This is a genomic window from Mycobacteroides sp. H003 (assembly GCF_001440135.1).
GTDB classification, from domain to species: domain Bacteria; phylum Actinomycetota; class Actinomycetes; order Mycobacteriales; family Mycobacteriaceae; genus Mycobacterium; species Mycobacterium gwanakae.
The window spans coordinates 113,339-167,977 of sequence record NZ_LJYL01000011.1; the positions used below are offsets into that span (position 1 = coordinate 113,339).

General features: G+C 62.1%; 62 protein-coding genes and 1 pseudogene (2 of these 63 only partly in view). 24 read left to right on the forward strand and 39 right to left on the reverse strand.

Features of this window, described 5'->3' with window-relative positions:
• Positions 1-1,231 carry the 3' portion of a sulfite reductase flavoprotein subunit alpha gene (locus tag AOT87_RS09250; RefSeq protein WP_057967755.1) on the forward strand. It extends 386 nt beyond the left edge of the window, so the window shows 1,231 of its 1,617 coding nt (coding positions 387-1,617); its start codon lies off the left edge, out of view; it ends in the stop codon at positions 1,229-1,231.
• A 4-nt stretch (positions 1,232-1,235) separates the two neighbouring features.
• Here the strand turns inward: AOT87_RS09250 and AOT87_RS09255 are convergent, their stop codons facing one another.
• From AOT87_RS09255 to AOT87_RS28670, 7 genes are all read right to left on the reverse strand, one after another.
• Positions 1,236-1,601 carry a S4 domain-containing protein gene (locus AOT87_RS09255; protein ID WP_057967783.1) on the reverse strand — a complete coding sequence of 122 codons (366 nt, stop codon included), beginning with the start codon at positions 1,599-1,601 and terminating at the stop codon, positions 1,236-1,238.
• A 44-nt stretch (positions 1,602-1,645) separates the two neighbouring features.
• Complete coding sequence (locus AOT87_RS09260; protein WP_057967754.1) at positions 1,646-2,452, reverse strand: aminoglycoside 6-adenylyltransferase; 807 nt, start codon at positions 2,450-2,452, stop codon at positions 1,646-1,648.
• Between the two features lie 85 nt (positions 2,453-2,537).
• Positions 2,538-2,783, reverse strand: a complete 246-nt coding sequence (locus AOT87_RS09265) for a hypothetical protein (protein WP_232785248.1) — start codon at positions 2,781-2,783, stop codon at positions 2,538-2,540.
• Between the two features lie 237 nt (positions 2,784-3,020).
• Positions 3,021-3,647, reverse strand: a complete 627-nt coding sequence (locus AOT87_RS09270; RefSeq protein WP_044105676.1) for a TetR/AcrR family transcriptional regulator — start codon at positions 3,645-3,647, stop codon at positions 3,021-3,023.
• 152 nt (positions 3,648-3,799) lie between these two features.
• Positions 3,800-4,075: a hypothetical protein gene (locus AOT87_RS09275; protein ID WP_057967753.1), complete on the reverse strand. Its 276-nt coding sequence runs from the start codon at positions 4,073-4,075 to the stop codon at positions 3,800-3,802.
• Positions 4,072-4,887, reverse strand: coding sequence for a hypothetical protein (locus AOT87_RS09280; protein WP_234795864.1), 816 nt, complete (start codon positions 4,885-4,887; stop codon positions 4,072-4,074). The genes AOT87_RS09275 and AOT87_RS09280 overlap by 4 nt, the downstream gene beginning before the upstream one ends.
• A gap of 161 nt (positions 4,888-5,048) precedes the next feature.
• Positions 5,049-5,279, reverse strand: a complete 231-nt coding sequence (locus AOT87_RS28670) for a hypothetical protein (protein WP_057970304.1) — start codon at positions 5,277-5,279, stop codon at positions 5,049-5,051.
• 588 nt (positions 5,280-5,867) lie between these two features.
• On the opposite strand from AOT87_RS28670, the gene AOT87_RS09285 reads away from it, so the two are divergent.
• Together AOT87_RS09285 and AOT87_RS09290 are read left to right on the forward strand one after the other, a co-directional pair.
• Complete coding sequence (locus AOT87_RS09285; RefSeq protein ID WP_057967781.1) at positions 5,868-7,097, forward strand: acyl-CoA dehydrogenase family protein; 1,230 nt, start codon at positions 5,868-5,870, stop codon at positions 7,095-7,097.
• Between the two features lie 21 nt (positions 7,098-7,118).
• The gene (locus tag AOT87_RS09290) at positions 7,119-8,258 is read left to right on the forward strand and encodes an acyl-CoA dehydrogenase family protein (RefSeq protein WP_057967752.1); all 1,140 of its coding nucleotides are present in this window, start codon (positions 7,119-7,121) and stop codon (positions 8,256-8,258) included.
• Positions 8,259-8,260: 2 nt separating this feature from the next.
• On the opposite strand, the gene AOT87_RS09295 is transcribed toward AOT87_RS09290, so the two are convergent.
• The 3 genes from AOT87_RS09295 to AOT87_RS09305 are packed head-to-tail and all read right to left on the reverse strand — an operon-like array spanning position 8,261 to position 11,407.
• On the reverse strand, positions 8,261-8,878 hold the full coding sequence (locus tag AOT87_RS09295) for a DUF1345 domain-containing protein (RefSeq protein ID WP_057967751.1): 618 nt from the start codon (positions 8,876-8,878) through the stop codon (positions 8,261-8,263).
• A 57-nt stretch (positions 8,879-8,935) separates the two neighbouring features.
• Complete coding sequence (locus AOT87_RS09300; RefSeq protein ID WP_057966380.1) at positions 8,936-10,348, reverse strand: Hsp70 family protein; 1,413 nt, start codon at positions 10,346-10,348, stop codon at positions 8,936-8,938.
• 57 nt (positions 10,349-10,405) lie between these two features.
• Complete coding sequence (locus AOT87_RS09305; protein WP_057967750.1) at positions 10,406-11,407, reverse strand: alpha/beta hydrolase; 1,002 nt, start codon at positions 11,405-11,407, stop codon at positions 10,406-10,408.
• 67 nt (positions 11,408-11,474) lie between these two features.
• Here AOT87_RS09305 and AOT87_RS09310 point away from each other — a divergent pair, with 67 nt between their 5' ends.
• Together AOT87_RS09310 and AOT87_RS09315 are read left to right on the forward strand one after the other, a co-directional pair.
• A complete protein-coding gene (locus AOT87_RS09310; RefSeq protein ID WP_057969733.1) occupies positions 11,475-11,987 on the forward strand; it encodes a hypothetical protein in 513 nt (170 codons plus the stop codon).
• A gap of 23 nt (positions 11,988-12,010) precedes the next feature.
• Positions 12,011-12,247: a YdeI/OmpD-associated family protein gene (locus AOT87_RS09315; RefSeq protein WP_198528432.1), complete on the forward strand. Its 237-nt coding sequence runs from the start codon at positions 12,011-12,013 to the stop codon at positions 12,245-12,247.
• A 9-nt stretch (positions 12,248-12,256) separates the two neighbouring features.
• Here the strand turns inward: AOT87_RS09315 and AOT87_RS09320 are convergent, their stop codons facing one another.
• Entirely contained in the window at positions 12,257-12,904 is a 648-nt protein-coding gene (locus tag AOT87_RS09320) for a TetR/AcrR family transcriptional regulator (protein ID WP_057967749.1), read from the reverse strand.
• 88 nt (positions 12,905-12,992) lie between these two features.
• Between AOT87_RS09320 and AOT87_RS09325 the strand changes: the two genes are divergently transcribed.
• From AOT87_RS09325 to AOT87_RS09340, 4 genes are all read left to right on the forward strand, one after another.
• Positions 12,993-14,231 (forward strand): oxygenase MpaB family protein, encoded by a 1,239-nt coding sequence (locus AOT87_RS09325; protein WP_057967748.1) that lies wholly within the window; start codon positions 12,993-12,995, stop codon positions 14,229-14,231.
• A gap of 62 nt (positions 14,232-14,293) precedes the next feature.
• A complete protein-coding gene (locus AOT87_RS09330) occupies positions 14,294-14,809 on the forward strand; it encodes a flavin reductase family protein (protein ID WP_057966374.1) in 516 nt (171 codons plus the stop codon).
• A 483-nt stretch (positions 14,810-15,292) separates the two neighbouring features.
• A complete protein-coding gene (locus AOT87_RS09335) occupies positions 15,293-16,111 on the forward strand; it encodes a SigB/SigF/SigG family RNA polymerase sigma factor (RefSeq protein WP_057967747.1) in 819 nt (272 codons plus the stop codon).
• Between the two features lie 443 nt (positions 16,112-16,554).
• Positions 16,555-16,977 carry an STAS domain-containing protein gene (locus AOT87_RS09340; RefSeq protein ID WP_057966372.1) on the forward strand — a complete coding sequence of 141 codons (423 nt, stop codon included), beginning with the start codon at positions 16,555-16,557 and terminating at the stop codon, positions 16,975-16,977.
• A gap of 28 nt (positions 16,978-17,005) precedes the next feature.
• Here the strand turns inward: AOT87_RS09340 and AOT87_RS09345 are convergent, their stop codons facing one another.
• The 4 genes from AOT87_RS09345 to AOT87_RS09360 form a co-directional block, all read right to left on the reverse strand.
• Entirely contained in the window at positions 17,006-17,461 is a 456-nt protein-coding gene (locus AOT87_RS09345) for an anti-sigma factor (protein WP_057967746.1), read from the reverse strand.
• A 480-nt stretch (positions 17,462-17,941) separates the two neighbouring features.
• On the reverse strand, positions 17,942-18,241 hold the full coding sequence (usfY, locus tag AOT87_RS09350; RefSeq protein ID WP_057967745.1) for a protein UsfY: 300 nt from the start codon (positions 18,239-18,241) through the stop codon (positions 17,942-17,944).
• 200 nt (positions 18,242-18,441) lie between these two features.
• Complete coding sequence (locus AOT87_RS09355) at positions 18,442-18,975, reverse strand: DUF6328 family protein (RefSeq protein ID WP_057967744.1); 534 nt, start codon at positions 18,973-18,975, stop codon at positions 18,442-18,444.
• A gap of 492 nt (positions 18,976-19,467) precedes the next feature.
• Entirely contained in the window at positions 19,468-20,163 is a 696-nt protein-coding gene (locus AOT87_RS09360) for a GAF and ANTAR domain-containing protein (protein ID WP_057967779.1), read from the reverse strand.
• A gap of 174 nt (positions 20,164-20,337) precedes the next feature.
• Between AOT87_RS09360 and AOT87_RS09365 the strand changes: the two genes are divergently transcribed.
• Positions 20,338-21,696: an amino acid permease gene (locus AOT87_RS09365; protein WP_057967743.1), complete on the forward strand. Its 1,359-nt coding sequence runs from the start codon at positions 20,338-20,340 to the stop codon at positions 21,694-21,696.
• A 35-nt stretch (positions 21,697-21,731) separates the two neighbouring features.
• Here the strand turns inward: AOT87_RS09365 and AOT87_RS09370 are convergent, their stop codons facing one another.
• From AOT87_RS09370 to AOT87_RS09385, 4 genes are read right to left on the reverse strand one after another with little or no spacing between them, the layout of a single operon-like run.
• Positions 21,732-22,886 carry a lipase family protein gene (locus AOT87_RS09370; RefSeq protein ID WP_057967742.1) on the reverse strand — a complete coding sequence of 385 codons (1,155 nt, stop codon included), beginning with the start codon at positions 22,884-22,886 and terminating at the stop codon, positions 21,732-21,734.
• Positions 22,887-22,910: 24 nt separating this feature from the next.
• Entirely contained in the window at positions 22,911-24,563 is a 1,653-nt protein-coding gene (locus AOT87_RS09375; RefSeq protein WP_057967741.1) for an AMP-binding protein, read from the reverse strand.
• Positions 24,553-25,530 carry an SDR family NAD(P)-dependent oxidoreductase gene (locus tag AOT87_RS09380; protein ID WP_057967740.1) on the reverse strand — a complete coding sequence of 326 codons (978 nt, stop codon included), beginning with the start codon at positions 25,528-25,530 and terminating at the stop codon, positions 24,553-24,555. The genes AOT87_RS09375 and AOT87_RS09380 overlap by 11 nt, the downstream gene beginning before the upstream one ends.
• A gap of 14 nt (positions 25,531-25,544) precedes the next feature.
• Complete coding sequence (locus AOT87_RS09385) at positions 25,545-26,225, reverse strand: TetR/AcrR family transcriptional regulator (RefSeq protein ID WP_030097840.1); 681 nt, start codon at positions 26,223-26,225, stop codon at positions 25,545-25,547.
• Between the two features lie 161 nt (positions 26,226-26,386).
• Between AOT87_RS09385 and AOT87_RS09390 the strand changes: the two genes are divergently transcribed.
• Positions 26,387-26,839: a TIGR03618 family F420-dependent PPOX class oxidoreductase gene (locus AOT87_RS09390; RefSeq protein WP_057967778.1), complete on the forward strand. Its 453-nt coding sequence runs from the start codon at positions 26,387-26,389 to the stop codon at positions 26,837-26,839.
• A 19-nt stretch (positions 26,840-26,858) separates the two neighbouring features.
• A complete protein-coding gene (locus AOT87_RS09395; RefSeq protein WP_057967739.1) occupies positions 26,859-28,679 on the forward strand; it encodes an amidohydrolase in 1,821 nt (606 codons plus the stop codon).
• Positions 28,680-28,684: 5 nt separating this feature from the next.
• Here the strand turns inward: AOT87_RS09395 and AOT87_RS09400 are convergent, their stop codons facing one another.
• From AOT87_RS09400 to AOT87_RS09415, 4 genes are read right to left on the reverse strand one after another with little or no spacing between them, the layout of a single operon-like run.
• Entirely contained in the window at positions 28,685-29,098 is a 414-nt protein-coding gene (locus AOT87_RS09400; protein WP_057967738.1) for a cupin domain-containing protein, read from the reverse strand.
• Between the two features lie 4 nt (positions 29,099-29,102).
• A complete protein-coding gene (locus AOT87_RS09405; protein WP_057967737.1) occupies positions 29,103-30,263 on the reverse strand; it encodes an FAD-dependent oxidoreductase in 1,161 nt (386 codons plus the stop codon).
• Positions 30,260-31,153 (reverse strand): DUF1295 domain-containing protein, encoded by an 894-nt coding sequence (locus tag AOT87_RS09410; protein ID WP_191985230.1) that lies wholly within the window; start codon positions 31,151-31,153, stop codon positions 30,260-30,262. The genes AOT87_RS09405 and AOT87_RS09410 overlap by 4 nt, the downstream gene beginning before the upstream one ends.
• Complete coding sequence (locus AOT87_RS09415) at positions 31,143-31,766, reverse strand: class I SAM-dependent methyltransferase (RefSeq protein WP_057967736.1); 624 nt, start codon at positions 31,764-31,766, stop codon at positions 31,143-31,145. Before AOT87_RS09415 ends, AOT87_RS09410 begins: the two co-directional genes overlap by 11 nt.
• A gap of 138 nt (positions 31,767-31,904) precedes the next feature.
• Here AOT87_RS09415 and AOT87_RS09420 point away from each other — a divergent pair, with 138 nt between their 5' ends.
• Positions 31,905-32,123, forward strand: coding sequence for a hypothetical protein (locus tag AOT87_RS09420; RefSeq protein ID WP_030097832.1), 219 nt, complete (start codon positions 31,905-31,907; stop codon positions 32,121-32,123).
• Positions 32,124-32,130: 7 nt separating this feature from the next.
• On the opposite strand, the gene AOT87_RS09425 is transcribed toward AOT87_RS09420, so the two are convergent.
• From AOT87_RS09425 to AOT87_RS09445, 5 genes are all read right to left on the reverse strand, one after another.
• The gene (locus tag AOT87_RS09425) at positions 32,131-32,676 is read right to left on the reverse strand and encodes a chromate transporter (RefSeq protein WP_057967776.1); all 546 of its coding nucleotides are present in this window, start codon (positions 32,674-32,676) and stop codon (positions 32,131-32,133) included.
• Positions 32,673-33,242, reverse strand: a complete 570-nt coding sequence (locus AOT87_RS09430; protein ID WP_030097830.1) for a chromate transporter — start codon at positions 33,240-33,242, stop codon at positions 32,673-32,675. The genes AOT87_RS09425 and AOT87_RS09430 overlap by 4 nt, the downstream gene beginning before the upstream one ends.
• Positions 33,235-34,224: a phospholipase D-like domain-containing protein gene (locus AOT87_RS09435; RefSeq protein WP_057967775.1), complete on the reverse strand. Its 990-nt coding sequence runs from the start codon at positions 34,222-34,224 to the stop codon at positions 33,235-33,237. The genes AOT87_RS09430 and AOT87_RS09435 overlap by 8 nt, the downstream gene beginning before the upstream one ends.
• Positions 34,225-34,328: 104 nt before the next feature.
• Entirely contained in the window at positions 34,329-35,381 is a 1,053-nt protein-coding gene (locus AOT87_RS09440) for an acyltransferase (RefSeq protein ID WP_057966358.1), read from the reverse strand.
• Between the two features lie 529 nt (positions 35,382-35,910).
• Positions 35,911-36,306, reverse strand: coding sequence for a PPOX class F420-dependent oxidoreductase (locus AOT87_RS09445; RefSeq protein WP_046253697.1), 396 nt, complete (start codon positions 36,304-36,306; stop codon positions 35,911-35,913).
• Between the two features lie 187 nt (positions 36,307-36,493).
• Here AOT87_RS09445 and AOT87_RS09450 point away from each other — a divergent pair, with 187 nt between their 5' ends.
• On the forward strand, positions 36,494-40,582 hold the full coding sequence (locus AOT87_RS09450; RefSeq protein WP_057967735.1) for a bifunctional nitrate reductase/sulfite reductase flavoprotein subunit alpha: 4,089 nt from the start codon (positions 36,494-36,496) through the stop codon (positions 40,580-40,582).
• A gap of 74 nt (positions 40,583-40,656) precedes the next feature.
• Here AOT87_RS09450 and AOT87_RS09455 read toward each other — a convergent pair whose 3' ends face one another.
• Positions 40,657-41,640 carry an acyl-ACP desaturase gene (locus tag AOT87_RS09455; RefSeq protein WP_046253699.1) on the reverse strand — a complete coding sequence of 328 codons (984 nt, stop codon included), beginning with the start codon at positions 41,638-41,640 and terminating at the stop codon, positions 40,657-40,659.
• Between the two features lie 442 nt (positions 41,641-42,082).
• On the opposite strand from AOT87_RS09455, the gene AOT87_RS09460 reads away from it, so the two are divergent.
• Positions 42,083-42,442 (forward strand): DUF5994 family protein, encoded by a 360-nt coding sequence (locus AOT87_RS09460; protein ID WP_046255777.1) that lies wholly within the window; start codon positions 42,083-42,085, stop codon positions 42,440-42,442.
• Here the strand turns inward: AOT87_RS09460 and AOT87_RS09465 are convergent.
• The 3 genes and pseudogenes from AOT87_RS09465 to AOT87_RS09475 form a co-directional block, all read right to left on the reverse strand.
• A pseudogene (locus tag AOT87_RS09465) lies at positions 42,439-42,837 on the reverse strand (arsenate reductase ArsC); the annotation flags it as partial. The gene AOT87_RS09460 and the pseudogene AOT87_RS09465 sit on opposite strands and share 4 nt — an antisense overlap.
• Positions 42,838-42,845: 8 nt before the next feature.
• Positions 42,846-43,907, reverse strand: coding sequence for an ACR3 family arsenite efflux transporter (gene arsB / locus AOT87_RS09470; RefSeq protein ID WP_046253701.1), 1,062 nt, complete (start codon positions 43,905-43,907; stop codon positions 42,846-42,848).
• 20 nt (positions 43,908-43,927) lie between these two features.
• Complete coding sequence (locus tag AOT87_RS09475; protein WP_046253702.1) at positions 43,928-44,359, reverse strand: ArsI/CadI family heavy metal resistance metalloenzyme; 432 nt, start codon at positions 44,357-44,359, stop codon at positions 43,928-43,930.
• Positions 44,360-44,460: 101 nt separating this feature from the next.
• Between AOT87_RS09475 and AOT87_RS09480 the strand changes: the two genes are divergently transcribed.
• Positions 44,461-44,820, forward strand: a complete 360-nt coding sequence (locus tag AOT87_RS09480) for an Rv2640c family ArsR-like transcriptional regulator (RefSeq protein WP_046253703.1) — start codon at positions 44,461-44,463, stop codon at positions 44,818-44,820.
• 44 nt (positions 44,821-44,864) lie between these two features.
• Positions 44,865-45,749, forward strand: coding sequence for a hypothetical protein (locus AOT87_RS09485; protein WP_057969437.1), 885 nt, complete (start codon positions 44,865-44,867; stop codon positions 45,747-45,749).
• Position 45,750: 1 nt separating this feature from the next.
• Here AOT87_RS09485 and AOT87_RS09490 read toward each other — a convergent pair whose 3' ends face one another.
• Positions 45,751-46,281, reverse strand: coding sequence for an FKBP-type peptidyl-prolyl cis-trans isomerase (locus AOT87_RS09490; protein WP_078284713.1), 531 nt, complete (start codon positions 46,279-46,281; stop codon positions 45,751-45,753).
• Positions 46,282-46,638: 357 nt separating this feature from the next.
• Here AOT87_RS09490 and AOT87_RS09495 point away from each other — a divergent pair, with 357 nt between their 5' ends.
• The gene (locus AOT87_RS09495) at positions 46,639-46,830 is read left to right on the forward strand and encodes a hypothetical protein (RefSeq protein ID WP_046255779.1); all 192 of its coding nucleotides are present in this window, start codon (positions 46,639-46,641) and stop codon (positions 46,828-46,830) included.
• Between the two features lie 167 nt (positions 46,831-46,997).
• Here the strand turns inward: AOT87_RS09495 and AOT87_RS09500 are convergent, their stop codons facing one another.
• On the reverse strand, positions 46,998-47,204 hold the full coding sequence (locus AOT87_RS09500) for a cold-shock protein (RefSeq protein ID WP_046255780.1): 207 nt from the start codon (positions 47,202-47,204) through the stop codon (positions 46,998-47,000).
• A gap of 278 nt (positions 47,205-47,482) precedes the next feature.
• Here AOT87_RS09500 and AOT87_RS09505 point away from each other — a divergent pair, with 278 nt between their 5' ends.
• Both AOT87_RS09505 and AOT87_RS09510 read left to right on the forward strand, forming a co-directional pair.
• A complete protein-coding gene (locus AOT87_RS09505) occupies positions 47,483-47,701 on the forward strand; it encodes a hypothetical protein (protein WP_046253705.1) in 219 nt (72 codons plus the stop codon).
• Positions 47,702-47,791: 90 nt separating this feature from the next.
• The gene (locus AOT87_RS09510) at positions 47,792-48,220 is read left to right on the forward strand and encodes a cellulose-binding domain-containing protein (protein WP_046253706.1); all 429 of its coding nucleotides are present in this window, start codon (positions 47,792-47,794) and stop codon (positions 48,218-48,220) included.
• Here AOT87_RS09510 and AOT87_RS09515 read toward each other — a convergent pair.
• On the reverse strand, positions 48,217-48,903 hold the full coding sequence (locus AOT87_RS09515; RefSeq protein ID WP_057969105.1) for a class I SAM-dependent methyltransferase: 687 nt from the start codon (positions 48,901-48,903) through the stop codon (positions 48,217-48,219). The two genes, AOT87_RS09510 and AOT87_RS09515, sit on opposite strands and share 4 nt — an antisense overlap.
• A gap of 282 nt (positions 48,904-49,185) precedes the next feature.
• Here AOT87_RS09515 and AOT87_RS09520 point away from each other — a divergent pair, with 282 nt between their 5' ends.
• The 3 genes from AOT87_RS09520 to AOT87_RS09530 all read left to right on the forward strand — a co-directional run bounded on the left by AOT87_RS09520 (position 49,186) and on the right by AOT87_RS09530 (position 50,810).
• Positions 49,186-49,620 (forward strand): cupin domain-containing protein, encoded by a 435-nt coding sequence (locus AOT87_RS09520; protein ID WP_057969106.1) that lies wholly within the window; start codon positions 49,186-49,188, stop codon positions 49,618-49,620.
• 56 nt (positions 49,621-49,676) lie between these two features.
• On the forward strand, positions 49,677-50,123 hold the full coding sequence (locus AOT87_RS27730; protein WP_081343160.1) for a DUF3887 domain-containing protein: 447 nt from the start codon (positions 49,677-49,679) through the stop codon (positions 50,121-50,123).
• A 159-nt stretch (positions 50,124-50,282) separates the two neighbouring features.
• Entirely contained in the window at positions 50,283-50,810 is a 528-nt protein-coding gene (locus tag AOT87_RS09530) for a hypothetical protein (protein WP_057969108.1), read from the forward strand.
• Positions 50,811-50,865: 55 nt separating this feature from the next.
• Here AOT87_RS09530 and AOT87_RS09535 read toward each other — a convergent pair whose 3' ends face one another.
• Together AOT87_RS09535 and AOT87_RS09540 are read right to left on the reverse strand one after the other, a co-directional pair.
• On the reverse strand, positions 50,866-51,501 hold the full coding sequence (locus tag AOT87_RS09535; protein WP_057969109.1) for a TetR family transcriptional regulator: 636 nt from the start codon (positions 51,499-51,501) through the stop codon (positions 50,866-50,868).
• A 702-nt stretch (positions 51,502-52,203) separates the two neighbouring features.
• Complete coding sequence (locus tag AOT87_RS09540) at positions 52,204-52,755, reverse strand: YaeQ family protein (RefSeq protein WP_057967931.1); 552 nt, start codon at positions 52,753-52,755, stop codon at positions 52,204-52,206.
• A 216-nt stretch (positions 52,756-52,971) separates the two neighbouring features.
• Here AOT87_RS09540 and AOT87_RS09545 point away from each other — a divergent pair, with 216 nt between their 5' ends.
• On the forward strand, positions 52,972-53,220 hold the full coding sequence (locus tag AOT87_RS09545) for a DUF3297 family protein (RefSeq protein ID WP_005058085.1): 249 nt from the start codon (positions 52,972-52,974) through the stop codon (positions 53,218-53,220).
• 183 nt (positions 53,221-53,403) lie between these two features.
• Here the strand turns inward: AOT87_RS09545 and AOT87_RS09550 are convergent, their stop codons facing one another.
• Together AOT87_RS09550 and AOT87_RS09555 are read right to left on the reverse strand one after the other, a co-directional pair.
• Complete coding sequence (locus tag AOT87_RS09550) at positions 53,404-54,159, reverse strand: hypothetical protein (protein WP_057967930.1); 756 nt, start codon at positions 54,157-54,159, stop codon at positions 53,404-53,406.
• 301 nt (positions 54,160-54,460) lie between these two features.
• Positions 54,461-54,639: the 3' portion of a nitroreductase/quinone reductase family protein gene (locus AOT87_RS09555; protein ID WP_057967929.1), read on the reverse strand. 304 nt of this gene lie beyond the right edge of the window; 179 of the gene's 483 nt are visible here — the last part of the coding sequence; its start codon lies beyond the right edge, outside the window — the gene reads right to left on this strand; its stop codon occupies positions 54,461-54,463.

Consider the following 54,639-nt stretch of genomic DNA (forward strand, 5'->3'; position numbering starts at 1 on the left):
CGTCGATGTGGATGGGCCGTATCTGCAGCCCTCGAAGGAATGGACCACCGACCTCGTCAAGCGCCTGTCCGCGGGCCAGAGCGATGCCTCCACGCCGGCAGCCGTGACCGAGACCCCCACACAGCCCAAACGCGACCGCAACGAACCTGTCGAGGCCCGATTGCTCGTCAACCGGCTGCTCACCACCACCGAATCCGACAAAGAAGTGCGCCACTATGAAGTGGACCTCACTGGCTCCGGAATCTCCTATGAGGCAGGTGATTCGATTGCCGTGCACGCGAGCAACGACCCCGCCCTTGTCGCGGCGATACTTGCCGAACTCGGCGTAGACGCTGATCATCGGGTGACCGGTCACGACGAGCCCCTTGGTGAGCTGCTCTCAGATCACCTGGAGATCCGTACTCCCTCACGCACCCTTCGCAGTCTGGTGGCTACCCGAACAGATGACACTGACGCTGTCGCGGCCCTGGGCGGCGATGTCGTGCCCGCGCCGGGTTCCTGGTTGTACGGGAAAGACGTCCTCGATCTGATCAGGTTGGGGGAGTTGACCGTTGACGAGCTGGTGGACAACCTGCGGCCGCTTCAGTTCCGCGACTACTCCATCGCCTCGAGTCCTCTCATCCATCCCGACAGCGTGCACTTGACCGTGGCGACCATCCGGTACACCGATGCCGAACGCACCTATGGCGGAGTGGCATCGACCTTCCTGGCAGATCGTGGACAGACGATGCGGGTGCATCTGCGCCCCAACCACACGTTCCGGCTACCGGCGGCCGACGTACCCATCATCATGGTCGGTCCGGGCACCGGTATCGCTCCGTTCCGCGGTTTCCTGCAGGAGCGGCAGGCCATGGGCGCCTCGGGGCGTTCATGGCTGTTCTTCGGGGACCGGCGTCGCGCCGCTAGTTTCCTCTATGGGGAGGAACTACAGGGCTTCGTGGATTCGGGCGCGCTGACCCGCCTCGATCTCGCGTTCTCCCGTGACGGTGCTGAGGGGGAACCGAAACGGTATGTCCAGCACTGCATGTCGGAGAACGCGGCGGAGTTGTTCGCCTGGTTGCAGGATGGTGCGTACCTGTATGTGTGTGGCGACGCCGACCATATGGCCAAGGACGTAGACGCCACCTTGCATGAGATCGTCACTCGCTGCGGGGGAATGGACGCCGCTGGTGCCCATGCGTACGTCAACGATCTCATCAAGAACCATCGGTACGTGCGCGACGTTTACTGACGGTTCATTCCCGACCCGCAAGCCACTTGTCGAGCACTCGCCGGTCCCGTTTGGTCGGCCGCCCGGCACCACGATCACGCGCGGCGACCAGTACCGATGGGACAGCGGGCTGTGCAGGTGTTCGGTCGAGATAACAGGTCACCGCATCGACGGCGCCAACCCGTTTCTGGATTACCCGCACCACCTTCACGACTCGCGTGGTGTCACCGACCCGAGCGCGAACCTCGTCGCCGGGGGACACGGTCGTCGACGGCTTCGCCGGTCGATCGTTGATTCGCACATGTCCGCCTCGGCATGCCGCGGCGGCATCCGGCCTGGTCTTTGTCAACCGGACCGCCCACAGCCACCGATCGACGCGGGAGGATTCCATGCCCTCCATCATGAGGTGTCCTGGTGCCGAACTTCCACAACCTTCTAGACGCGCAGTGACAGGATCCGCTCGATCTCGCGCTGCAGCCGTTCGTGATCGAACGGTGGGAAGCCGAGGGCGGCGGCCGTGCGCGCGGACAGGCGTGCGAACAGGTCAACGGTCCGTCGCAAGGCGTCGAGGGTGTCGACAGCATCGAAATGGCCCCAGCACCCGTTGAGCTCCTCGCGGATGTCCGAGTCCATCCAGCTGCTCATCCGGGAGCCCAGATATCTGGTGTCATGGGCGGTGCCATGTCTCGCGGTGTGATCCCACTCGATGACCCGCAGCAGTTCCTCCTTGAGGTCCTGGTCACGTAGCTTGGCCGACCAGAGTTCCTCGCGCACTATCGCTTTCGCACACATCAACACTGCGGCGTAACCCCAGTGCAGACACTCCTCGAACTCCTCCTCGTCCGGTAGCGCACCCTCGGGCGCGCCCACCGACTCCGGGTCCGGCGCGAGATCGTCTTTGTCGAGAAGGACCAGAAAGGGTCTGTCGTGCCGCGCGGTGGCCAGGTCTTCGGCAGGCACCAGGGTGAAATCGAGCTTGCCGCCTGCGTAGTAGATCAGCCGGGTGGGGTACCCAGTGTCTTCGTCTTCCAGGCGCTCGACCACGAGGACCTCGCCCAAGTCCGACCACCAAGAATCGTCGTCCGCCAGGTCATCGGGATCGGGCGCATACAGCTCGATATCGCGATCCGATAGGACGTGATCATCCCCGTTGGCCCCGGATCCGGTGACAATGACCGCCCGGACGGCGTCTGTCTCAGCGGCCCACGCGACCAACTTCTCAAGCACCTCACCGTAATTCACGCCTACATCCTTGGCTCGCGGAGCCGCTGTTCTCAAGAGCTTTTCCGCGTGTCTGGCAGGTGCGCCCGGCGCGTCGCGTAGCCCGCTAGCCGGCGTTGTTCTTATTGGTGCCGTCCGGCACGAACGGGTTCACACCGGGTGGCGTCAACGGATTGGCGCCGTCGTAGGTCGGCTGATGGGCGCCTTGCTGGTACTCGATGTCACCCGGCGCCAGACACGGGTCAAACTCAGTGGCGCTGACACTGGGCTGGTTCGCGTAACACACCGGTGGGGGTTCCGGTGCGGCCGCCGCGGCTGGCGCCCCGATCAGTGTCACGATCCCGAGGGTCATTGCCGAACCCACTGCCGTCAACACGTTCATATCCATGCCTCTCTGCACGTCGAAAATCCAGCTAATCTGTCCCGCCGCGTTTCGCGGCATGCCAATTCATGGCTATCTATGCATATATCAGTTTCAGAGGATCTGTCTACATCGAGCAGGGGAAAATCAGGAAGCTCTCATGGCGAATTCAGTTAATACTCAGAATACCGTCGCCGGGTATGGGTATGAGACCGATCCGGGGGCTATTCAGAGTTGCGCGGAGCGTTCGGGACCGTGGGCGAGCAGCATCTCGACGAGCTGCTCGATCAGCTCGTCCTCACCGACCGCGACGTCCTGATGCAGCCACGCCGCGACGGCCTGGCCCACGCCCCCGATGATGAAATGGGCCAGCACGGGCAGGTTGCCCTGATCGTCGCGACGGAACCAGTCGCGTAGGTGCTGGGCGAACAGCGAGACGAACATCGCGGTGGCTTCGAACCTCTTGCGGACCAGTACCGGGTTGACCTGGCTGGGGCTGTACAGCAGCTGTCCGATGCGCCGGTCGGCGTTGATGACGCGCACCACGCTGGTGATACCTGCTCTGACCTGCAGGCGCGGTGGTGCCGCGGCCACTTCGGCCTCGACCGTCGAGGCAAGCCCCTCAACTGCCCAATCGAAGATCGCGACGGCGAATTCGTCCTTGTCGGCAAAGCTTTCGTAGAAATAGCGTTGCGCCAGGCCGGACCGCTGACAGACCGCGCGCAGGGTGAGGTCGCCGGGTCCTTCCGGGGCGCCGAGGATGTCCAGCCCCGCTTCCAGCAGCTGCTGCCGACGCCGGGCCAGGCGTTCGTCGGCAGGTAGGCCGCTGTAGGAGCGACCGGCGGGGGATGACACCCGACCAGTCTTGCAGGAGCCGGTATTGCCGGTTCAGGCTCTGCCGGTCACGGCAAAATCGGCGCCATGCCGTACGTGACCGATATGAGCCTTGTCGGCACTCTTCGGTCACGTACGGCGTGCGCTTGTCGAGTCGTCTTCTGGAGTCCGGGCTAACGAGCGCCGCCCGCTCCGTCCTGTTCGGCCCACTCGATACGCCATCTGTCGAGGACTGACTTAGCGGAACCTTCGTCGATTTCGACGTGATCTACATCGTTGTGTCCGAGGTAGTAGCGGCGTATGTACTCGGTGGGGTGCCACTCCAGGTCCCGGCCGAAGGCCTCGTCGATGGGAGGGTCTGTGTGGACCCGCCTGACAATTCCTGCTGGGTTTTCTGGTGTGCGACCACCAGCCAAAAGCGCGTAGAAGGTGACTGGTGTCTTACTCATTTACGTTTTCCGTTCGGCGGTAGAGATATCGACGAGCTGCCACTCGGGCGTGGGACCGCGTCGAACGCGTGATTCAGTTTCTGCTGCAGTTCATTGGCCCGCTGCGGTGAGGTACTAGGAAGGCGTTCTTCCTCATATAGGGAGTGCGCCTGCGTCTTGGTATCGAAGCTCGCGGGCGTGTGGAACTGGACTTCAAAGGTATGCCCCGTTGTCGGTTCGCGCCAGAAGCTATTGATGCCTTGATAACCCGGCTTGTCCCATGTGTTCTTGAACTTGACAGGCTCGTAGCCTTCCGCGACCAGGCGATCAATCGCCCGCTGTGTGTTCGCCGTGTAAAGCTCATGGGGCGATTGCACGGTGTATCTCACAGAATCCTTCATATCTGCAAGGTGCTCGGCAGTGCTCAGATTCGGAGTCGTCACGATGGACGTGTAGAGCTTCCGTTTGAATGATTCTTCTGTCTTGAGCCGCTTTCCCAGACCTGTGAGCTGACTGCCCGGCGCATTGTCAACGATGCCTCGGAGGGATTGGGTGATAAGGGGTTCGGCCCGCCGTGCCTGTTCCAGAAACTTGTTGGCCGCGGTGTTCTGCTCAGAGTTGAGTGAAGCTCCACTGCTGTGGGACCTCCATTCGCCATTCGTACTGGGCGAAGGGCGCTGTTCGCCCTTGGCGTCTGCACGATCACCTTCTTTGTGACCCTCTACGTGCTGGGGGCGTAACGCTTTTGAACCGTCTTCGCCAGTTTTGACAGCGTGCCCCGGTTGCGTGCTCGCTGGCTTACCGCCGGGTTTGTGATCAGCTTCGGGACCCACGCCGTTGCCTCCGGCGCCGGATACTCGTGCGGTCTCGGGCGTACCTGGCTTGGGATCTGTTAGTGCTCGCTTCTCTTTGGTCGGAACGCCGCCGCCGGCGACATCTTTGGTCGCCGTGGACGGCGAATCTGCCGAATGCGGGCTGGGCGGGGCCTTCGGCTTTATCGCCGTCGAATGTCCAGGCGCATCGGTGCCGCCAGAAGACTTCGTGCCGGTGTGACCGCCTTGGGTGCCGCCACCGTGCTGTGTTGGCGAATTCCCTGCAGCACGGGGAGTCTTTGACTCATGGCCGGGCCTGGCCCCAGCTGATCCTGAAGCCCCAGAGCCACCAGGTCGCGAACTACCCGGGCCGTGCGACCCAGCAGCAGAGCTGTGCGACCCGCCTGAATCATGCGAACTGCTGCCACTACCCGGATCTGCCGCAGCCGTCGCAGCCAAACCCAACCACCCAGCAGCTCCGGCTGTGGCTAGAAAGCTGGCCGTCACCACATTCACACAAAAGCGATATCCGCTCATGACACCCTTCTACATCGAAAGAAACAATGAATCTCTACCCGTGGACGCAACGTAAGCGGCGGGCAAATTGATTGAAACATGTTGCAGTACAAGTAATTTGATAGATATTGGCGATTGCAGTCACTATCCGGAGGTGGCCACATCCATCCAGTGGTGGCCAGTCAGTCGAGGACGGGGCAACGTCCACTTCGGCCCGCGACCAGACGTCGGTGCGGCTTGGGGCTTTGGCCCCGTTTCCCGCCATATCGGTCTGGATGTGTGTGGACGATCCTGGTCGTTCTGTCAACAAAAACGACGGCCACGGGAGCGGGTGCGGTCGTCATGTTGTCCGACGCTGTGGTGAAACGCACTTGCAGGAGCCGGTGTTGCCCGGGGAGCCGACGCGCATTAATCTGAATGCGCTTGCATCCAGATTAATGCTATTCATCGTCTTCACATCACCGACTCGACGCAACGGAGTGCACATGGACCTGGCCTTCTCGGCAGAGGAAGAACAATTCCGCACCGAGGTTCGGGAGTTCCTGGAAGAGAACCTCACGGAGGACTTGCGTTCGGCCGGGCGCCTGCAAACGAGTGTGTACAGCGACCATGAGGCGAGCCTGCAATGGCAGGCGATCCTGCATGAGAAGGGATGGGCCGCGCCGGCCTGGCCGGTGAAGTACGGTGGTCAGCCCTGGACCGTTGCGCAGCATTACATCTTCGCGGTCGAGTCGATGATCGCCGGGGCGCCGGCCCTGTCGCCCATGGGTATTCGGATGGTTGCGCACGCTATCGTCAAGTTCGGCACCCAGGAGCAGAAAGACTTCTTCCTGCCCCGCATCCTGACTGGCGAGGTGTTCTTCTGTCAGGGATACAGCGAACCGGAATCCGGCTCGGACCTGGCGTCGTTGCAGATGTCGGCGGTCGCCGATGGTGACGACTTCATCCTCAACGGCTCTAAAATCTGGACAACCCATGCACGCGAGGCGAATTGGATGTTTGCTCTCGTTCGCACCGCCAAAGGCCCAAAGAAGCAGCTCGGTATCACCTTCATCCTCATCGACTTCACCTCGCCCGGAATCGACGTCAAGCCACTGGTGATGAGCTCGGGGGAGGAGGTGCAGAACGTCGTCTTCTTCGACAACGTGCGAGTGCCCAAAGCGAATGTCCTCGGTGAGATCGACGAGGGGTGGACTGTCGCGAAGTATCTTCTCGAGTTCGAGCGCGGTGGTGGGGCGGTGGCACCCATGCTGCAGGTGGGTCTCGATCAGTTGACCGCTGCAGCCCAATCAGTGCCCACCGACAACGGCACCCTGGCAGCAGATCCCTTGTTCCGCGCCAAGCTTGCCGACCTCGCGATTCGTGTCGACGTATTGGAAGTTCTTGAGCACCGCGTGCTGGCGGTTGTCGCCGGTGGCGGTAACCCCGGCACGGCCTCGTCGATGCTGAAAATCCTTGGCACCGAACTCTCTCAAGCGTTGACCACGCTCACGCTGGAGGCCGCCGGTCCGCGCGGTCGTGTGTATCAGCCCCATGTCACGAAGCCGGGTGGCCCGGTGGTCGAGTACACCCCGCCCGCCGATGGGTACCACAGCGGTGAGCTATGGCAGGCGGTGGCACCGCTGCATTATTTCAATGATCGGGCTGGATCAATTTACGCCGGTTCCAACGAGATTCAACGCAACATCCTCGCCAAGGCCCAGCTGGGTCTCTGACAGACAAGAGCGAACATCACCATGGATTTCAACCTGACCGACGAACAGCAACTCCTCAAGAACTCTGTCTCGGACTTCCTGTCCAACCGCTATGCCCTGGACACCAGCCGACGTGCGGCGCGCTCGGATGTCGGCTGGCAGCCGCAGGTGTGGAAGTCCTTTGCCGAGGAGCTCGGCATCCTCGGCGCGCCACTGCCTGAGGAACGCGGTGGTTTGGGTGGCGGCGCGGAGGAAGTTCTTGTCATCGCCGAGGTGCTCGGGCAGCATCTGGTAGTCGAGCCATTCATCGGCACCGTGGTTCTTGGTGGCGGGCTGCTCCGGCGCTCGAGTAGCGACCTTGCCACAGAACTCGTCGGCGGAATCGCGTCCGGCGATGTTGTCACCGGATTTGCGGCCCTGGAAACAACTTCCGGCCAGGCATTCCATTCCGTGCGGACCACCGCGCGCCGCGATGGTCCGCACTGGGTGCTCGACGGGGAAAAGATCGTGGTCACTGACGCACCGATCGCGACCCATCTGATCATCACCGCGCGGACCTCCGGTGATGCGGCCGACACCGCGGGTCTCACACTATTCGCGATACCGTTCGATCCCGCCGATCCGCCATCGGGGATGGACGTACACCACTACCGGACGATCGATGACCATCACGCCAGCGATCTGGTGATATCCGGCCTGCGCGTGCCGGATTCGGCGCGCATCTCGGAGGTGGACGAGGCGTGGCCGCTGATCGATGCCGCACTCGACGAGGCCACAGCCGCCACCGTGGCCGAGGCGGTGGGGATGCTGCGCAAGGTCCTTTCCGACACCGTCGAATACACCAAGCAGCGTCAGCAGTTTGGCGTGGCGATCTCTAATTTCCAAGCGCTGCAGCACCGCATGGTGAATATGCATATCGAGGTCGAGCAGGCGGTCGCGGCCTCGTACCTGGCCTCGCTCAATCTCGACGGCGCACGCCGTACCCGGGCGGTGTCGGCCGCCAAGGCGACCATCGCGCGTGCGGCCAGGCTGGTGGGACAGGAGGCGGTTCAGCTGCACGGCGGCATGGGTATGACCGAGGAACTCGCCATCGGACATTACTTCAAGCGTCTCACCGTGATTGAGTCGGAATTCGGCAACCGTGACTTCCACACCACGCGGTATCAGCACGCACGCGGCTAAATCTATCCGACGAGATTGATCACCAGATTGATCGTGCACGCGATGATTACCGTGCCGTAGACGTAGCTGAAAAGACAGTGTTTCAAGACCACGTCGCGGATGTGCGACTCGGTGACGGCGGTGTCAGAGACCTGATATGTCATGCCGAGATTGAACGAGAAGTAGTAGAAGTCGACGTAGCGTGGCGGCACGGTGGAATTGAAGTCGATTCCACCGGGGATGTCCTGGTAATAGATTCGGGCATACCGAGCGGCGTAGATCGTGTGCAGCATCGCCCACACGGTCAGTATCGCTCCTATGCACAGGCCCGCGTAGATGCCCTTGTCCTCGTCATTGGCAGAGACCAGAAGTATTCCGATTGCCGACAGGCTGGCCACCAGTATCAGCAGCATCGCCACATCGCCGAGCTCGTCGTCCATGTCCTCGCTACTCGCACGCGCACGCGTCTGCTCCGGATCCATGGGCCACAAGACAATCAGCGCCCACACGACACTGATGGCCGCGGCGACGATCACCACCGCGAGCAGGGCAACCTGCCAACGCTGCAACAGCGTCCACGTCAGGATGCAGGCTGCCAACCCCACCACGAGTGCGATCCAGAATCGTCTGGTGCCGGTCATGACTCTCCCGCTCGTATCGTCTAGCTCGCAGCGGCTGGCCTAAGCCAACATTCGCGGCTAGGGATGGGGTGTGCTGGTCGCCGTCGTCGTGGTCGACGTGCGGTTACTCGGTGACGGTGCGTCGTCGCGGTCCTGCCACGCGATGAATAGTGCGGTGAATATGGCCGCCGAGAACACCGCGGCGGCAAGAAACCACAGGAACGGTCGCTGGAACCAGCGCATCCGGTCGGTGTCACGGTAGTCGCCCGGTCCGGGGCTGAAGGTCACCTCGGGGCGAGCGGCGGTGACCGGCGTCGAGTAGTCCTGATACTCCTGCAGTTCCGGGGAAGTATCGGCTTGGGACCAGGCAAAGCTATCGGACTCGACGGTGTCGATGGGCTTGGATGCCGGGCTTTTCGCGGTTTCCTCGCCCGTCGGCACCGGCCGCATCATGGTCGCTTCGAGCGATGGTGTCTCGTCTGGTTGACCGGCCATGACGGCGGCCCCGAATGCGGCGGCGAGCTGGGGCTGTGGTGCGGCGATGATCGGGCATCGCAATCGTTCGGAAAGCTGCTGAGTCACAAGAGGAATGCCGGCGCCGCCCCCGATGGTGAGGACGGCACTGACGCCAGCGGAAGGAATGTTGTTGCGTTCCAGAGTTTCTTGGATGGTTGTGATCAACGCGGCAAGCGGGCCTCGGATCCGGTCTTCCAGCTCGCTGCGGGTGAGCCGCACATCGGCGGTGAGGCCGGGAAGCTCGACGGGAACCACGGTGGTCGTATCGGTCGACAGATGCTCCTTGGCCGCGCGACACCGTTCACGCAGGCGGGTCAAGGCACCCAACGATGCGGTGCCGTCCGGATCCTGGTCGAGGCCGGTAAGGACCTGGGCCAGGAGTTCCTGGTCGATACGTTGTCCGGAGAAGTCGCGATGACGAACAGTCTCGCCGACGGGCTCGAAATTGCTTGTGGCGTCGGCCAACGTGATGCTTGTGCCCGTTCCGCCCAGATCACAGACGACAACCACTCCGTGATTGGGGACGCGATCGCGCAGGCTCACCAATGCCGCGCGCGCATCCGGCACCAGCTTCATCGGCCGCCCGCCTGGCGCCAGGGCAGGCACTTTGTCGATGGCGGCGCGCAACGCGGCGATGGACTGCGCGCCCCAATGCGCGGGGATGGCGGCCGCGAGCGCCGGGGGAGTCTCGAAACTGGCCACCACCGCAGCGTCGGCGATCATGACCCGGATGGCTTCTGCCATGACCCAATCGGCGCTGTGCACCGATCCGTCAGCACCCACGATTCCGACGGGATCTCCGACGCGATCGACAAATCCGGTCAGGCCCAGGCCAGGCTCCTTCGGGATGCCGACCTCGGAGGGCCGATCGTCATGCAAGGTGAGCATCGATGCCCGCACGACAGGAACGCCGTCAGGGTTGCCGTCGGTGGCGACCAGCTGTGTAGCCCCGATCGACATTCCGAGTGAGTTCATTCCCTACCTGTTCGCCTGTTCGATGGTGATTCTAGGCGGGTGCCCTTCGTGGAGAACCTAAAGGGCGTTCGCATCGATGATCGCGGCGGCGAAATCCTTGGGCGCCTCCTGCGGGACGTTGTGGCCGATCCCGTCCAGGATCCGGTGGGAGTACTTGCCCGTGAACATCTTCCGGTAGGTTGCCCCGTCCTTGGCCGGCCCGTCGAAATCGCTACCGATCGTGATGGTTGGCACGCCGATGGTTGGCTTGGCCGCCAGCTTTGCCTCGAGGGCGTCGTAGCGTGGTTCGCCCTTGGCCAGCCCGAGCCGCCACCGATAGTTGTGTATGACGATGTCGACATGGTCGGGGTTGTCGAAGGCGCCGGCCGAGCGGTCATAGGTGGTGTCGTCGAAGTTCCATGTCGGTGAGGCGTTGTGCCAGATGAGCTTGTTGAAGTCGCGAGTGTTCTGCCGATATCCCCGCAGGCCACGGTCGGTGGAGAAGTAGTACTGGTACCACCAGCCCAGTTCGGCCTGTGGTGACAGTGGCTGCTGGTTGGCTTCGAGATTCACGATGATGTAACCGCTGACCGCGACGAGTGCCTTGACACGCTCAGGCCAGATGGCGGCCACAATGTCGGCGTTGCGGGCGCCCCAGTCGAAGCCGCCGAGGATGGCCGACGGGATCTTCACTGCGTCCATGAAGTCGATGACATCGCTGGCAAGTGCGGCTTGTTGACCGTTGCGCACGGTGTCGGCGGACCTGAAGCGGGTACTGCCGTATCCACGCAGATAGGGGACCAGAACCCGAAATCCTTTGGCGGTCAGAAGCGGCACCACGTCCAGATAGCTGTGAATGTCATAGGGCCAACCGTGCAGCAGAATCACCGGTGGTCCATCGGGTGGCCCCTCATCGACGTACCCGACGTTGAGCGGGCCCGCGTCGATCTGTTTGAGCGCAGGGAACTGTGTGCGCGGTCGCGTCGCGTCGACTCGGGCACCGTTCGAGCATGCCCCGAGGGTCGTCGCGCCGATCGCCGCAGCGAGCGCCACTGTGGAAAATCCGCGTCTGCTGATCATGTCGGGGAGCCTAATCATCCGGTGTCGCTGACCAGCGGCTGCAGAATGACTATGCGACGATGAGCCGATGGACGCAGCCAAGCTGTTTGTCGCTGGCGTAATCGTCGCCGGTGCCACGCTAACCCTGTCGGTCCCTGCCATCGCGGATCCCGGGGTGCCCGGACCTGCGCCGGGACCCTCGACTCCGGATGCGGCGGCAGCTGCCACCGGCCCCCTGGGCCCGCCACCTCCGCCACCGGCTCAGCCCGCGGTTCCCGAGATCGCGAACCCCACCTACGGCTCGGGCTCGAGCGGCCCGTTGGGGACCATCCGCGACCTTTGGCATCAAGCCCACGACGGTCCACTCGATACGCCCGAAGGTGTCGCCGGACGGCCCGCCGGCGCGGGTCCCGCTCCGCAGCTGCCACCGGGATACATCTCGACAAATGCCCCAGAGTCCTCCAATCCTGGAAGGATCAGGGACCCGTATGCACCGGCGCCCTCGGGGCCCCCGCTGCCTCCTGGGTATACCTCGCTGAAGGATCCCGCGCCGCCCGGCTATGAGCCCGCGCCTCCGGCCCAGGGCAGCCCTGCGCCGTGAGTAAGCAGGTGCCTGGCGGGGTGGTGCACACGCTGCCCGCAGACTTACGCACCGCGCTGATCGGGAACCCCTCGGCTCTGGCCCTATGGCAAGACATCACACCGCTGGGGCGCAATGAGTTCATCTGCTGGGTGGAGGATGCCAAGCAGGACGCGACGCGGGAACGCCGCATACGGCGGACCCAAGAGGAACTCGAAGAAGGAAAGCGGCGGCCGTGTTGTTGGCCCGGATGCAAGCATCGCGAGCGCACCGGTAAGTAGCCGGCAACGTCAGGCAGAGGAGATGTTGTCAACGGCCAGCGCGTGATTGGCCACCGTCAACAGGAGATCGGCACTGAGATCGATCAGCTGGTTCTTACTGATGGCAAGGTCACCGGCAAGCCAACTCGTCACGCTCTCCATGAGTGCACCGAACAACTGGACGCCCGCAAGGGTGACTCTCTGGTCCAGATCCTGCGATAAGACGCCGGCAGACATACGGCGCGCCTGGGAGCGCATCAACGCGATGAACATGTCGCGTACCTGGGTGCGATGTTGATGTGAGCTGTGCGCGGGGGCTTCGACAAATACCACGCGGGCCTTACGTGGATCCCCGGTGAGCAGATCAATGCAGGCGCCCAACCCGGCACGTACGACCTGACGCTCGTCGGTCCCGGATGCCGCGATGGCATCGGTCATGGCTGCCAAGGTCTGCGTCGCCAGTTCATCGACCAGTGCCATGAAAATCGCGTGGCGATTCTCGAAGTGCTCATAGAAGTACCGGTCATTCAATCCCGTGGTCTGGCACAAACCCGAGACCGAGAGGCTGTTGTAGCCCTGCGAGCCCACAACTTCCAGCGAGGCGTCCAGCAGGCGCGCGCGGCGCTCGGCACGTCGTTGATCAGCAGATATCCCACCGTAACCGCGTATGGCTGCCATGTACCCATTGTGGTGCAGTGCTTGCACAAATACAACTTCTGGTGGAGACTTCCACCAGAATTGCCTCCGACTCCGGAAGGAACCGCTTATGGCGCCCCGTGCAGCCACCTCCATCCCGGCCCGCCATCCTCGAGACCGCGGCAAGGTGCCCGTCGTCGGCCTGCTCGCCAGGGCAATGCTGATCCGCCCGCCAACCGACACCGAATGGCGCACCATCGGCGACGCTTTGAACGTGGGGGACCAGCCGGCGGACGACCTGGTCGATTGGATGTACTCGCACGGGATGGATTCCGCACGAGTGCTTTTCAACGAGGCGATAGCCGAAGGGATCCGCGGCCTCGATAATCCTCCCGAACCGCTGCGCGTCTTCTTCGAGCGCCTCGAGGCAACGCCGGATTGGGTTGATTGGGCACGAATTCGGGCCGGGCAGAAACTCTTTCAGCGTGGCGGCCTCGACACGATCTTCCTGGCCAGAGACGTCCCATTCCTGGGCGGTTTCGCCGCGTCGGGTATCAATCGGACACTTCTTCTCACCAAGACGGGACAAAGTGGGAAAAGTGGGAGCGCTCAGCGCTTCGCCGAAACCATGCAATGGGCGCTCAGCACGATCGCGGATGACGGTCTCTTGCCCCAGGGGGACGGTTACCAGGCGACTCTGCACGTTCGGCTGATTCATGCACTGGTGAGGCGGCATGTCCAAGCCCTACCGGAATGGCGGGGCCAGGACTGGGGCGTGCCGATCAACCAAACCGATATGGCGGCAACCATTCTCGGTGCGATCTACGTACCGGCGGTGCTATCGGTATCGTTTGGCATCGTAGCGACACCTGGCGAACTGGAAGATGTCGCGCACCTGACGCGGTATGTGGGGTGGCTCATGGGTGTCGAGGAGCAATACCTTCCGGTGAGTTTCCGCGACGCGATGAAGCGGCTCTACCACTACCTGATGTCGTTGCATCGCCCCGATGAGACCAGCCGGGCAATGGCAGTGCCGATGGCCGAAGATCCGCTGCATTGGCGTTACTCGAATCTCGAGGCTATTCGCCGCAGAATCGCATGGGCACAGCATATTTCAATTACCACGACGTACATCGGCCGGGCGCAGATGCGCAGACTCGGGTTGCCCACGTACATGCCGCCGTGGTATCCGATGCTGCGAATTCCGGTGAATCTGTTGCGTACCGGCGCGAATTTCGTGCTGCCCGGTGGCCGCCTCAGGCAGGCCCGTGACGGCTCGCGCCGGCAGTACGAGTTCATGCACGCCCTCAGTACCGAGGGCCACTCCAAGATCGGGCATTCCGCCCGTTGGATCGGGGACGCCGCCTAGAGTGGGCTCTGCCACGCATGCGGGTATGGCTCCCCGTGTGGCGCCGAGGATCGGAGACGGCAATGGTAGGCGCGGCCTCGTCGGAATCGGATGTGCCCGCCGATTTCGCTGATCTCATGAGTCAACTGGACCACCCCATGTACGTGGTTACTGTGTGGGGCTCTGATGGTCCGTCGGGATGTCTCGTCGGTTTCGCCAGTCAGGTCAGTATCGATCCGCCGCTGTTTCTCGTAGGGCTGTCCAAGCAGAACCACACCTGGCGAGTCTCGACCGGCGTAAGACATCTCGCCGTGCACCTGATACCTCGGACAGCCTCCGCGTTGGTACGGCTCTTTGGAGAAGAGACGGGCGACCGCATCGATAAGTTCGCCGCGTGTACGTGGAGTGTGGGTCCACACGGTGTTCCCATACTGCAAGATTCTTCGGCGTGGTTCGTCGGTGAGATCACGATGCGTGTTGAACTCGGCGACCACGTTGGTCACGTGCTGGTGCCGGTCGCGGTGCACCAGAAACCTGAGGTATCTGCTTACATCGCGTCCCGCGATGCCAAAAATCTCCATCCCGGGCACGAAGCGTGAGAGCCGAAGAAGGTACACCTGTTGAGGGAGCTCCCGAAACAACGCCTGCTGTGCCGTTTCATCTGATCCAACATCAAATATCCACTACTGGTGTGTAATTCGTCCACATGATGCCATGTAGGTGATTCTGGTTTCCTCATCCGACTGACCCGAGTCATCGAATCATGTTGTGGTGCTTAACTGCCCTCCTCTTGCGATTCTGACGGCAGCGATACGGCTTGAATACCCTGTCAGCCTGAATTCAAACCTCCATATGTCGCCTTCCTTGAGGATGCGGACGCGGCAGAAGGTGGTGCGCATCGCTAGATCCGCTTAGTGTGGGAGAAGTAGATGTAGCGCGCACGTGGTTGGCGTATGAGGCAGGTTCTGCCGGTACAAGAACAGTAATGGCCAACCTTGGAAGACAGGCGCAGCTCGCCGGCACGGATGTGGTCGGCCAAATCGAACGAGCTGTGTCGTGGACAGCGTTGAGAGGGTTCATAAATGGATTGCCCTGTGGATGCTCCGGATGCCGGGCGCGCGGAGGTTAGATCCAGACCAAATGGTGCGACCGACGACTACTCGGACGTTCCCGACATGTTCCTGGCCCTTGTGGGTCTATCCATGGACAGCAGCGCATACCTCCGCGGCCGCGAGCAGATCGTGACCAGGTGCCTGCCTCTGGCCGACAATGTCGCGCGTCATTTTGATCGACGTGGTGAGGATCTCGAGGATCTGGTACAGGTGGCACGCCTCGGGTTGCTCAACGCGGTTAACCGCTTCGATCCCGAGAAGGGTTCGAGTTTCCTTGGTTTCGCTGTTCCCACCATGATGGGGGAGGTGCGGCGCTACTTCCGCGACCATGGATGGTCGATGCACGTTCCTCGCGCTATTCGAGATAGACACGTTCAGATAGCCAGGGCCACTGCTAAATTGACCCAGACGTTGCAGCGGGCGCCCACTCCCGGCGAGCTGGCAGCTGAGTTGGGTATCAGCCATGAAGCAGTCGTCGAGAGCCTGGTTGCGGCAGATGCCTATCAGCCTCGATCGATCGAGGCACCGGTGGCTCAGGGAGATGACGACTCCAAGCACTTGGCAGACGTACTCGGCGACACCGATCCGGCGCTCGAACATGTAACGAATCGCGAGGCAGTGCGCCCGTTGTTGGCAGGATTGCCTCGGCGGGAGCGCACCGTCCTCGAACTTCGATTTTTCAAGGGCATGACGCAGAGCCAGATAGCCGAACAGATCGGCGTGTCCCAGATGCATGTGTCGCGGATCCTCAGCGACACCCTGCGGCAGCTCCGGGAACAGTTGCAGTAGGCGATTTCATCGCAACTGATTAGACCGTGCCGTCGACGGGTATAGATCCACCTGTCGGAGGTGAGTTATGGACTTATTCGGGCTGTTACGACGCGTCGCCGGCTTCATGCGGCAGGACTACCCGCAGAACGCTCCGGCCGTCGGACATTGCCCGCTCGTGGCGCTCATGCCGTGCACCGTCCAGACTGGCCGGCCTCAAGATCGTCAAAATTAGCCTGTTGGCACGAATACCTGACAACACCGGGCACCGAGGTTTGCGATGGAGCGCGGTGATGGCTAGACGCATTGTGCACGAACACGAGTCGGCGTAACGTCGTCAACAGGTTGAGTCCACAGCCGCGCAGGATATGTAGATGCCAGTGCAAGGCTTGGGCTTCTATGTCAGGCGAGCAGCCTGGTGTCTCCAATCCGAAGAATGAACGCTTCGATCGATGGAGTCAGGTATGTCTATCATTGACCAGAATGCAAATCGTTTTGCGGCTCGATCCAAAACCGGTGTCATTTCATTATTTTCGTCAACTGATGACACTGCGCGGTTTACTGCCCACTGGCATCGTCCATCGGCGATCTTAGTAAGCGCCACCGGAGAGATTGACGCGGTGAACGCCCGCCATTTGGCGGAGTATGCAACACGTTATTTGGACGGACATCGCGCCTTAGTACTGGATCTAGAAGGGCTGCGGTTCTTCGGAACTGACGGTCTGGTGGCCCTGGACGACATACGTCGTCACTGCGCGATGCAAGGGATCGAATGGTCAGTGATCCCGGGTAGATCGGTAATGAAACTGCTCGAGATCAGTGGCGACAGCGATACCTTCCCGCTGAGCGATTCGGTTCCCGACGTATGGAACAAGTTGGCGCTCTAGCGAAGACCGAGCGTCAGAGCGGCAGCGATTACCCGTGCGCTACACGCACCGCTGCATTGCTGTCGCGCCGTGTGGTCATGGTGATACCGACAACTCGTCGATCACTGCAGTCCGGGCCGTCCCGCTCGAAGGTCTTGACGTCGTCTACGAGGGAATTGAGGACGTGCCAGCTGAAACTTTCGAGCGGAAAGACATCTCCGGACAGACAGTGGGTAAACGCTTCGATGGCTAACCAGTCCGAATGAAAATTCAATCGAACAGTGAGGATCGCCTCCGGTACTGACGCTCTGATGAGTCGAGTGCACGCTTCATCAGTAGCCAGTTTCAGATCGGCCACTGTATCTATGTCCATGTCATCAAACATTGCGGCCGCCGCAACGACCGTCCGTATCATCGCCAGATTGTCTAGCCGAGCGGATATTTCGAACGTGAGAGACCGCTCGTCCGGACGACTGCCGCATTGCGTGGTGTGTGTCTCGGTCATGTCTCTCCCAAGGTTCCTGTGCTCGAGATTACCTCGATCATCGGTGCGTAACCAATGCTTGCGAGCAACCGCTGGGTATCCACGCCGACCTGCGTGTCGCCGATGATTTTAGGTGACGTGAGTATACGTCTTCTACTGTCGCGACAGGACACGCCAACGGAATTCATCGCTGACCGCCGCTCGTAGGGCGGCACGGGTGGATATCTGCAGTGTGGATGGCTACGTATGCAGTGCAACAATGGAATTCGGTCATCTTGAGCAGTGTTTGTTCGTTCATGATGGGTATGGCCTACCCGCAGCGCCGCGGACCCAATCATCGATTACGCAACTCATAGGGAGTCTGTGCTCTCATGCACCTCGGGCCCAAGGCGTCTAGCAGATTCGCGCGGTGCCGGAGCATCTTGAGCAGCGCACCGGCGTAGTCAAAAACGTGAAAGGTGATGAGAATCGCTAGAAGGACCTCTCCCTTTTGCGGGCACGCTAGTCGCGGCCTCGATCTGAATGTTCTTTCTGCCAAACGGATTCCATTTGGCGCACTCGTTTCCGCTCGATATGGAGCCAGAGCCATCCGAGGAAGAACAGCGCAAGAGCCAGTGCTCCCGCGATCGATGTCCAGGTGTAGAGGCGATAGCCAGCCGCTGTAAGTCCCAGCACTACTGAAATCACACCGAGTGCGATGAGCGCCAATCCGGGCCATGATGCCCTGTCCTTCAAGGACTCGCCAGCATGGGGGCGGAAGGTGCGTTCATGATCCACTGGGTCTTCGTCTGCTTCTCGCATGTGATCTCCTTTCGAAGGGACGGATGTCGGTGGTTGGCGTTAGAGCAGACGTGAGGCCGACCGGCGCACGGCACGGTCGGCCTCACTTTCGCCAGGTGGCTTGTCAACCCGTACGGCTGCCGCGCGAAATGTATTGCCCCCGGGTACCCGCCCGCGGCATGAACAAACGTCGCGGCGCCGCCCGGGCCGCAATGCCTCTGCTAGGAGGGAAGCCGCGGCCCACGCCGCGTCCGCGAGGTGATTCTCGAACGAAGGATCAGCGGCAACACGAGCCAGCAGAAGGTGAATGCCACGAGTGCCACGGCACCCGAAGCGATACCGGCGCGGCGCCCCGAGATAGTTTCGAAGACGATGTCGGTGACTCCGGCCATGGCCAGTCCCAGTGACAGCAGACCGGCGAGCGCCAACCGGTGTGCCGCAGAGACAAGCACCGGCAGACGATGCCGGCGGAACAACACGCGGTGCATGCCAACGGGTGCTATCAACAGCACCGTGGACACAACCGAGCAAGCCACCGTCGCGAGATAGACCAACCGCATCGGGTGATCGAGCACGATGAAGCGCTGTTGGAAGGGGAGCTTGAGCAGCAGACCGGTCAACAATTGGACGCCGGTTTCCAGGACCCGCAGTTCCTGCAAAAGACTGGCCCAGTTCCGGTCAAGCCGTTCGGTCACATTCTCGCGGCGCGCCCTTGCGTCCCACTGCTGGTCGTTTTCCGGGTGGTCGGCGTCCACCTGTCGATGGTCCCCGTTTGAGCCGGGCGAAACCCGGGTAGAGGCAATGTATGCATACGAAAGCCAGAAATTCAGTGAGTGTCGTCATCAGCTCCATGGCGGTGATTGCTTCGCTAGTTGGCTGCGGTAGCGATACGGCCGCTTCTAGCGTCGGCACCACCACTCAAACACCCCCGGCGCCCGGCGGCAGCGGCAGCGTGCCAGGTGGGCCCACCGGCGGGGGCGGCCCGGGCGGGGCTGCGGGCAGCATCCCCGGCGGTCCGACCGGTGGCGGTGGACCTGAGGGTGGCGCCGGGAGCATCCCCGGCGGTCCGACTGGGTCCGGTGGGCCGGGCGGTGGAAGCGGATGCATCCCCAATGTGGGGTGTGTGAACGTACCCTGATCGATCCGATTGCGGAGGTCATGGGAGGAGTGACAAGACTATCCTTGCAGCCCTTGCTATCTCGGCGGCATCAGAGGCGATCTTCGCACCGGTCTGACGATGGCGCGCGTCAACGCGAGGGGCGATCATCGACGATGGCACGGGCCACGTCCACCAGCTTGGTGTTGGACTCCTGAGATAACTGCCGTATCAGCGTGAAGGCCTGGGCGGCATCGATGGCGAACCGCTCCATCAGCATTCCCTTGGCTTGCCCGATGATGTCGCGGGAGGCTAGCGCCGAGACCCACTGTGATTCGCGTTGCGCAGCCACGAGCACGATCGCCGCGTGGGTGGCCAGCGCAAGGCCGGCGTCATAGGAATCCGCGCCGAATGCCTGCGGGCTTCGCGCGTAGAGATTCAGCGCCCCAAGGTTTTCGCCGTACGTGAACAGCTGGAAAGACAGCATCGACCGCACACCGAGTTTGACTGCTGCCTTGGCGAATTCCGGCCAGCGTGTGGTCGTGGCAAGGTCCTCGGCGTACACCGTTTCGTGCTCCCACGCCGATTGGACACAAGGCCCCTCGCGCAGTTCCTGTTGTATCTCGTCGAGAATGCGGGGCACCTCAGACGTGGCTGCCCGGGATTCGATGGTGTACTGACCGGTCACCAGGGTGATGCCGGCCTGCTCAACACCGGGCACATTCTTCAGAGCCGCGGCGGTGATCGATTCCAGCGTCATCTCGACGCTGGAATGCTCTTGCTGCATGCGGCGGGCGGCGTCAGCCATCTTCGCGCTGAAGGCGCCGGGAACAGGGTCGTCGGTCACGATGACCATCGTGCCAGCTGGCAGTCGGGTTAGCGTGATTCTCCTGCCACATGGGAGTCACAGCGTCAGGTCGATCAGCTCCGATGACTACGGCCAGCGGGCGAGCACCTAAACTCAGCTAACTTCCCGGTTATCTCATAACCCCGAATAGGCCACGCGATAGGAGCTCGCCCTGTGAACAGCACGTCGGAGACGCTGACGCGAGGGCTCTCCGCGCGCCACATCCGCTTCATCGCATTGGGTTCGGCCATTGGGACGGGTCTGTTCTACGGATCGGCCGAAGCGATCAGGCAGGCGGGCCCCTCGGTTCTGCTGGCTTACCTGCTGGGCGGGGCTGTCATCTACATCGTGTTGCGGTCGCTGGGGGAGATGGCGGTGCGCAGCCCGGTCGCGGGATCATTCGGCGAATACGCGACGCAATACATGGGCCCGCTGGCCGGGTTTCTCACCGGCTGGACGTACGCCCTGGAGATGGTCGTCGTCTGCCTGGCCGATGTCACCGCGTTCGGTGTGTACATGGGGTTCTGGTTCCCGGGCGTGCCACGCTGGATCTGGGTCCTCTCGATCATCTTCTTCATCGGTGCGATAAATCTGCTCAGCGTCAAGGTGTTCGGGGAAGTCGAGTTCTGGCTCAGCCTCGTCAAGGTGCTTGCCATTGTGGCGATGATCGGTGGTGGCATCGCGATCTTGCTGTGGGGGACATCTACCGGGCATGAGGCGCAGCACGGTATCGCCAATCTGTGGAATGACGGCGGCTTCTTTCCCAACGGCCTGGCAGGTTTCTTGGGCAGCTTCATGATCGTGATGTTCGCGTTCGGAGGCACCGAGATCATCGGAATTACCGCGGGTGAGGCCAAGGACCCCGCGCACACGATTCCCCGGGCCATCAACACGGTTCCCATACGCATCATGCTTTTCTACGTTTTGACACTCGCTGTCATCATGTCCCTGAATCCCTGGCGCTCCATCGATTCGAACAGCAGCCCGTTTGTCCAGATATTCGAGGGGTTGGGGCTTACGTCAGCGGCGACCGTCCTGAATGTCATTGTGGTGACGGCGGCATTGTCGGCGATCAACAGTGATGTCTTCGCCGCTGGGCGAATGATCTACGGCATGGCTCAGCGAGGACAGGCACCGGCGATCATGCGGCGGGTATCGCGTAACGGCGTCCCGTGGATGACTGTGGTCGTCATGACGGCGGCCTTGCTCGTGGGCGTGGTGTTGAACTATGCGATAGAGGAACGTGTTTTCGTCATCATCGCCTCGGTTGCCACCTTTGCAACGATCTTCGTCTGGCTGATGATCCTTCTGTCCCACTTCAGGTTCCGATCGGAAACGGGCGCCGGCGATATGTCAGGGCCGAGCTTTCCGGTACCGGCCTGGCCGTACCTGCAGGTGTTCGCGACCGGATTTCTGGTCTTCGTCATGATCCTGCTGGGCTTCAGTGCGGATACCCGCGTTGCGCTCATCGTCGGTGCGGTGTGGCTTCTACTGCTCGCGGCCGGGTATCGCATGTCGCGCCGGGTTGCGTAGGCGAGATTAACGCCCCACGCCTCGCGGTATCCGAATCATCCCGCTTCCCTCACCGGGGGCGCGCTTGCTTCGGCGCGACCGAAATGATCGGAGAGAAATGCGAATCCTGCCTTCGCGAATTGTGGTGCAGCGGTGAGGTGCTCACCGAAACGAATCGGATGCTCGCGCACGTCGACACCGAGAGCGCTCCACCGCTGCACCAACAGCTCGGCCTGACGGTAGGGAATCACCTGATCTTGCCGTCCGGTGCCCACCAACACCGGAGCTGCGGGCGCCAGGTGTCCCAGGCTGTTGTCGTGCAGTTGCGTGACCCATGCCGGCTCGACAAAGGGGTCCGCACCCGCGAGATAGCGCTGTCGATTCTTGGGTAGCAGTAGGCCCAGAACAATTGCGGCGACAATATGGGTCCGTCGCAACACTGCGGTGACCAGCCGCCCGCCTCGGTTGAGGTAGTCATGCAATCGCAGTTCGGGATAGCTGCTGTCGAGCCCAATCCCGCTGTACAGCAGGAGAAAGGCGAAAAGTCCACCATCCAGTTCGGTGGCGAGTTCGGGGAAATCCACCGGAGCCGCGCCGACGGCCGCGGCGCGCAGTGGCATGTCGGGTGCGTAGCTCGGCTGTAACTGCGCGGCCCAACCGGCAGAGTTGCCGCCCTCGGAGTAGCCGTATATGCCCGCTGGGCCCTGCGCTTCGAGATCGGCCTGGGGCAGCTGTCTTGCGGCGCGCATGATGTCCAAAAGCGCGCGTCCGTTTGTTTTTCCGACGACATAGGGATGCACGCCAGGGGTGCCGAGCCCCGGATAGTCGGTGACGGCCACCACCCAACCGCGCCGTACGGCCGCGGTGAGGAAGGGGGCCTCGTACTCCAGGCCGAGTGCAAGTAGGCGAGACACGGTGGCAGAGCGCGCCAGACCCTGGGTGCCCGGGGCGAATCCGAGTAAAGGCCGTGCAGTCATCGGGGCGGGAGCATCGGGGATGAGCACGACACCGGATACCGCGATGGGGGTGCCGGTGGCGGTCGTCGATCGATACAGCACGCGCCATGCGTGGGTGCGCATCCTGACTCCGGGGAAGACACGCGCGGCCATGGGCGTGGCACGCAGTAGATCGCCGGGAGATCCAGTGTTGTCGAGAGCGGGCGGATCGTAGAACCGATCATGCGCTCGGCGGGTGGCCGGGGTATGAGACATCGTTGTCCTTCGGTGGTGGTGCGGCTATGAAGCGTCGGGTGAATGTAGTTGTGCACGAAGTACTTTGCCACTGGCATTGCGAGGTATCTCGTCAAGAACAACGAACCGTTTCGGAACCTTGTAGCGCTCGAGACCCTCCCGAACATGAGCCTTGAGCATGTCCTCCCGGGGCGCTGAGGACCCCGCCGCCGCAACCACGAAAGCCTGCAATACCTGACCGAATTCGTCATCGGGTACGCCGATGACGACAGCATCCGCGATCGCGGGGTGCGCCGTGAGTCGGTCCTCGACTTCCCCGGGGAATATGTTCTCGCCACCCGAGACAATCATGTCGTCGGAGCGACCGTCGATGTACAGCCTGCCCTCGGCATCAAAATGACCCATATCGCCGGTGTTCACATGCCCGTCGACGACTTCCTTGGCAGCGGCGTGCGCCGTTTTGTCGGGCGTGTAACCCTCGTACTCCAGGCCACCACGGACGAAGATCATCCCCGTATCACCGGCCTTGACCTCTCGGCGGTCATCCCCAAGGATGCGCACCGAAACGCCAAGTGCCTTGCGCCCCGCAGTATTGGGTGCGGCAACGAGGTCCGCAGGGGAGGCGATCGCCACCACTCCGGCTTCAGTGGATCCATAACCGTTCACCAATATCGGTCCGAAGGCTGCCAGCACACCGGAGACCGTGGAGGGGGATATTGGCGCAGCGCCAGTGACGATCATCCGCAAGGGCAGCCCTTGAGCGTTTTGCCTGCCTATTTCCGAGAGCGCCGTCAATAGCCTCTGCAGCATGACCGGTACCGCGAACAGCACTGTGACATGTTGACGCGCGAGATCGTCCATGGCCTGCCTGGCGTCGAATCGGCGTCGGCACAGCACGGTGCCTCCCAGCGCCAGTGGCCCGAGCAGCGCTGCCAAGCCAAATCCGTGGAAGAACGGCGGTGCCACCAGCACCCTGTCCCGGGAACGCAGTCGCACGGTGGCCATCGCGGTCACACACATGAGCACCAACTGTCGGGGTTTGACGGCGCGCGGCACTCCCTTGGCCAGCCCGGTGGTGCCCGAAGTGAGCAGGGTGAGTTTCACCGGACGGCGCACCGGTGGCGGCTTGGGATGCGTTTGTGTCGCGAGTGCATCCAAGCTCAGGAGTCCATCTGCGGCCGCGGTCTCGTGCCACGCCAAGACCCGCAGGCCACGGTAGTTTGCGGCATCGACCGCTTCGGTGTACTCGGCATCGAAGATCAGTACGTCCGGTTCGTGGCGTTGCAGGATCGCCTGCAACTGTTGAGGAGTCAGTTCCGTGTTGATGAAGATGAGTTCGGCCCCGAGCTGTGCACCGGTCAGCATGGCCTCGGCGAATCCTCGATGGTTGCGGCATACGATCCCGACCGAAGTAGGGGCAGAAGGCGCCAGCGCGTAGACGGCCGCGGCGATAGCCTCCGCGCGCTGATGCAACTGGCGATAGGTGATGTGCCCCGCCTCGTCGATCAGCGCGGCCCTGTTGGGAAATCGAATCGCGCTGGCCGCCAACAACAGTGCCGGTGTCGGCCCGTACTGGCAGAGGGCGCGGGCAAGTGCGGCGACGGCCCGTGGACCCATCGGGGTGAGCGCGCCTGAGGTGAGCGCCGCAGGCACCGCGGCAGCCCACTGCCTGAGGCTTTGCCTGAACTCATTCGGCATGAGCACCCACCGGGTCCGATGTCTGGACACGAGTTGGTGCCGGCCGGCCTGCGGTCACCCTTGACAGGGAGGCCTGTGTATCACCCAATCGCCGATAGACGAAACCGAGGATCGGTTCCATCGGAAAGCGCAGCACCGGAGCCAATATCGCGGAGGGATGCCCGTACACCGGCGTCAACGTTCTGGGTTTGTCCACGACGGCGCGGGCGATCACGCGCGCCGCATCAAGGGGGGTCTGTCCCGGAAGCAGCCGCATCCACCGGCTCGGTGCGCTCATCCGGGTATGCATCAGACCTGCGTAGAAAGTTGTCAGGGTCACCCCATCGCCGCGGGCTTCCATTCCGACGGCCCGCATCCAGATGTCGAACGCGGCCTTGGACGACAGGTAGAAGCCCCACTTGGGTACCACCCCGAACATCACGCCCACTGTCGAGACGTTGACGATATGGCCGGTTCCCCGGGCACGCATACCGGGTAGCAGCGCCAGGGTGAGCCTCATGGGCCCCACGTAGTTGGCGCCCGATGTCGCGTTGACGTCTTTGGGCCTGTCGTAGGAGAGGTGTATCGACCGGCGCAGTGATTTACCGGCGTTGTGGACCAGATAGTCGATCGCACCGAAATCATGGAGTACAGCCTCGGCGAACTCTGTGATCGAGGCTTCGGATGTCAAGTCGAGTGGGTAAACCGCTGCCTCGCCGCCCCTTTCGGCGATACCGGAGGCAACCATCCGGAGCTGTTCCATGGATCGTGCGGCCAGCACCACCCTCGCACCGGCCTGCGCGAAGAGTTCAGCGGTGGCGGCGCCGAGCCCGTACGAGGCACCGGTGACGACGACGACCTTTCCCGCCACCTCGCCGCGGAGCCGATCGATGTCCCGTAAACCGCGCGGGCCGATCAGATAGGCGGCCGCGCGTGCGATCGGATGGTGTACGACGGGGGAAGGCCCAGTGGGCAAAATCGTTGACATCTCGGTGCTTTCGGTTACTTGGTGTTGTTAGTTGAGGGACTTATGGAGGCCAGGCCGGCGAGCACAGTTCGTAGTTGCGCATCGGACACCACGGCATCGACCACACGTTGGCTGAGTTCGATATCAGGGTCCGATTGCACGGCGCTCAGGACAGTGCCGAAGAAGTTGGCCATGATCAGATCGCGAACCGTGTCGCGGGAGATCTCGTCGGTATGCATCCAATGCAGCACGATGCCCTCGATGAATGAGAGGCAGCCACTGATCGCCGCACGCAGCACCGGCGTCGATTCGGTTCCCGTGATCTCCACGGCCAAGGCGTGTGCCAGACGTTGGCGATGTTGTTCACGAACACGCCGTACTTCGGCATCGGACACGTCGGCCAGGAGCGCCTCGAAGGCGCCGGGCTCCTGCTGTGCCCGATCCAGAAACTTGCCGACACCCTCGGACAATCGCTCCAGCGCCGGACCGCGCATCTGGACGAGTTCACCCCAGAATTCGTCGGCCGCCTGCTCGACCACGGCCAGGTAGAAGCCGCGCTTACCACCGAAGTGGTAGCTGATCGAGCCCGCGGCCACGCCAAGGGCGCGGGCCAGATCCACGATCGACACCTCGTCGTACCGCTGCGTGCTGAAGGCGACGCGACCGGCCTCCAGCAGGGCGGCGCGTGAGGCGACACCACGTTTGTTGCCGACCATGACACCTCCAGTATTTGAATCTGATTCAGAAAGTAGTCATCGAGAAGAGGGGCGTCAAGATCTTTCTGAATCAGATTCAAAATCTCTGGCGCCCTCGAGACGATCGGGGCCTACAGTTGGAATTGCGCCCGTCGTGGCTGTACATGGAAGGGATTTCAGTCGTGACAGACATATCCGCATTCGCCGAGCTGGTCGATCGTGACCATGGGCTGTGCGTGCTCAGCACGATTCGAAGCGACGGCAGCGTCCAGTCATCGGTGATCAACGCCGGCGTCATGCGCCACCCCCGAACCGGTGAACCAGCCGTCGCGCTGGTGGCGGCCGGGGGCACCCGGAAGCTCGATCACCTGCGGGCGGACCCACGGGCCACCATCGTGGTGCGCGCCGGATGGCAGTGGGTGACCGTGGAGGGAGTCGCCGAGATCATCGGCCTAGACGACCAACAAGCCGGTATCGACGAGGAAACGCTAAGGCTGTTGTTGCGCGACATCTTCCAGGCGGCCGGCGGTACCCATGACGACTGGGACACCTACGACAGGGTGATGGCCGAAGAACGACGCGCCGCAGTTCTCATCGCGCCCGGCCGCGTCTATTCCAATCCCGCGCCGGGATAGCCCGCAATATTGTGCAGATATGTGTATCGCATGCGAGTGGGCGCCGCATTTCTCGTCGTTGAGCACGAAGACCACCCGCCGGACGGCGCTGCGCGCTGCGGCCGCGGTGGCGCTCGGGGCGGGCGCCGTCGCCGCATGCTCTACAGGGGCCGATTCGTCGTCCACGTCAGGTAGTACCAACCCCGACAATGCCGAGGCGGATTTCGTCTTCCGAAACGGCCGCGTCTACACAGTGTCCGGGCATCAGGAATGGGCCGAAGCGGTTGCCGTGAAGGGCAATACCATCAGACATGTTGGTGATGAGGCGGGCGCGATGGCGATGGTGGGCCTGGGCACCCGCGTCATCGATTTGGACGGCAAGCTGCTCATGCCCGGGTTTGTGGAGGGGCACATTCATCCGTTCTTCGGTGCCTTCCTCAGCAGCGGCGTGAATCTGCAAGTTTCGACCAAACAAGAGGCACTGGCGGCTATTGCCAAGTACGCCAAGGAGAATCCGGATGGGCCGATACGCGGATTTGGCTGGCGTATCGACATGTTCGGGCCGGAGGGGCCGACCCGTCAAGAATTGGACAGTGTCCTGCCGGACCGGCCCGGCTTCTTCTTCGCCGTCGATGCGCACAGCATGTGGGCCAACAGTAAAGCCCTGGAAGTCGCTGGCATACATCGAGATACGCCCGACCCGGTCCCAGGCTTCAGCTACTACGCAAAAGATGGCAAGGGCGAGCCGAGGGGCTACATCCTGGAGATCAGCGCGATGCTTGACCTGATCGATGCCATCGAACCGGTTACCGCTGAGAGCATGCGGCGAGCACTTGAGGACTGGCTGCCCCATGCGGCTGCGGCCGGCATCACGTCGGTGTTCGATGCCGGTGTTCCTCCGGTCGGGAGTCAGGCGGCGTTTCTTGGGCTGTACAACGACATTGAGCGCAGGGGCGCGTTACCTTTCCGCGTGGTGGCGTCCTATGTTGTGAAGGCGCCTCCCTTCGATGATGCGGTAGCGATGTTCACCCAGACTCGTGACGAGATCGCGAGCGACCTCGTTCAGGTGGGGATGATCAAGATCATGGGCGACGGCACCCAAGGCGGCTACACCGCCTGGTTGCTCGATCCTTATGCGGACAAACCCGATTCGATCGGAACGTCACCGTTCACCGAGCAGCAGTGGGGCCAGCTGGTCGGCCAGATTGATGCTGCGGGTATCGACATGCATGTGCACGCGTGCGGGGAGCGCACGGTGCGGGCGGCACTGGATGCGTTTGAGGCGGCGATCGCCAAGAATCCCGCCCGGGACCGCCGGCATACAATCGCGCACCTGATCTATGTCGATGACGCGGACAACGCCCGATTTGCCAAGCTTGGGGTTGGAGCCCAGTTGTCCGCGAACTGGTTCTCCGCCGACCCCGACACCGTGGTCAATCTGGCTGCCCGGTATGGCGCGCCCCGCAAGGACAACTTCTACCGGATCCAGGACATACTGCACGCCGGCGGAAGAGTGTCACTGGGAACGGATTGGCCTGCGGCGGGGTACTTCTCCACCTACAAGCCACTCGAATCAATCCAGATCGGTGTGACCCGTCAGCTGATCGGTGACCCGAATGCCGCGGTGCTCGGCCCCACCGACCAGAAGTTGTCGGCGGCGCAGGCGGTGCAGGCCAATACGCTGGGTGCCGCCCACCAGATCCGGATGGAGAACAAGGTCGGCTCGGTGGAGGTCGGCAAGCTCGCCGATCTCATCGTGCTCGACCGCAACATCCTTGAGGGAGACCCACACGACATCCACAAGGCGACGGTCACGATGACGATGATGGACGGCCAGATCCGTCACGAGATCAAGCACTGACCGGCCTACTTAGCCAGTACCAAGAGCGGCTTGTCCTTGTCGACGATGTAGGTTGCCAGTTCTGAACCTTCGTCATCACCGACATTGCGAACGGAATGGAAAGTCTCGGCGGGGACGAAAAGGACATCTCCGGCGGTGACGCTCTGTGAACCCTGACCGTCGATGTCGTAGACCAGCGTGCCCTTGAGCACGTAGATGATCTCCTCGCCGGGATGCTTGTGGCGGGCAGCCGTGGCTCCCGGCTGAAAATCGACACGTGTCTGTAGTGCCTCGTGGCCCGGGATGCTCAGATCATGGCGCTGTAAGTCGGTGCGGCTCACCGGCTCACGTTCGGACACGGGGGTAGATGACCCGCACGCCGCGGCGAGTGTCGCCAGCCCGGCACATGCGCCCATCACGATCGTGCTGCCGATGTTCATGCGGTCAATCCTTCCGGAGAGGCTTGAGTGTGCCGACGCCCGACGGCGGCGCCGTGTTGTCGCGGATGCCATGGTAGATACCGCGTTTGATGATCCAGGGTTGCAGTACGCGCTCGATCGACCACGCGGGGAAGCGGAAGGCGTGACCGGAGGGGGCGAAGACTTCCAGCCCGTCGGGCTGTACGCCGAGAACCGAGCCCCACCGGTACCTGGGTGGGCGGTAGGTACGTAAAGGCCGCCCGGATACTCCGGCGCGAACATTGTGAGCCACCAGCCGGTCAGCTCGATTGCGAGCCGAGGTGCGTAGCGCATCGGTGGCCGCGACGTCTCCGACGGCGAAGACGTCGGGGTAGCCGGGAACCTGCAGTTGTGGCGTCACACGGACAAATCCGTGTTGGTCGAGTACCTCGTCGGGCAGCCATTCTGTATTGGGTTGGACCCGGCCGATCGCCCACAGCACCGCATCGGAGGAGACCGGAGACTGCCCGGAAATCCATTCAACCGGCTCGCCGGTGATTCGGTTGCCGGTGAATCCGTCGGGGATGAGTGCACGGTGTCCGGGGTGCAGCCCCACGCGGAGGTCGTTGAGCCGCTGCCGAATCCGGTGCCATACTCGCGGCGAGTGCTGTGTGAGCGCACGCTCACCAGGGAAATACAGGTCGACACGCAGGTTGGGCCATGTGATCGCGATGTTGGCCGCGCTGCTCACAGCGGCTGCCCCTCCACCGATGACGGTTACCGTGCCCGCCGCGGCCAGTCGCAGGTGCGCCGCGCGCAGCTCCGCAGCGACCTCGACATTGGACTGCAGTGTGGACTGTCGCCAGAAGCCGTTACTGACACCGGTCGAGATGACCAAAGTGTCGTATGGTTCCGCAAGCGATACGCCGTTACTGCTGTGGGCGAAAACTGTTCGGGCGCTGAAGTCGACGCCGGTGAGCCGGGCATGCACGGTACGGACACGGTCCAGTCTGTGGAACCGGTCAAACGGCACCCAGTAGTTCCGTGCCCATTCGTCGGGGCGTGAAAGCCGTATCCCTAACTCTTGGCCACTGACCAACCCGGGTTTGGCGGAGATTCCGACAACATCGCTGTGGCGGGCGAGCCGGATCGCCGTGAGCAGGCCGCTGTCGCCGAGCCCGGCGATAAGGACCCGTCTGCGGCTCACGCCGATTTCCGTGGAGGGCGGGGCACAAATCGGGATACCCGTGCGATGACATCTCGGTACTCGGGCCGCCGCTGCAGGCTGCGCTGCTCCATCATCGGGATGCTCGAGCCCAGGAACATCCCCAACATGCCCGCGGCGCCGAGGCATAGCCACCACGCATCAGCGGGGGAGACCGCAATACCGAAGAGTGCTAGGGAGAGCCAGAAGCTGAACTCTCCGAAATAGTTTGGATGCCGAGACCATGACCACAGGCCGCGGTCCATCACCTCACCGGGACGACGGTTGCCGGTGAAGCGGTGCATCTGCACATCGGCGACCAGCTCCAGAGCTACAGCCGCGAGGCCAACCAGACACGCGATCGTCGTCAGCCAGACCAGGTCGCCGACGGGGCGCGTTACCGCGACATACGCCGGCACCATCCCGAGAAAGACCAGCAGTGTGGGGATGAGATGGATGGCGACCAGATCGGCCAGGAAGCTCCATCGGCCAGCGCTGGCGCGCAGCATCGGGTAGCGCCAATCCTCATGGTGCAGACCAGGGAACGAATACACCCAGTTGGCGGTGAGGCGCACTGCCCACAGCGCGATCACCATCGCGATGAGCCAACAACGCAACTCATGTACCCCGGACTGACTCCACCAGTAGACCAGCAGCAGCGGGGGTATCACGCTCCAATAGGCGTCGTAGAAGCTCGAATTGCGGTACAGCCTGCTGAAGACGAATATCACCACCGTGGCCAGCACATCGGCGATCAACGTGTCCAGCCACATGCGGCCGGTACCTGGACCCCAGATGAGCCAGCCGGCGGCCACGCCCACGGCGATGAGATAGGCGATGGTCACGAGCACCAACGATTGTGACTTGCTTCGGACGATGGCTTCAGAGCTCATGCGGTGTGTTGTCCCTTCGCAACAGTGCGACAAGAAAGTCCGAGTCATCGGTGAAGGGCCTCAGGTCCCAGGTGGACAGCAGGAGGTCCGGAGCGAGACCTGCTTCGGCAGCGTCGTCGAGGAATCGAGCGAACTCGTAGTCACGGCCGGCGCCGAAGCCGATCACCGCGCGGCCATCTTCCGCGAGGTGTCCGCGCAGGCGTTTCAACACCTGAACCCGTGTGCTCGGGGCGAGAAACGCCATCACATTGCCCGCTGACACGATGACGTCAAATGGCTCGGCGATACCGGCCGACGGCAGGTCGAGGTCGGCGAGATCGCTGACGATCCACCGTGAACCGGGATGGTCCTGCTCGGCCGCCTCGATGAGCACCGGGTCGACGTCGACGCCGACCACGCAGTGACCGGCGGCCGCCAGAAACCCGCCCACCCGGCCGGAGCCACACCCGGCGTCGAGGACCCGGGCGCCACGAGGAACCATCGCGTCCACAAAGCGAGCTTCGCCCGCCAAATCCGCACCCTCACGCGCCATGGCGCGAAACCGCTCGATGTACCAATGCGAATGGTTCGGATTGGCCGCGACTTTCTGCATCCAGAGGCTCTGCTCAACCATGCAGCCATTGTCGCAAGCGGAGGTAGCGTCGCAGATCAGGGCACTCGAATACCTCACTCGATGGCCTACCGCGCCGCGATTGCGGTGCTAATCTCATGCCAACCCCGCACGTTATTGCGACGAAGGAGGGGGATGGAAATGCGTTACAGCGCATGTGCCACAGCAGCATTGGCGGCGATGCTGATTCTTGCCACGCCGGCTCGGGGTGAGCCCGAGTGTCAGTTCTCGGGAGGTCTGGGCCCTGACGCCGCCTGCACCCAAAGCACCGATGACGATGAGCTCACGACGCCGTGGATGTGGCCGGGCGACGACGGATTCGGGGTCGGGTTTGGTGGACCCGGCTTCGGTTGGCGCTGATCTGGTACTACACAAGACCTAGATAGCCGAGCACTCCGGCCGCGGTGACCACGATCAACGGATTTGTCTTCGTAAAGACGAAGATCAGGGTGCAGATTCCGGTGACCGTGTAGGCACGCCAGTCGTGATCCGCGGCTCGGCTCATCACCAGGGAGGTCGCCAGGATGAGCCCGACTGTCAGCGGCGCCAAGCCACTCTCAACGGCGGTGCGCCATTTCGACTTCTGTGCCCGCTGCCAGAATCGCGTTACCGCATACACCAGGGAGGCGGCGGGAAACACCATGGCGACCGTCGCGATGACTCCGCCGAGGATGCCTCCCGCGATGCCACCGACAGGAAGGCCCGCGGCATACCCGACCATCGCCACGATCAGAATGCTAGGGCCCGGTGTGGTCTGGGAGATCGAAAAGATGTCGGCGAATTGCGAATTGGTCAGCCAGTGTTCGTCGCGCACTGAGCGCAGGTGCATCTCCGGCAGCACCGCATTACCGCCGCCGATGGACATCAGTGACAGCGATCCGAACAACACCACCAGCTGCCAGTAGGTGTTCACGCGGCCGCCTTCCTGGGCCACGCCCAGAAGAGGGCCAGCGGGGCAAGGAGTGCGAGTGTCGCCAGCAGGGGCCAGCGCATCAGTCCGTTGAGCGCGAAGCTGGCGGCGAACAGGAGCACCGGGATCAGGCTGGTGAGGCACTTCTGTCCGGTCTTGATCACCATCGCCAGGGTGAGCGCTACGGCGGCGGCGGAAGCGCCATGCAGTACGCCCTTGACGGCGGGTACCTCTTTGAAGCGAAAGTAGAAGTACGACACCGTTAACACCAGAACCAGCGGTATCAGGCAGAGCCCGACGACGGCCGCGATGGCGCCCAGTGCACCGCGCATCTTGGTGCCAACGAATACGGCCATGTTGATCTGGTTGGCGCCCGGCAGGATTCGGCACATCGTCATCGCGGACAGGAATTCTTCCTCGCCCAGCCACTTCCTCTCGACGACGAGCACCTCGCGCGACCACGCCGACAAACCACCTCCGAACGAGGCCAGCGCTATGTGGTTGAACGTCCACGCCAAGCGAAAGAGGGACACCCGTGGCAACGGGGGATCGTTGTCACCGCTACTCATGCATGAGTTCCGGATCGTGTGGGAAGTCGTCTTCATAGTGTTGACGTGAATCCAGCGGATCCGGAGGGTCGTACTGATGGGAGAGATCCCAGTCGGTGTCGAAGACGTCTTTCAGCCGGGCAACCACGGGTGGGTCGGTGATGGTGATCCCAAGTTCACGACGCAGGTCGAAGGCGCTGCGATCGATGTTCATCGAGCCCACCAGTGCCCGGGTGTTGTCGATGATGAGTAATTTGGCGTGCACCCTCAGGTTCTTCTGCTTGTGCACCTTCACTCCGATGCGACGCAATGTCCGCAGCGATGCGAACGTGTCCAGAATGTCCCATTCACTGATGCCGTGCCTGCCCCCACACAGCACGCGCACCCTGACACCCCGGTCCACTGCCGCGGCAACACGGTCCAAGATGACAGCATCGACGTACTTCGGATGTTGAATGTCGAGCCGCTGCTCAGCCGCGTCGATGAATTCCGCCATGTGATACCGGGAATTCGCATTGCTCCACAGCAGGCCGTCGAAGAGTGACGGTACCCAGTCGCGGTGTTCCCAGTCGGCCTCGAACACTTCGACGATCTGTTTGACATGACTGGGCACGACCGTGATGACGCCGTAGTCGCGTGTCCGTGTGAAGTATTTCTCGCATAGGTTGAAGGTGGCCACCAGTGCGGCCTTGCCATCGACGACTATCGATTTCTCGTGCGTCACATAGAATTTCGGACTAGACCAGGCGACGTTCACCCCGGCCGTGGTGAGCCTGCCGAAGGTGTCGTCGTTGGCGCGATCGCCCCCGGATCGCTGCGGGTTGAGCATCACTCGAATGTCGACACCCGCCTGACGCCGCGCGATGACGGCGTCGATCAAGCCTTCCTCGGTGAAGGTGAATTGTTTGATGAGAAGCGATGTTTCTGCGCTCTCAATGAACTCACGAACCGGTTCCAGGCCGTCGTCCGGCTCGACGATGAGGCGAGGCGCGAAGGGGGACACAAGAGCAGAAGCTAGCACCAAGATCGCGCAGTGGTCTGCCATTCACATGAACACTTCGATCCGGCTGGCAACCTCATTGAACCCCAATGCAACTGGTGGCGCCGTTACGGCGTCACCGGCCGTTGCGCCGCGGCCGGTGTGGGGGACCTGCGGAAGATCCGGGTTTTGAGCTCGGTGGCCCGCTTTTCCACCACGAACCAACTCGATGCGGCTACCGGCAAGGTGGCCGCTGTGGCGATGACGAAGAACACAACAGGGTTCAAGCGGACAAGCCAGAAGCTGGCAAGCATCTGTTGGATAGGGAATGCGTAGATGTACACGCCATACGAAAGATCGTTGCGCAGCCGAGCTCTACGGATCAGCGCACCCGAAACGATGATGGCGTACGCCAGGGGTAGGGCACCGATGACTCGATAGTTCTGGGTAAATCCGGAAGCCATGACAATGGCGGCGCTGAGCACGACCAAGGACCAGCGGGCCGGTATCCGGTCCTGGTACTGGTAGAACATCGCGCCCGCGAGGAAAACGACGAAGAACCGGGCCAACATCTGTGGCCAGCTGAACATCGGCGGGGTGTAGGAGACGTAAGCCGCCCAGACTGTCGCCAAGACGAACAGAGTGGGAATAACCCAACGGCGCTTCAGAAGTCCCAGGAAGCCAAGGACGGAGACCATTACGTCACAGAGCAGAACGAAGAAAAGGGTCCAGATAGATCCGTTCCAGACCCCCGGAAACGGCACATCGGCGGGAGTGCCGTCGATGCCGATGTACGCCACGTTGAGCAGCGCGTTGTTGATGACGTATCCGAGCTCTGCCGACAACGAAATCGGCGTGTTCTGGACCTTGGCCGTGATCGGAGCGATCACGAAGGCGATTACGAGCAGACACACCCATAGTGCGGGGAAAATACGCAAAACGCGTGAGGCCCAATACTCCTTCAGGTACGGGCGACGCATCCACGCGGCAGTGATGAGGAAACCTGAGATGGCAAAGAATCCGTCGGCAAAAATATTACTGAGCAGCCGCACGATCGGCTCGTAGGCAATCTCGCGGCCGGTAAGGGGCCAGGAATGGTAGAAGACCACGCCGATCGCGAGAATGAGACGCCACAGCGTCAGCGCATTGTGTTGTCGATCAAATACCTGCTCAAGCTTCATAAATTCCCCGAGGCGCCGATGCTGTGTGTTTACTTTTGCGAATGAACATACTGCACAATCCCGAGTGGCACCCGGCTTACCTCGCGGGACGAATCTTCAGACCGCAAGTGCTCAAGTTGTTTGCGAATTGTTCCGGCTTCTCTGAGATCGAACGAGCGAATTCCATTGGTTCCCCATCACGCTTTACCTGCTTGCGTCCGCGGCGGTGCACAATGGCCGATAGCAGCGGATATGTCTGTTTGGGCTCACCACGGTGAGGGCAAGCGGCAAGAATCTCGCGGTACGCATTGATTCATTGCTGTCGAGCTATTGCAAAGCAGTATCCGGAGGGGCTGAGACGCATAGGGATGCGTCGCGGCGACCGAATGCGATTCCGTGCGGGTCCCGTGGCAATAACTATTCCTGAAACAGATTTGCTCGGCGAAGCTGCTTCGCATTGCTTATCCGTACGCTGCGGACAGATGGATTTTGGATACGGCTCTTCTGCCACTCGAGTAGAAACCGGAGCTCAGATAAACGCGTAGCTCAGCTACGGGGCCTCGGGGCCCGGGGAGATCTCGATGGCCACCGATGCCTGCTGACGACGGGTGATCCAGACTCCAAATTCACTCAACGGCCCCAACAGCCAGTACTTCTGATTGACGATCTTGCGGACCCTGCGAGTGTCATCGAAGTCCAGGACGCGCGCGATGCCCGCCACCACCGGTGCATCGGGGATGAGCTGCCCTCGAATACCGCAGGGCTGCAACGTCACCGCTGGGTTGCGCCGAATACGTCTGATCTTGTACGCCGCGACCTCCGAGAAGAAGTAGAGCTTGCCATCGGCGGGAGCAATCCAGACCGGCGTGGATACCGCCGCACCGTCTTTGCGGTAGCTCGTCAACGACACATAGTTCGCCCGGCCGACCACATCCCAATCCGTCATTCGTTGTCCTCTCATCGGCCAGTCCACCCGATTCTGTCGTAGACGGCGCCCGATCGCACTGGGCGCGTCCGGTCCCGAGCGGTCGGCCGAGGCTTACAGGAGCGTTGGCCGCACTGTGAGGTGGGTTTTTCTTTTCCATAATGTCCACGGAAACGATGGGGAAACACATCCGGGTCACTGTGGTGACATGGCCACTCCAGGGGAGATGGGTACGACGCGTACCGCGTGCTCGTACTGCGGTGTGGGCTGCGGTATCGAGGTCCAGACGAAGCCCGGTCCTGGGGGCCCGGTTATCGCACGGGTGTCGGGCGACAAGCTTCACCCGACCAATTTCGGCCGCCTGTGCACCAAGGGGGCTACCCATGCCGAGTTGATGGAGGCGGTCGACGGTCGTCTGAAGACCGCGCTGGTCCGGCCCTCCCGTGGTGCGGAGCTTGTCGAGACGCCGGTGGATGTCGCAGTGACCGAAGCTGGTCAGCGGCTGCGTTCGATACTCGACGAGCACGGGCCCGATGCGATCGCGCTGTACGTATCAGGTCAGATGTCGGTCGAAGCACAGTACCTGGCCAACAAGCTGGCCAAGGGATTCATCCGTACTGTGCACATCGAGTCCAATTCACGACTTTGCATGGCGAGCGCCGGCACCGGGTACAAACAGTCGCTCGGAGCGGACGGCCCACCGGGTTCGTACACCGACTTCGACAGCGCTGATGTGTTTTTCGTCATCGGCGCAAACATGGCTGATTGCCACCCCATTCTGTTTCTTCGGATGGCCGACCGGTTGAAGGCCGGCGCGAAATTGATCGTCGTGGACCCGCGGCGCACCGCGACTGCCGACAAAGCCGACTTGTTCCTGCAGATCAACCCCGGTACTGATCTGGCGCTTCTCAATGGATTGCTTCATCTTCTGGTGAAGTCCGGCGATATCGATGAGGAGTTCATCGCCGAACACACCGAGGGCTGGGCGGCAATGCCCGAGTTCCTGGCCGACTATCCGCCCGGGGTGGTAGCCGAGATCACCGGTATCCCCGAAGCTGATATCCGTGCTGCCGCCGCCATGATCGGGCAGGCCGGCGAGTGGATGACGTGCTGGACCATGGGTTTGAACCAGAGCACGCACGGCACCTGGAACACCAACGCGATCTGCAATCTTCATCTCGCGACCGGCGCGATTTGCCGTCCGGGAAGTGGCCCCATGTCGCTGACCGGTCAACCGAACGCCATGGGTGGACGGGAGATGGGCTACATGGGTCCGGGCCTGCCCGGCCAGCGATCCGTGGTCAGCGCCGACGACCGAGCGTTCGTGGAACAGCAGTGGAGCCTGGCGCCGCAGACCATCCGAACCGAGGTGGGCCCGGGAACCATCGCGATGTTCGACAGCATGGCGGCAGGAAATATCAAGGCGTGTTGGATCATCTGCACTAATCCTGTTGCAACAGTGGCAAATCGGGGCACCACGATCACCGGGCTGGAGACCGCGGAACTGGTCATTACCCAGGACACCTACGCGGCCACGGCCACAAACCGCTACGCGGATATCGTCCTGCCCGCCACCTTGTGGGCAGAAGCCGACGCGGTGATGATCAATTCGGAACGCAACCTCACCTTGCTCCAGCAGTCGATCGGCCCGATGGGTGAATCCCGACCCGATTGGCAGTTGATCTGCCAAGTCGCCACGGCCATGGGATTCGGCGAGCAGTTCAGCTATGCGTCCAGTGAGGAGGTGTTCGATGAGATTCGCCGGTTCTGGAATCCAAAGACGGGCTACGACCTTCGCGGTGCCAGCTACGAGCGCCTGCGCGAGACTCCATTGCAATGGCCGTGCCCCCCAGACGATGCGAACGATCGGCACCCGATTCGCTACCTGAACGACGGTGTCAGCCAGAGTCTTTTCGTCGACGCCGCCGGACATCAACCGCGGTTGGCGTTCGCGACCCCGTCGCGCCGGGCGGTCTTTCACCCACGCCCGCACATGGATGCGCGCGAGCTGCCCGACGACGACTACCCGTTCATCTTGAACACGGGCCGCCTGCAACATCAATGGCACACCATGACCAAAACGGGGCAGGTGGCCAAGCTCAACAAGCTCAACAGTGATCCCTTCGTCGAAATCCATCCAGAGGACGCCGCCGAACTGGGCATCGCTGACCGCCAACCGGTCGAATTGCACTCGCGGCGCGGGCGCGCTGTGCTGCCCGCCCTCATCACCGACCGTGTGCGGCCAGGCAATTGCTTCGTACCTTTCCATTGGAACGACGAGCATGGCGAGTACCTCGCTATCAACGCACTGACGAGCGATGCCGTGGACCCCGACTCGCTGCAGCCTGAGCTGAAAGTGTGTGCGGTCAGGATGCGGCCCATCGCGGTCGTCCAGCAACCCGATCGACCGGAGGCAACATCCATGCACCCCGTCGCAGAAGCGCTCGACCTGGCACCGCAGCCCGTGCCCAATCTGGTCGAGAGCGAACAGGTCTACCTGGCTGGGTTTTTCACCACTCTGGAGCGGGGAGGAGAGGGAGTTCCCGTCTTGCCCGCAGGGGCGCCCGTTAGTGATCTGGTCCGGCTCTGGGTCGACGGAGCGTTGGCGGGAATGTACTCCCGTACCGGCGACTCGGCGCCTGGCCCGCTCGCCGCACCGCTACCTGCCACACGGCCCATGCCGTTGGTGCTGTGGGCATCCCAGACGGGCAACGCCGAGGACTATGCCACCAACCTTGCCGCGCAGCTTAGTTCCACGGGTGCGCCGCCGCGGATCGTGAACATGGACGACTGTGGGATGGCTGATCTCGCCGCGGCCACCGACGTCCTGGTCGTCACGAGCACGTTCGGAGACGGCGGCCCTCCTGATAACGGCGCCGACTTCTGGGACCGCCTGCATGCATCGGATGCGCAGTTGTCTGGGATCCGCTTCGCGGTCTTGGGAATTGGTGATCGTGCGTACGAGAACTTCTGCGGGCACGCCAAATCCATCGACGAACGCCTGGCAAGTCTGGGCGCGGTCCGTCTGATGGACCGGATGGACTGCGAGATCTACGATGACGAGCCTCTAGCGCAATGGGCACGTCAGGTGACGGATCTGATCACGACCCAGGAGGGGCCGGTCACCCCGGCGGCGGTCCCCGCCGCGAGCCCTCGATCGTCGAGCACTGGCGCACCCGAACCGTTCACCCGCAACAGTCCCGTCGCGGCCCGTTTGACCCGTAACACCGTGCTGACACCGCGTTCCTCCTCAAAAGAGGTGCGACATTTCGGGTTCGACATCTCCGAGCATGGCGTCGCCTACAGTGTTGGCGACGCACTCGGGGTCTGCCCGACCAACTGCGACGGCGCCGTCGACGCGTGGCTCTCCGGCACAGGGCTGCGTGCCGACGAAATCGTCGAGGTCGACGGTGTAGAACAGACCCTGCGCGATGCGCTGACATACTCCTACGACATCGGGCGGATAACCCCGAATCTGCTGAGCTTCCTCGCCGACAACACCACCAACACGGCAGCGGTCAAGGATCTCCATGAAGCACGAAAGAACCTTGCATCATGGGTGATTGGCCGCAGCGGCGTGGACGCCGTGCAAGAATTTCCGGTACGCGTCTCCGCCGAGCAGTGGCAGGACGTATTGGTGCGGTTGACCCCCCGCTGCTATTCGATTTCGTCCAGCCCTCTGGTCAGCCCGCATGAGGTTCAGTTGACGGTCTCCGTGGTCCGGTACCGGGGGACTGGCGGCGCCGAACGAGGGGGTGTGTGCTCGACGTTCCTTGCCGACCGCGCCGATGACACACCAGTTCCCGTGTTTCTGCAGAAGTCCCCGCATTTCCGGCCCCCGGAGGAGTCGCGGACTCCGATGATCATGATTGGCCCGGGAACCGGGATCGCACCGTTTCGCGGATTCCTGCACGAGCGTCGCGCGCTCGGCCACACCGGCCGTAACTGGCTCTTCTTCGGCGACCAGCATGCGGCCCAACACTTTTACTATCGAGACGATCTGTCCACCATGGCCGATGACGGCTTTCTGTCCAAGCTTGACGTCGCCTTCTCTCGCGACCAGAAGGACAGGGTCTACGTGCAGCACAAGATGGTGGACAACGGCGCCGAGCTCTGGGCATGGCTGCAAGACGGCGCCCACCTCTATGTGTGCGGCGACGCATCCCGGATGGCCAAAGACGTCGACACCGCACTGACATCAATCATTGAAAAACATGGCAGGCTCTCGGCCGAGGGTGCCCACGATTACAAGCGCGAACTGGTCGCCAGTAAGCGGTATTTGCGAGACGTCTACTAGACCCGACTTGACACAAAGGTGCCACCGTTGACGTACGTGAAAACCGCCCGAGCTGTAACGCGTAATCCGCGCGTCTACACCAGCACTTTGGCGGCTTGGCGTTCGGCGCGTTTGGCCTGGCGCTCCAGGTACTTGGCCTTGACTTCCTCGAAGTCCTCGGAGGTCTTCTTGAGGTCACTGACGATACGGGCCAGGTCCTCGCGGTACCACTCGGCCTCGCCGTTGATGTCGTCGCGCTCGAAGATGCGCCACTTGCGCAGCACCGGCAGCACCACCTCGTCGAGGTGTGACTGCGGGTCGTAGACGCCGCCGGTGGCGATGGTGACCGCGTTGCGGCGGAATCCCGGAATTGTGTAGCCGGGCATGGTGAAGTTATCGAGCACCTTGTGGACAGCCTTGACTGCTTGGTTCGGGGCGATTTCCAGGCCGGCTGTCACCATGTTGCGGTAGAAGATCATGTGCAGGTTCTCGTCGGTGGAGATGCGCTTGAGCAGCTCATCGGCGATCGGCTCGGCGCAGGCCTTACCGGTGTTGCGGTGCGAGACGCGGGTGGCCAGCTCCTGGAAGGTCACGTACACCACCGAGTCGAACAGGCTCTCGGAGAACGGTATGTTCTGGCGGTTCTGGCCAGGGGAGAACCCGCTGGTCATCTGCGCAATGCGCAGCTTCTCGAGTTCGAACGGGTCCACCGAACGGGTCACCACCAGATAGTCGCGGATGGCGATGCCATGGCGGTTCTCTTCAGCGGTCCAGCGGTTCACCCAGGTGCCCCACGGCCCGTCCATGGTGAAGTTCATGGCGATCTCGCGGTGATACGAGGGCAGGTTGTCCTCGGTGAGCAGGTTGGTGATCATGGCGATCTTGGCCAGCTCGGAGAGCTTGGACTGCTCAGGATCCCAGTCCTGGCCGCCTAGTGCCTTGTAGTTCTTGCCCTCTGACCAGGGGACATAGTCATGCGGGTTCCAGTCCTTGGTGACGCCGAGGTGGCGATGGACATTCGCCTCGACCACGGGCTCAAGCTCATGGAGCAGCTCCAGGTCGGTGAAGGCCTTCTGCATGAATACTTCCTCGTAGTGGGGGCCAGACAGAAACCGCAACTAGCAGTACCCGTATCCAGCAGTTACAGAAATCTAGCATGCCTGGATGCCCCGCAGGCATGTACAGCGATTACTCGTCTAATTGAGAGCATTCCGTGACCGTCCCTCTGCGTGCGGCCGACCATGGCGCGTATTCGCCGACGGTGGCGATCGATTGCCATCCCGGTGGATCGAAAGTCGTTGAGCACCAGATATTTACAAGTCACCTCCTCCGAGTCCATGAAAAGGCGAGTAGTGTCCGTGACGTAACTATCGCCGTGGCATGTCCGAGCGCCGACTGGTTTGGCTCATACGGATTTCGTTTGTTTGAGTCCCACTGAGCAACAAGGAAGTACGCATGACACAGGCTGAGTACCCCGGCCCTCCCATTCGCTTCACGCTAGGTCCGCGCAAGACCGGCAGGATGAACGGAGCGTGGTGGCCGCAAGACGACGGATTCATCGCGCGGGAACTCTCCCCTTTGGTGGAAGAGCTGTCCGGGCACATCGGCGGGGTCAGCGAGGTGTCGCTGAACTGGAAGGCGGGGTCGCCTCGGTCGAGCATGAGGTCGGCGGCGATGCCTCCGTCGCTCACCAATCGTCCGTTCCATTGGGTGGTCACGCTTCGAGGTGAGCATCGGACGGTGCGGATTCTTATGGTGCCGGCTCGTACGAACAGGAGTCTGGCGCGGTTGATCATGCGTCTGGCGGCGCAGATGCCTCTGCTTGATTCTCCGAAGGAGGACGAAGTATCCGCGGCGCTCCGGATCATTATGGCCGCCTAGCGGTCGGCGTTGAGCTCGGCGAGCAGATGGCGGACGCGTTGTTCGATGTCGTCCCGGATGGGGCGCACCGCTTCGAGGGGCTGGCCGGCAGGGTCGGGCAGCTCCCAGTTTTCGTAACGTTTCCCGGGGAAGTACGGGCAGGTGTCGCCGCAGCCCATGGTGACGACGACGTCGGCGCCTCGCACGATCTCTTCGGTCCACGGTTTCGGGTACTCGCCGGTGATATCGATGCCGAGCTCGGCCATGACTGCGGCCGCGGCGGGGTTGATTTCTTTTCCGGGCTCTGAGCCGCCCGACCAGGCAACCGCCCGGTCGCCGGCTAGATGCGTGAAGAATCCAAGTGCCATCTGGGAGCGGCCCGCGTTGTGCGTGCACAGAAAGAGCACAGTGGGCTTGTCTTGGGTCATTGGGTCACCTTCTGGCCTGCAGTGTCGATCGAATCCGGTTGAGGGGCATGTGTAATGCGGCGCCGCAGCGCCAAGGACACGTATACGAGGGCGACCAGCACGGGTACCTCGATCAGGGGGCCGACGACACCGGCTAGGGCCTGGCCGGAGGCGGCGCCCCAGGTGGCGATCGCCACAGCGATGGCGAGTTCGAAGTTGTTACCGGCGGCGGTGAACGCGAGCGTGGTGGTGCGTGGGTAGCCCAGCCTGAGGGCAGCGCCGAGGAGGTATCCGCCACCCCACATGATCGCGAAGTAGGCGAGTAAAGGCACTGCGATACGTGCAACATCCCAAGGCCGAGAAGAGATCTGATCGCCTTGGAGCGCGAACAAGATCACGATGGTGAACAACAGTCCCCACAGTGCCCAGGGGCCGATGATCGGCAGGAATCGTGTTTCATACCACGTGCGCCCCTTGACCTGTTCGCCGATACGGCGGGAGAGATATCCAGCCGCGAGCGGGATCCCCAGGAACAGGAGTACAGATTTGGCGATCTGCCACGGCGACGTGGCGATGACGGTTTGCGGCAGATGCAGCCAACCGGGCAGGACGGATAGATAGAACCAACCCAGGACCGCGAACATGAGCACCTGAAACATCGAATTCAGGGCGACAAGGACGGCCGCCGCATCCCGATCGCCGCACGCAAGGTCGTTCCAGATGATCACCATGGCGATGCACCGTGCCAGTCCGACGACGATAAGCCCGGTGCGATACTCGGGCAGATCTGGTAACAGCAGCCAGGCCAGCGCGAACATCAACGCCGGGCCGAGCGCCCAGTTCAAGACCAGCGAGCCGATCAGCAGCTTGCGGTCGGCGGTGACGGCACCGAGGCGGTCATAGCGCACCTTGGCCAATACCGGGTACATCATGATGAGTAGCCCGACCGCGATCGGCAGCGAGATCCCTTCGACCTGAACTCTTTCCAGCACACTGTTCAGCCCAGGGATCCAGCGACCCAGCAGCAGTCCGGCTGCCATCGCGAGTCCGATCCATGCCGGCAGAAACCGGTCCAGCATCGATAATCTCTGTGGCGTACTCACTCAGGACGCCCGCATGTGCAGCCGTCGTCTTCGGGGAGGAGTTCGGGACTGGTGCCGAATGTGTCCGAATCCGCCAAAATTGTGTAGATTTCCCACTTTTCCCGATCAGGTGCGGTGACCCACACCTTGTCTTGTGTTGCGAAACAACACGTGGTGCCGATCTCTTCTTCGGTGAACATGCCTGCATCGGTCAATCGGCCGATCTCGGCGTGGACCTGCTCGCTGGATTCGACCTGTACCCCGAGATGGTTGATCGTGCCGCCGTGGCCCGGGTTCTCCAACAACACCAGCTTCAGCGGTGGGGAATCGATCGCAAAGTTGGCATATCCGGGCTTACGTTTGGCCGGTTGTACGCCAAAAAGCTTTGAATAGAAGTCGATTGACGCATCGAGGTCGTCGACATTGAGAGCCAGCTGTACGCGGGACACCGGTTCACCTCCGGAACTAATGAGATATTTATCGAACTTATCGGATGCGCCCAGTGTGCCATGTCTTTGACATATGTCAAAGCATTCGGGATGCTGGAAGCATGCCCAAGGCTCTTCCCGTGGTAGATACCACCGCTCCCGTGTGCTGCGCACCTGTGGCGGCCGGTCCGATGAGCGACGAACAGGCCCTGGAAGTCGCGCTGCGGCTCAAGGCGCTCGCGGACCCGGTGCGGGTCAAGATCATGTCCCAGCTCTTTGGCGCGCCCATGCGAGAGATCATCAGCGGTGACCTCGCGGGCATCCTCGGACTCACCGAGTCAACCGTTAGTCACCACATGAATCAGTTGCGAAAAGCCGGGTTGGTGGAATCGGACCGCCGCGGAATGAACGTCTATCACCGGCCGGTTCCGGATGCGCTGACCGCGTTGTGCACGGTCCTGGATCCCAGCTGCTGCCAATAGAATCGACCGATGTCGACGACAGCCCGCAGTGACAGCGCTCGTTCATGCTGATCGGTATCGCGGCGGCCGTGCTGGCATGCCTGGGGTACGGAACCGCGTCCGTCCTCCAGGGATACGGTGCCCGCCAATCCGCGACGAATGTTCACGGGCGCTCCGGTAATGGTGCACCGTCGCTAAGCTCCACAATCGCCGCGATGCTGACGCCGGCATTCATCGCCGGGATGGTTCTCGATCTCGTCGGATTCGCGGGCACCCTGGTGTCGGCGCGGTTGATTCCACTGTTTCTCTCCCAGACGATCATGAGTGCGAACCTGGCGGTCACCGCGGTGCTCGGTATCGCAGTACTCGGTGTGCGGTTACAACGACGGGACTGGCTGGCCATCTCGGCCGTATTGCTGTCGCTATGTGTGCTGGCGTTGACTGCCGGTCCTCGTGGCGAGGATTTCGCGACGCCATCGGTTCACTGGGGTGTGTTGATCGCATCGGTGGCAGTGCTGCTCACCGGCCTGGGCCTCATTCGTGTCTTGGGCTCACGCGCCGCGATTCCTGCGGGGTTGTTGGCCGGGATTCTTTATGGCGCAATGTCTGTTGCGGTCAGAGTGCTTGACGGGCTCGATCCGCTACGGGTGAAGGTCCTGTTGTCCGATCCCGTCGCCTACGCGGTGATTCTCGCGGGGGTGGGCGGCTTCTACCTGTTTACCGTTGCGCTGCAAGTGGGTTCGGTGAACGGCGCGGCCGCGGCATTGGTTGTGGGGGAGACGGTCGTACCCGGTGTTACCGGTGTACTGCTGTTGGGCGACGGCGCGCGCCCGGGATTAGGCTGGCTTGTGGCCGTGGCGTTCGTGGTTGCGGTCGTCTCGGCGGTGAGTGTGGCCGCGTTCGGTGCCGTCGAGAACACGCAGTCGACGGCACCGGAGCCGGCGCGCTAAGTCAGTTTGATGCGTTGAGAATCTTGATCGCGAAGACGAGTGTGTCTCCCGGCCGGATACCGGCGCTGGGCTGCCCGGAGGGATAGCCGTCAGCGGGGACCATCGCGACGGCGACGGTCGACCCGACATGTTGCCCCGCGATGGCCTTCTTGAATCCCGGTACCACCCCATTAAGCGGGAATTGGGCAGGCGTGCCACGCGTATAGGCGCTATCGAACACGGAGCCGTCGCGCCCGTTAACGCCCATGTAGCAGACCGAAACCGTGGCCAGATCTCCGACGATCGGTCCGGATCCAGCCTGGAGCGTGTGCACCTGGGTCTCGGCCACGCTGAATGGCGCGGTCACGTTGACACTCGGCGCCGCGGTGTCCGTGGAGCCGGAGACGGCGACGTTCCCGGTGCTTCCCGACAGCGTCCATTCAGGTGTGCCGGAGTTCTGTGGCGCCGCCGTGGGGCACCCGGTGGTGGCGGCGGGCGGGTCGGCGGGTGCTGACTTGGCCTCCGTGTCGGAGCCGCACGCGGCCAGCGTCACAACGAATGAGGCGGCGCAGGCGGCAAGTGCGACGGACGGGTACACGCGCAAGGAGTTCACGGTCGCCACGCTAACAGCTGCGCGGCGACCGCCTGCGAGTGCCAAGTCAATGGCGTTCACGCGGTGGGGGAAGTGGCACTGTCCGGGGATCAGCACGGCCCGGCGAACTCGCTCAATCGTGCGTTCCTCCGTCGGCCCGCGAGTAATTTTCAGATTGGAGCTACCGCTCGACGGCGCTATCCGCCAAGGGCGTATCGCGTTAGCCGAAGCGACTCGTAAACTGCTGCCATGAAATGGTTCTCACGGAGGCGAAGCGAAGACCGCGAGCCCGTTCAGCTCAGCGCTGAGGCCGCCTCTGTGGTTGACCAGCTCGTTGATCACCATCACGATCGTGAGTGGCCCACGGCGATCGGCTGGCATCTGCCTGACGAAGAGCCGCCTTGGGAGGCGTTGCACGAGCTGCGTAGTACGGGTTACTGCGAGGTCGAGCGGGACGGCGACGAGGTCGAGGTCGATTTCACCGAGCTTGGGCGCCGCACCTTCACGTGAGGCTTCTCGCGGGCGGTCGAAGATGCCGTCGCAAGGGGACAATCTCATCGAGCGCCGCACGAGCGTTGAGTCGGCAGGTGAGATAGCCTGGGCAGCAAGTAGAAAGGCTGGCCGGCCAGGGTATCTGGACGGCCAGCCGGGCGCATTTTTCTCGCGCTGTAGGAACTTTAGACGGTCTGCACTGAGACAGCCTGAGGGCCGCGATCGCCGGCTTCTTCTTCGAAGCTGACGCGATCGTTCTCGTTGAGGCTGCGGTATCCGCCCTTGTCGATGATGGCCGAGAAGTGAACGAACAGGTCCTTGTTGCCGTTGTCCGGGGTGATGAATCCGAATCCCTTTTCGGCGTTAAACCATTTCACGATGCCTTGAGCCATGCGATTACTCTCCTGAGTGTCTAATTGCGGGGCCGACATTCGACCCTGGGTCTTGCGGAGGTACGCGAAATCAAAGCAACTGGCAAAAGTCACGGAGATTGGGTATGTGTCCGCCGCGGAAAATCTTCGCGAGCGTGTCACTAAGAAAATCAACCGTTTTGACCTTACCAGAGGTCGAGCCCGATAACCAATGGCTGACAGTAGTTCGGCGCAGCAGCATATGAATCAGCAACCGGATTCGGAACATTGGGGAGTGGAGCGATCCTTCGCTCCATCAGGTGCCGAACAAGTCCCTCGTGACCGGCACGCTTGCCGACTGGGTAGTCCCCGTTCTTGAAGACGCGGCGGACGAGATCGACTGGATCTCAGGGGAGATCCGGATCGACTGCCATACCGAGGCCGTACCGGCCCCCGGCACTCAGCCCTTCTACTGCAGCGACACCCGCCACGTGCCCCGGATCAGTTACTACCGGCCCACTGCCTGGCCCATCCAGTGATGTCGCGACGGTCTCAGTTGGGCAAAGGTACTGCGTCTTACCCGCGATGCGGGGGCCTATCTCCGCCGCGTGGCTTTAGTGTTGGCTGTTATGGCGGGACTTGTCGGTTACGTGAAGCGCTGGCGCACAGCCCTTCACGTAACCGTGTCGGCATCGATACTTGCTGGTCTCGCACTCCCCATTGTGCCGGTAGCTCACGCGGCCGCGGCCGCGGCGACGTTGTCGGTGACATCGACGTGGCAGACCGGTTTCATCGCTAGTTTCACGATCACCAACTTGAGCACGGTGCCGCTCTCCGATTGGCGGCTCGAGTTCGACCTGCCGATCGGAGAGTCCATCCGGCACACGTGGAGCAGCAGTGTGACGCAATCTGGTACCCACTACGTTCTGAGTCCCGCGAACTGGAATCGCATCATCGCGCCAGGAGGTTCGGCCACCGGCGGTCTACGGGGCGTGCTGAGCGGTTCCTACACACCACCGTTGAACTGTGTGCTCAACGGGCAAGTTCCATGCAGCTAGAGGCTGCGGTGCGCAGAAACCAACCAGGCCGGTAACTGGGCGCGTCCGTCGGAGCCGATCGTCACACCGCGATACTCGAAGCCTTCGGGCAACTGGCTGGGAACATTCACCCATGCTCGTGCGCGCCGGATCTCGTCGATGACCAAGTGCCGCCCCACGATGCTGTGCAGCTGCTGTTCGGTGAACGGCCGGGGCCCGAATTCGGCATCTGGCGGAAAGGCCTCGGTCGCAAAAACAAGTGCAAAGAACTTGCCGCCGGGCCTGAGCGCTCGCGCCAGTGATCGCACATAGCTTTCTCTGAGCTCATCGGGTAGGCAGTGAAATACAAGGCCATCAATGACGGTATTAAAATAATTGTGGTAGCCGGTGTCTGCGGTCAGGTCAGCTGTATTGAAAATAGCATCCAAGCCAAGCTGGGCGGCCGCTCTCTGCGCTTTGTCTATCGCACTGCCAGATAGATCGAGACCCACGACTTGGTACCCATGATCGGCCAGCTTTAGCGAGGTCAACCCCACCCCGCACCCAGAATCGAGGATCGGGCTCTCAAATCGACCTTGCCGGTGTAGAGCTGCTATTTCGGGTTGCATCTCGCCGATATTCCACCCCGGATCACCAGGCGCATAAACCGCTTCGCCCCTGTACAACTCGTCCCAGTCCACGGCATTCACATCAAATGTTGGCATATTGCCGATATTAGGTGCGATACCGACGGCCGGCAACAAGTTGTTTTGCTCAAAGCGAGCATTTTTCAAAGGGTAAATTACTCTCCATTGCTGAATGGAGGCTACGCGAAAGTTGTCAATCTGCTGAAAACCGATAACAAATCGGAAACGTATTACGGCGTATTTACGAGACGGTTTAGAAAGATCGCACGTGGGTGGAGGGGGCTCGACAACGCGCTGGAACCTCGGAGGCAGCTCCGGGGGACGTGGCGGCGCTGCGGCTAATGGTGAGCGGAGGCGCACATGGCTCCGAAAGCTCTGCTTGCTGCCTTGAGCGCCGCCGTGATGCTCGTGCCCGTGGCCTGCGCCCAACCTTCGCCGCGGAACGTGGGCGATGACCCCGTTGTCCGCCAGGTGTTCGATTGGCCGACCAATGTGCCTGGAAAGTCCTTGATATCAGTGATCGTGAGTTATCCGCCGGGCACAAAAAGTATGGCTCACCGTCATGCGAAGTCAGCGTTCATCATGGCGTACGTGATCTCAGGTGCGATCCGCAGCCAAGTCGAGGGTCAGCCGACCCGGGTGTATCACGCCGGCGAAACCTGGTACGAAGACCCCGGCGCGCACCACACGATCGGCGAAAATGCCAGCGCCACAGAACCTGCCGAGTTACTCGCAGTCTTCCTGGTTGATACCGGAGATGGACCGCTGACTACCGATCACGCGACCACGCAGTAGGAGAACTTGTGTACACGGTTGATCGAGTCAAGGTCGACGGGAGTATCTTCAGGCCTATGCGATACGCACGAGCGCTCCGAAGCTCCCGGCTTCGCGCTCTGGTGACACTGGCGGTGGTGGGTGCTCTTGCCGTAAGTGCGGTTGCCTGTGGCCGGGGGGACACTCGAACAGCAAGCCCTGCCGGTAGTCCAGACCAACTGGCACTGGCAACGCTGGACCATATCGTGCAGGGTGACAATGCAGCTGCCACCGCCCATTTCGACCAAACCATGGCGGACATGTTGTCGGCTCCGGCGCTGGGGCAAGCATGGATTACCTACCAGGAGCTGCTGGGCGCATACCAGTCACACGGTGATCCCCACGACGTCCAGCGCGGCGAGCTGACCGTGGTCAACATTCCTCTTCAGATGGAGCGTGCACCCGGCCAGTTTCGGCTGACTGTCCACCCGGACGGATCCGTCGCGGGTCTGTACTTCCTCAAGGACGGCGTCCCCGTACCCTGAGTTCGCTTGTCGAGCCCGGGGGCCAGTCGCCACTCCAAACAGCCCGGACGTCGACTTCGCGTTCGGTATCACGCCCGACGTACCAACCATCTTCCTCGTCAGCCGTGGCGATGTCGTCGCCGAGTTCGAACGGCTGGCGCATGCTGTTAACCTGGCGGAATGGCGTCCGCTCGGGCTTTGGGATGTATCGGAGCACTGGCGGCCAGTGGCTTGTCATTGGCGCCGCCTGCCGTCGCTGAACCGCAATTGCCGGATCTGGATCGGTACACCGCGGTGAATACGCCCGACTACACGGTCGCGATCCCGACCAGCGGATACAACGGTGCCGTGAGCAGCGTGCAGTTCAGCACTCCCGCCGGCCAGAACTGCAGTGTGGTGATAAACGTTCGAGGAATGTGGGACATCGCGACGTGCACCGGGCCGATTCCGGGGAACAGCTATAGCAGCGTGACCGCGAGCTACATGGAAGCCGGTAAGTTCGGCAACTCTCCGCCCGGTCCTGGGCAGGCGAAACTGTTGCCGGCTGGTAGCAAGGTGGTGTTCACCCGCGGGGTGTGGACCGGTACGTGCGCGGTTGACCAGGCGATGACCGCCTGTGCTGTCGACACCGTCCCTGGACCTGGCGAGTCAACCTCAAGGGCCCCACACGGTTTCGTACTAGGCCCAGACGACAGCTCGACATTCTAGAAACCTTGGGTAGCGAGCAGCGCGGTCCAAACCAACGGCGGTGTGCGACTGATGTTTACGGCTTAGCCTGGCCGTCAACGCTAAATGATCGGGTGAGCGGTTCCAGCAAGCTGGCCATTCGAGTCGCAAGTTCGTCAGCGGAAACATCGAATTTGCCTTGGCAATAAGCAAAAGTCAGATCTAATCCACCCGCGACGATTATTCGCAGTGCCAGCTCCGCATCGACGGGATCGACAGCCTGGTCCTGGAACAGAATCGAATGATTGGCAAGATAAAGATCAAGGATCTTGCGCCCGACGTGCGCACGAGCGCGTGCCGCTTCACCGTCGTCGGCCTCACGCCCGAGAACATGACGCAGGCCTGGATGTGCGGCGTCCAGTTCTGGAGCCACACTCAGCGCGGCTCGCAGTCGGCTGGTGAGGTCGGTGGCGAGGGTGACTTTAGTCAGCACGGCGCTGATGTATTCGTCGGCGAATGCGTCGTAGACGCCTCCGAGCAGTTTGTCTCTGTCGGGAAAGCTCTCATAGAAATAGCGTTCGGACAGTTGTGCCTGGCGGCATACGGCGGTGACGGTGATCTGGGCGAGTCCTCCCGATTCCAGCAACTCGCGGGTAGCGGCCAGTAGGCGCATCCGGCGATCTGCGCGCCGCTGATCGGCACTCATTCCGCCGTAGGTCCGCTGCGCCGCCACGTGTCGATGCTAGTAGAACGACATGGAAGGAGTATCTGACAAGACTCTTGCCAGAATGGCTTGAGGCGTGCACTATGGCTAGCCGGACCGAAAACAGGGGAGCTATCGCCATGACTGCCGCACGTGCTGAACGCGACACCATCGACAGCGGCAAGGAAACGTCGATGATTGTCGACCCCCGGTTTATCCCTTTGGCTATCAAGTTCTTTCGGGTGTTCAGGTCCCGACGTTCGCTTCGATAGCCTGCCGACTTCTCTAACCCAAAAACCAACCAATTTCATCGAAATGCTTTGTAGCAGTATAAATTCCAGCAAGAGAAAGGTGCGCTGTGGCTGCGAGTCCGCTAGGTCGGGTCAGTGGTAGGCGTTGGTCGCCCGCCGAGATAGCACTTATAACAGCCGACACGCTCACTGAGCATGAGATTGCTGCCCGAACCGGTCGATCCAGTCGCGCGGTAGCAGCTCAGCGTCGACGTCTTGCCCAAAAGCGCCGGATGCGACTGGGGCTTTATCCTTTCCGCCGCCGCACCCGAGAGACGACGATGACCCCGTTCTCGGTGCTGCAGCACCTTCCACTGCCTGCTGGTGCGGCAGAACGTCCCGACTGCAGGTGAACACTGTGCGGGCTTGCGGCCGAGAAAAATTGGGCAACAGGTGAAACGGCGTCAGGGGAGCGGGTGGCAGGCACCTCGGGCTCAGACGTTCACTCCAATGGCTCGGGCGTGAAGGTGACGTCGACCCCGCTTACGGTCATCGTCACCTGACCTTCGATCACCATCACCTGCGCCGAGACCCGTCGATCGACAGTCTGGGCCAGTTGCTGCACGGCTGCATGCGGTATCTGCACTACCGACAGATTCGATAGCCCCGCCACTTTGGGGCCGACGGTGCGCCACCAGGTGGTCACGCCGGCGGCGAATGGGAAGAGCAGCACCCGATCGGCCTGGCTGGCCGCCTTGCCCAATGCGCGTTCATCGGGCTGGCCGACGTTGATCCACTCCAGGATCCGGCCGGTGTAGTCGACGAGCCGCAAGTCCGGCACACCAGGAGTGGACAGGCCTGGCCCGAATGTCAACTCCCCGTCGACGTCGCTGAGTCTGTGTGCGCGAAGCCCAAAAGCCAACAACCGCACCACCATCCGCTCATCGGTCTCACTGGGATGACGAGCCACGGTCAGCGCGTGATCGGCGTAGTAACCGTGATCGACATCGGAGACGCCAAGTTCGACTTTGAAGACTGTTGCAGAAAGGGCCACGTCATAGTGTCCACCCAAGTGGTGCCCACCGAGCAGTCGGGCCGCATTCAGTGGTCAGACCCGCCGAGCCAGACGTCCGTTCGCGAACGTGCGGATCATCAGAAGCGGCAGGGGAGAGCGGCCCTCCTGGCCCTGCGCGCAACCCACTACTGCAGGGTCACGTAGATTCTTTGAGAACAATCCGAGCACCTAGCGCAGCATTCAACGAAGGCCATCATGTCCGAGGATCAGAACACAGACGTTCCACCGAATCACCTCTCCATCGATCCGCGTAGCGCCTTTTATAGCGAAGAGGTGCTTCGCCGCGACGTGGGTATTCGCTTTAATGGCGTCGAGAAAACCAATGTTCACGAATACAACGTGGCCGAGGGTTGGGTGCGTGTTGAAGTCCCCACCGCGAAGGATCGCCGCGGAAATCCGATGGTCGTCAAGCTCAGTGGCACGGTTGAACCTTTCTTCCGCTGAGCAAAAATGCGGACGTCCCCTGGATTTCTATCGAGGCGGCCGGAGCGATTGAGAGCGGGCCACCGGCGAACCAACTCCGGTGGCCAGCCACTTCCGTAACCGGATAAGCCGAAACCAGGACAACGGCCTGGACACGGGCAGAATGGCCTACCGGCGGCGAAATCGCCTAGGACCGGCCCACAATCAGTGCTTAGACGCGTACTCAACCTTGGTGACGATCCACCGGTTCTTCTGGTACTCGAGAGTGGTGGCCCAGGTCCCGTGCGCGGTCTGCGGTGCAGGGTTTCTCGGTGTCGTTACCGACCAGGCGATCTGTGACTCAACGCGGGCGTTGGTACCGGAGCACTCGACCTGCTTGCTGGTCAGCTCGGCGATATGCGAGACGTATCGATCTGCGCCCGGAATCGTGCTGACGGAGCGGAATGCCTGTTCGGACTGTGTGTAAACCTCAGGGGATAGGCGCTCCTTGAGTGCGGGCAGGTTCTGATCTGCGAGACCGGTGAACTCAAAGCTCAGGTGGGCAACCTCCGTGGCGGCGGCGACCGTAGTGGCGCAGTGGTTCGAGGCGCGTCGGATCACGAAGTAGGCGGTGGTGCCCACCGCGATGACTAATACCGCGACAGCTGTGACTACCGCCCATCGCATCCGGCGGTACCCGGACGCCGCGGATGGAGGAGGCGCGGGTGCCGGCAAGGTCGAGGCAGCGTTCCCCGATTCAGCAGACTGGCCAGACTGTATGCCCGGTACTATGGGTCCACCGGCAGCCAGAGGTGCAGCGAGTTCTGCTGTCAGCGTGCGCAGCTGGCTATCGTCATCGAGATCGATCTGCTGTTTGAGGGCCTGGTCGGCCAATGCCATCACCTGGTCGCGGCTGATGGTTTGCCCTGTCAGCGCGGTGATCCGCTGAGAAAGCTCGTCGAGCCGGTCGTGCACAGTCATGCTCGCCACCCTAATCACTCCTTGACCGTCCCCGCGGACACCAGGATCCAGTCGAAGGGGCAAGCTGTGTCGACACGATGCTTACCGATCCGGCGCTACGACTAAAAGCATTGCGTTACAGGTCCCGTCCGCCACCAACAAAGGGCAGGGGCAGATCGTGCATGCGCTGCAATAACCAGGACATTACTGGTAACCCGCCATATTCGGTTGCGTCGTATTCCTCCCGCCGCGCAGCAGCGCTTGCGCCAGATGGGGCGGGGGAGAGACACCGATCTCCGGACGGCTTTGCGATGGCTGCTTCTCATACCGTAGATCGGCGTTGCGCGAAGCGGACCGTCACCAGTGGCACCGGCCTGTCGATGGTCGCCTGGAACTCGGTCAGCAGTTGGTTGTTTCGCCGCACCCAATCGGCGAACTCGTCGTACTCGGCACCGGACAGCGTCGTCGCCGTTCCCTGACACGTCTCGTTTCCGATCTCGA

What these genes read in the sequence shown, in the direction of transcription:
- AOT87_RS09520 (WP_057969106.1), top strand. Translation starts at nt 49,186, where the DNA reads ATGGCTCCGAAAGCTCTGCTTGCTGCCTTGAGCGCCGCCGTGATGCTC.
- AOT87_RS09440 (WP_057966358.1), bottom strand. Translation starts at nt 35,381, where the DNA reads ATGAAGCTTGAGCAGGTATTTGATCGACAACACAATGCGCTGACGCTG.
- AOT87_RS09310 (WP_057969733.1), top strand. Translation starts at nt 11,475, where the DNA reads ATGGACGCAGCCAAGCTGTTTGTCGCTGGCGTAATCGTCGCCGGTGCC.
- AOT87_RS09545 (WP_005058085.1), top strand. Translation starts at nt 52,972, where the DNA reads ATGTCCGAGGATCAGAACACAGACGTTCCACCGAATCACCTCTCCATC.
- AOT87_RS09330 (WP_057966374.1), top strand. Translation starts at nt 14,294, where the DNA reads ATGGTAGGCGCGGCCTCGTCGGAATCGGATGTGCCCGCCGATTTCGCT.
- AOT87_RS09375 (WP_057967741.1), bottom strand. Translation starts at nt 24,563, where the DNA reads ATGCCGAATGAGTTCAGGCAAAGCCTCAGGCAGTGGGCTGCCGCGGTG.
- AOT87_RS27730 (WP_081343160.1), top strand. Translation starts at nt 49,677, where the DNA reads ATGCGATACGCACGAGCGCTCCGAAGCTCCCGGCTTCGCGCTCTGGTG.
- AOT87_RS09460 (WP_046255777.1), top strand. Translation starts at nt 42,083, where the DNA reads ATGAACGGAGCGTGGTGGCCGCAAGACGACGGATTCATCGCGCGGGAA.
- AOT87_RS09510 (WP_046253706.1), top strand. Translation starts at nt 47,792, where the DNA reads ATGGCGGGACTTGTCGGTTACGTGAAGCGCTGGCGCACAGCCCTTCAC.
- AOT87_RS09530 (WP_057969108.1), top strand. Translation starts at nt 50,283, where the DNA reads ATGGCGTCCGCTCGGGCTTTGGGATGTATCGGAGCACTGGCGGCCAGT.
- AOT87_RS09450 (WP_057967735.1), top strand. Translation starts at nt 36,494, where the DNA reads ATGGCCACTCCAGGGGAGATGGGTACGACGCGTACCGCGTGCTCGTAC.
- AOT87_RS09345 (WP_057967746.1), bottom strand. Translation starts at nt 17,461, where the DNA reads ATGACCGAGACACACACCACGCAATGCGGCAGTCGTCCGGACGAGCGG.
- AOT87_RS09295 (WP_057967751.1), bottom strand. Translation starts at nt 8,878, where the DNA reads ATGACCGGCACCAGACGATTCTGGATCGCACTCGTGGTGGGGTTGGCA.
- AOT87_RS09265 (WP_232785248.1), bottom strand. Translation starts at nt 2,783, where the DNA reads ATGACCCTCGGGATCGTGACACTGATCGGGGCGCCAGCCGCGGCGGCC.
- AOT87_RS09415 (WP_057967736.1), bottom strand. Translation starts at nt 31,766, where the DNA reads ATGGTTGAGCAGAGCCTCTGGATGCAGAAAGTCGCGGCCAATCCGAAC.
- AOT87_RS09305 (WP_057967750.1), bottom strand. Translation starts at nt 11,407, where the DNA reads ATGATCAGCAGACGCGGATTTTCCACAGTGGCGCTCGCTGCGGCGATC.
- AOT87_RS09500 (WP_046255780.1), bottom strand. Translation starts at nt 47,204, where the DNA reads ATGGCTCAAGGCATCGTGAAATGGTTTAACGCCGAAAAGGGATTCGGA.
- AOT87_RS09550 (WP_057967930.1), bottom strand. Translation starts at nt 54,159, where the DNA reads ATGACTGTGCACGACCGGCTCGACGAGCTTTCTCAGCGGATCACCGCG.
- AOT87_RS09385 (WP_030097840.1), bottom strand. Translation starts at nt 26,225, where the DNA reads ATGGTCGGCAACAAACGTGGTGTCGCCTCACGCGCCGCCCTGCTGGAG.
- AOT87_RS09255 (WP_057967783.1), bottom strand. Translation starts at nt 1,601, where the DNA reads ATGGAATCCTCCCGCGTCGATCGGTGGCTGTGGGCGGTCCGGTTGACA.
- AOT87_RS09420 (WP_030097832.1), top strand. Translation starts at nt 31,905, where the DNA reads ATGCGTTACAGCGCATGTGCCACAGCAGCATTGGCGGCGATGCTGATT.
- AOT87_RS28670 (WP_057970304.1), bottom strand. Translation starts at nt 5,279, where the DNA reads ATGATTCAGGCGGGTCGCACAGCTCTGCTGCTGGGTCGCACGGCCCGG.
- AOT87_RS09340 (WP_057966372.1), top strand. Translation starts at nt 16,555, where the DNA reads ATGTCTATCATTGACCAGAATGCAAATCGTTTTGCGGCTCGATCCAAA.
- AOT87_RS09275 (WP_057967753.1), bottom strand. Translation starts at nt 4,075, where the DNA reads ATGAGTAAGACACCAGTCACCTTCTACGCGCTTTTGGCTGGTGGTCGC.
- AOT87_RS09455 (WP_046253699.1), bottom strand. Translation starts at nt 41,640, where the DNA reads ATGCAGAAGGCCTTCACCGACCTGGAGCTGCTCCATGAGCTTGAGCCC.
- AOT87_RS09300 (WP_057966380.1), bottom strand. Translation starts at nt 10,348, where the DNA reads ATGAACTCACTCGGAATGTCGATCGGGGCTACACAGCTGGTCGCCACC.
- AOT87_RS09515 (WP_057969105.1), bottom strand. Translation starts at nt 48,903, where the DNA reads ATGCCAACATTTGATGTGAATGCCGTGGACTGGGACGAGTTGTACAGG.
- AOT87_RS09335 (WP_057967747.1), top strand. Translation starts at nt 15,293, where the DNA reads ATGGATTGCCCTGTGGATGCTCCGGATGCCGGGCGCGCGGAGGTTAGA.
- usfY (WP_057967745.1), bottom strand. Translation starts at nt 18,241, where the DNA reads ATGCGAGAAGCAGACGAAGACCCAGTGGATCATGAACGCACCTTCCGC.
- AOT87_RS09290 (WP_057967752.1), top strand. Translation starts at nt 7,119, where the DNA reads ATGGATTTCAACCTGACCGACGAACAGCAACTCCTCAAGAACTCTGTC.
- AOT87_RS09485 (WP_057969437.1), top strand. Translation starts at nt 44,865, where the DNA reads ATGCTGATCGGTATCGCGGCGGCCGTGCTGGCATGCCTGGGGTACGGA.
- AOT87_RS09480 (WP_046253703.1), top strand. Translation starts at nt 44,461, where the DNA reads ATGCCCAAGGCTCTTCCCGTGGTAGATACCACCGCTCCCGTGTGCTGC.
- AOT87_RS09325 (WP_057967748.1), top strand. Translation starts at nt 12,993, where the DNA reads ATGGCGCCCCGTGCAGCCACCTCCATCCCGGCCCGCCATCCTCGAGAC.
- AOT87_RS09430 (WP_030097830.1), bottom strand. Translation starts at nt 33,242, where the DNA reads ATGAGTAGCGGTGACAACGATCCCCCGTTGCCACGGGTGTCCCTCTTT.
- AOT87_RS09410 (WP_191985230.1), bottom strand. Translation starts at nt 31,153, where the DNA reads ATGAGCTCTGAAGCCATCGTCCGAAGCAAGTCACAATCGTTGGTGCTC.
- AOT87_RS09445 (WP_046253697.1), bottom strand. Translation starts at nt 36,306, where the DNA reads ATGACGGATTGGGATGTGGTCGGCCGGGCGAACTATGTGTCGTTGACG.
- AOT87_RS09285 (WP_057967781.1), top strand. Translation starts at nt 5,868, where the DNA reads ATGGACCTGGCCTTCTCGGCAGAGGAAGAACAATTCCGCACCGAGGTT.
- AOT87_RS09400 (WP_057967738.1), bottom strand. Translation starts at nt 29,098, where the DNA reads ATGAACATCGGCAGCACGATCGTGATGGGCGCATGTGCCGGGCTGGCG.
- AOT87_RS09395 (WP_057967739.1), top strand. Translation starts at nt 26,859, where the DNA reads ATGTGTATCGCATGCGAGTGGGCGCCGCATTTCTCGTCGTTGAGCACG.
- arsB (WP_046253701.1), bottom strand. Translation starts at nt 43,907, where the DNA reads ATGCTGGACCGGTTTCTGCCGGCATGGATCGGACTCGCGATGGCAGCC.
- AOT87_RS09370 (WP_057967742.1), bottom strand. Translation starts at nt 22,886, where the DNA reads ATGTCTCATACCCCGGCCACCCGCCGAGCGCATGATCGGTTCTACGAT.
- AOT87_RS09380 (WP_057967740.1), bottom strand. Translation starts at nt 25,530, where the DNA reads ATGTCAACGATTTTGCCCACTGGGCCTTCCCCCGTCGTACACCATCCG.
- AOT87_RS09320 (WP_057967749.1), bottom strand. Translation starts at nt 12,904, where the DNA reads ATGGCAGCCATACGCGGTTACGGTGGGATATCTGCTGATCAACGACGT.